A 57,671-nucleotide genomic window follows, 5' to 3' on the forward strand; every position below is an offset into this window, starting at 1 on the left:
CACCCTGATGTGGGACTTGCTGCAGATGAAGTCGCACACCGGAAAGAGCCTGTCCCACAGCGCGGCGGCTTCGGTGGCATGGCGCCGATGCACGGCGCTGCGGAAGAAATCCATGGCGACGCCAGGCAGGAAGTTGGTGCACACCGGCGCCCAACCCGAGGCACCGGCCATGAACGCCTGCAGGCTGCTCGACTCCCAGCCCGCGATCAGGGTGACGGCATCCTTGGTCAACAGCCGGATCGCCGTGATCCGGGTCAGATCGCCGGTGCTTTCCTTGATGCCATCGACGTTGTCGATCTCGGCCAATCGCGCCAGGAACGCCGGCTTCATGTCGACGCCCGTTGTCCACGGATTGTTGTAGACGCAGATGGGGATCGTCACGGCCGCCGCGACGCGGCTGTAGTGGTCATAGACCTCGTCCTCGGTCAGCGGCCAGTACGAGACCGGCAGCACCATGATTCCGTCGCAGCCGACATCCTGGGCATGCTTGGAGAGCGCGATACAGGATGACGTCGTGCGAGCGCCGGCGCCGGCGATCACCGCAATGCGGCCGTCGGCATGCCGTGCCGCGATCGCCATCACCGCCTTCATTTCGTCTTCGCTGAACGAGCCGTTGCCGCCCGTGCTGCCCAGCACGCAGATCCCGTCGACCCCGGCTGCGATCTGAAAGTCAATCGTCTGACGCAAGCGCGCTTCGTCGATGGCCTCGCCGTCATCTTTCGTCGGCGTCGCCACGAACGTGAATACCCGCGCCCAGAATTTGTTGTCGCGCACCATCGCCGACCGCTCCACCCGAACACGCTGCCGTCGTTGGATCGGCATTGCGACGAACGAGTATGCATCGGCGCACCGGCGCACCAAGGACCAGCACGGTGCGTTCGGATGGTACCAACGGGCGATGCCTCAACGGTGCCCACGGTGGTGGGCCATACGCTGGCGGCGCGCGACTCCGGCGCGCGACTTCGTCTGGATCAGCACATGACGCGCCACGGCGTGGCGCGCCCCCAGCGTGTGATCATGCCGCCTTGGCCAACTCTTCCAGGTAACGCCGTCACGCGTCCTCAGCCCCGCCGCGCCGCAGCGCGTGCGCCAGCGCCACGATCCGGTCGTGCCAGGCGAGCTTCCGGCGCCAGGCGGCCGGTATGCCGGACAAACCATAGCGGGCGCCGGCGAACTGGCCAGTGACGGCACCGATCGTGTCAGCATCGCCGCCGAGATTCACGGCCAGCAACAAGGCGCTTGCAGCGTCGTGCGTGGTGTCGACGGCCCACAACGCCGCTTCGAGCGTATCGATGACATAGCCGCTCGACTTGATCTGAGAGCGATCCCTGCCCTGCCAACCGCCGCCAGCCAGCGCCTTCACCCGCACGGCGGCAAACAGCGACGGATCGACATCGATGGCCTGCTGCCATGGCTGGCCATGCAGCAGGGCAACCAGGATGCGGGTCATCAGTCGACAGCTGTCGAGGCACTCGGCGGCGCCGTGCGTCGTACGGCTTTGCAGAACGGCGGCCGCTTCGGCCGCCGCGATGTCGTCGGCATGGAAAATCGGGACCGGCGACAGCCGCATGATGCAGCCGTTGCCCGCCGACATGGCATCGACGTCGCCGGCCACCGGCTCCCGCGTCTGCACATAACGATCGACGGCGGTCCTCGTCGCAATGCCGATGTCGAAGCAACGCCCGTTGACCGAATTGTACCCATCGTCGCGCCAGCGGCGAAACCGCTCCATGAGATCAGCGGCATCAAGCCCGCGACACGCCACCAGGCTGTCGGCGAGGCACAGCGCCATGCTGGTGTCGTCAGTCCATTCGCCGGCGTTCAGGCCGAACGGACCGCCGCCCACCATGTCGGTGACGTGTTCGTACGTGTCACGAGTCGTGAACTCCAGCGTGGTGCCCAGTGCATCGCCGACGGCGAGGCCGATCAGGCAGCCAACGGCCCGATCTTCGGCTTGCGCCTTCATGCACGGCACCTCGTCCTTGGACCCTCACAGGCCCATCGTGCGGCGCACGCTGGGCCTGCGGGAGAGGAGATGTTTTAGCTGCTGTATTGACCGTGGCAGCGCTTGTACTTGCGGCCCGAGCCGCAGGGGCACGCTTCATTGCGCGACACGCGGCCCCAGGTCGACGGATCGTTGGGGTCGCGTTGCTGCCGGCCGGCGCGGCGAACGACACCCGCCCCGTCGGCCGCCGAATCGGCCCGCTCGATGGGCGCCGCGCCGGCCATCGCCGGTTCGCGGAACACGGCGCCGTCGTCGGCCATGGCGGCAGCCAACGCCGGATCCTCATGAATGGTCTGCAACTGATCGAGCGCCGGCTCGGCGAGCAGCGGCGGCGGCTCCTCCATGCGGATCTGCACGTGAGCCAGCACCTGGGTCACCGTCTCGCGCATATGGCCCAGCATGCCCTCGAACATATTGAAGGCTTCGCGCTTGTACTCGTTGAGTGGATCCTTCTGGCCGTAGGCACGCAGGCCGATGCCCTGGCGCAGATGGTCGAGATGCAGCAGGTGCTCCTTCCAGGACTGGTCGTAGACCTGCATCACCACGCTTTTCTCGACCTGGCGCAGGACGTCGGGGCCGTAGTTGGCCGCCTTCTCGGCCATCTGCCGGTCGACCGCCGCGGTCAGCCGCTGACGGATCTCGTCGTCGGCGATGCCCTCTTCCTTGGCCCATTCGTCGATCGGCAGTTCGAGCCCGAAGACGCGCTTCACGTTGTCCTTCAGCGCCGCCACGTCCCATTGCTCGGGGTAGGCGTTTTCGGGAATCGCGCGCGTGACGAACCCATCGACGATCGTGTGGCGCATGTTGGCGACCATCTCCGACAGGTCGTCCTGGCCCATCAGTTCCAGGCGCTCGCGGTAGACTTCCTTGCGCTGGGCATTCATCACGTCGTCGTAGCGCAGCAGATTCTTGCGGATCTCGAAGTTGCGCGCCTCGACCTTCTGTTGCGCCCGCTCCAGCGCCTTGTTGATCCAGCGGTGGACGATGGCCTCGCCTTCCTGCAGGCCCAGCTTCTGCAGCATGCCGTCCATGCGGTTGGTGCCGAAGATGCGCATCAGGTCGTCGTCCAGCGACAGGAAGAACTTGGATGCGCCGGGATCGCCCTGACGGCCGGAACGGCCACGCAGCTGGTTGTCGATGCGCCGGCTCTCATGCCGCTCGGTACCGACCACGTAGAGGCCGCCCGCCTTCTTCACCGCCTCGCGCGCGACGGCCACCTCCTCTTCGATCGCCTTGCGGCGGCTCGCGCGCTCGGTTTCGTCAGTGACGTCGGCCAGTTCCAGGCGGACCCGCATGTCGACGTTGCCGCCGAGCTGGATATCGGTGCCACGACCAGCCATGTTGGTGGCGATCGTGACCGCGCCAGGCCGGCCGGCCTGGGCGATGATCGATGCTTCCTGCTCGTGATAGCGGGCGTTGAGCACGGCGTGCGGGACCTTGTGGTCCTTGAGGATCGTCGCCAACGCCTCGGACTTTTCGATCGACACGGTGCCGACCAGCACCGGCTGGCCGCGCTTGCGGCAATCCTCGATCAGGTCGACGATCGCTTTCGTCTTCTCGCGTGCCGTACGGTAGACTTCGTCGTCACCATCCTTGCGCGAGACAGGCACGTTGGTCGGCACCTCGACCACTTCCAGGTTGTAGATTTCCTGGAACTCGGGCGCCTCGGTCATCGCCGTGCCGGTCATGCCGCCGAGCTTGGGATAGATGCGGAACAGGTTCTGGAAGGTGATCGATGCCAGCGTCTGGTTCTCGCGCTGGATCTCGACGTTCTCCTTGGCCTCCAGCGCCTGGTGCAGGCCCTCGGAGTAGCGCCGGCCGCTCATCATGCGGCCGGTGAACTCATCGATGATGACGACCTGGTCGTCCTTGACGATGTAGTCGACATCACGCGTGAACAGCTTGTGCGCCCGCAACGCCTGCGTGGCGTGATGCACCAGCGACACGTTCTGCAGGGCATAGAGGTTGCTGTCGGTGTCGAGCAGCCCCTTCTCCTTCATCAGCTGCTCGATCCGTTCGGTGCCGATTTCGGTGAAGAACACCGTGCGCTGCTTTTCGTCCTTTTCGTAGTGCTCGGGCTCGAGCAGCGGGATCAGCGCATCGCAGGCGCGGTACAGTTCCGAGGAGTCCTCGGCCGGGCCCGAAATGATCAGCGGCGTGCGCGCCTCGTCGATCAGGATCGAGTCGACTTCGTCGACGATCGCATAGTTGTAGTCCCGCTGCGTCATCTGCTCGCGGCGGTACTTCATGTTGTCGCGCAGATAGTCGAAGCCGAATTCGTTGTTGGTGCCATAGGTCACATCGCAACCGTAGGCAGCGCGACGTTCATCGTCGGTCAAGTCGTGCACGATCACGCCGACGGTCAGGCCGAGGAAGCGGTAGATCTGCCCCATCCACTCGGAGTCGCGACTCGCCAGGTAGTCGTTGACCGTGACCACATGCACGCCCTTGCCCGAGAGCGCGTTGAGGTAGACCGGCAGGGTGGCAACCAGGGTCTTACCCTCGCCGGTTTTCATCTCGGCGATCTTGCCTTGATGCAGGATCATGCCGCCCTTGAGCTGCACGTCGAAGTGCCGCTGACCCAGGGTCCGCTTGGCCGCCTCGCGCACGGTAGCGAAGGCATCGACCAGCAGGTCGTCGAGCGTCTCGCCCTTCTCCAGCCGCTCGCGGAACTGGCGCGTCCGATCCCGCAATTCCTCGTCCGAGAGTTTGACCAGCTCGGGCTCCAGGGCATTGATGCGGGCGACGGGTTTGTCGAGCGTCTTGACCAGCCGGTCGTTGGCGCTTCCGAAGAGACGGCGTGCGACGGCCGTGAACATGAAAAACCTCGACAAAACAAAGGCGTCCCGGGCAGGATCGCTCAATCGAACGCCCGGGCGGGGCAGAGATAGAGACCCCATCCCCGGGTGTCAACGCAGCCGAAAGCCGGAAGTCAGAAGCCAGAAACCAAATAGTGACCGGAAGTGGCGGATTTTGTTCTGACTTCGGACTTGCCGGTTTTTAGGACGGCAACCCACCACGCGTATTTTCGCCGCATTCAGCGACGAATCTGCGACACGCGGCGAATGGGCGCCGTACGCCGCCGCGTTCCCATGGAGTGCATCGGGTGAACGTCAACACGCTGGTCAGCACGACGATCGCGGGCGCACGCCCGCTCGGCGTGCGCGGCGAACCCTTGCACAACGCGCAGGATCAGATCCGTGGCGCTTTGCGCCGACGTTTGGGCGAGCGCTATGCGCGGCTTCTGGCAGAACCGCAATCCTACGACGGCGGCCGCGCCACCGACTGGTACACGGCAGCCTCCGGACCGGTGCAACGCTTCTCCAGCCTGCCTGCGGCGCGCCAGAAAGCACTGTTAGCCGAAGTTGACGGTCTGCTGGGCGACATCGAAGCCCTGGCCCGGCGCTTCGGCGAGGCCGAGAGCGAGGATGGCCGGCTGCTGGGCCGCGCGTTGGCGCTGGCGGTGCGACGACCGTCGGACGACTACCTGTTTCTGATCGGTGACCAACCCGTCATTGTTTGCTGGGGCTATGAATCGGACTCCACTGGTGCGCCGGTGGCGCCGGTGCTCGTGCCTATCAGCGAGAAGCCCGGTACCCGCAATGGCGCAGCGGCACGCGATGACGACGCATCCGCTGCCGGCGACAGGGCGCTTCCTGTCGCGCTCGCCGACGGCACCCAGCGCGCGCCACGGCGGTGGTGGGCCGCCAGTGCCGCTGTCGTCTTTCTGGCGATCGGCACGGCCTGGGCGATGCAGGGTTTCACCGGCGTCGGCACGATGTTTGATTCGGCATCCTCCGAGGTCCCGCCCCCGCCGGCGCCGGCGGCCATCGCGGTCGTCGAACAGCACGTTCGGCTGAGCGCCGCGCTGACGCAGTCGCGCGTTCGCGGCGAAGAACTGGGTGTCGAGTTGGCGTCGTTGCAGGAGCAGGCGCGGCGTGAACGCGAACGCTGCCGGGCGCCCGCGGCACCGGTCACACCGCCGGACGAACCGCGCGGCGAGGAGGCCCGTGGGCTCGGCCCGCCGGCGATCCCGACCGCCGATACGACGGTCGCCGCCGCTGCACCTTCCTGTCCGCCGCCACGGCGCCCCGGTACACCGGCACCGGAGGTCACGATCATCCTCGACGGCTCGACCAGCATGAACATGCCCAGCGGACTGAATGCCGCCCAGGACGACGGGCTGGTCGCGCGCAGCCGACGCGGCGATCGCGAGGCTGCCGGCGAGATCAAGACATTGAGCCAGACGCCCGGGCCCAAGCGGCTCGATGACGCCAAGCAGGCGGTGACAACGGTCATCCCGCAGTTGCCGTCCGAGGTGCGCGTCGGCTTTGTCGTTTTCGACGATTGCCGCGCCGTCCAGGATTTCGGCTTCTTCGGTGCCGCCGACCGCTCGCGCCTGATCGGCTTGATCCAAGGCAAGACGGCGCGCGGCGGCACGCCGCTGGCGCGTGCGATCGAAACCGCGGCCAACGGCCTGCGCAGTCCCAATGGCACGATCGTCGTCTTCTCCGACGGGCGCGATTCGTGCGGCGGCAACATCTGCGCCGTGGCCCAGCGCCTGCACGCCGCCAAGCCTGGCGTGAAGATCCATCTGATCGATGTGGTGGGCAGCGCCGACGAATCGACGTGCCTGGCCACCATTACGGGCGGTAAGATCTACTCGGCGACGAACGCGCAAGCGGCGCTGGATGCCTTTACCGATGCGACATCATCGGTTCAGGTGCCGCTGCAGTGCCGCAACACACGCAACTGACAGAGGACTCGCAAGAGAGTTCCCGCCATGACCTCAGGACCGCTCCTGACAACCGCCGGCGCCGGTGCCTACAGCGCCCTGGGCGATGGTGGTCAGCCGGTCTGGCGCCGCGCCGCGCAACTGCGCGCCGCCATCGACACCCGGCTCGGCAAGAAGCACGCCGACCTTTTCGCCATCCCGCATGATCAAGGTGGCCATATCGAGTGGCGAGCGCCGTTCGATGGCACTCCACGACCTTACGCCAACCTGACGGAAGCCGAGCAGCGCGCCCTGCAGTCGAAGGTCCAGGAGCTGCGTCCCGACCTTGAACGGCTGGTGGAACGCCTCGACGCCGCGGGTCGATCCGATGGCGAGCGTGCCTTCGGTCGCTTGCTGCGACAGGCGCTCATCGCACCGGGTCCGGAGGTGCTGTTTTCCGTCGATACCCGCCCGGTCCTGGCGTTCTGGGGCTTCTCCGGCAACGGCGCGGCCGGCGCGCTGCTGGGAATCGCCGCCGCGCCCGCCGCCGCCACATTGCCGGCCTGGTCGGCCGGTCCGGCTACGCCGGCGCCGCCACCGGCCGCGCCAGCACCGACGAGTTGGACCGCGCCACCGACTGCTCCACCACCGACGGGAGTGCCAGGCGCACCACCTCAGTTCGGCGCACCGCCACCGGCTGCTGCTTCACCGACGGGAATGCCCGGCGCGCCGCCTCAATTCGGCGCACCGCCACCGGCTGCTGCTCCGCCGACGGGAATGCCCGGCGCGCCGCCTCAATTCGGCGCACCGCCACCGCCACCTCCCATCGGCCCGGCATCCGCGACAATGGCCGCCGTCGCGCCCGCGGCCGCCCCGACCTGGTGGAAGTGGATGCTGGTGGCGCTGTTCCTGCTGCTTCTGCTGGCCGTGGCCGCCTTCTTCGTGAAGCCCTATCTGCCGCGCTGGGTGTGGGACGGCAAATTCACCTTGCCATCGACTGCAGGAACCGGACCAACCGCGCCCGGCGGCGTCGATGACTCGGCGTTGCGGGCGGAGCAGGCGCGCGAAGCGGCATTGCGGGCCGATTTCCAAAGCCTGTGGGCACAGTTCAACGAAAAACGTGGCCAATGCCGGCCCGGGCAGCAAGGAACCGTCGTGCCTGGCCAGGGCGGCGGCACCGTCGTCGTGCCCGGCACCACGGCCGACGGCGGCACCACCGTCGACCCGCAACGCACCGGGCCGGGCGCGGGCGATGCCACCAAGCCGCAGGCCGACGCCGGCCGCACGCCGGGCACGAAGCCCGATCCCAAGACGGACACCAAACCGCCGGTCGATCCCAGGACCGAGACCAAAACGCCGCAGCCCAAGGCGGACGGCAAGCCGCAGACCGACCCCAAAGCGAACCCGAAGACCGACCCGCAACGGCCAACGACGCCGCAGCAGCAGGCGGCGCGTCCCACCGATCCACGGGCCGGCCAGAAGCCGGGCGAGAAACCGATCGAGCCCGTGCAGATTCCGCGGGAGCCCGGCGTTCGCTTCATGCAGGGCGACTGGCGGTCGAGCACAGACCTCACGACTCAGGGCGGTGATGAGGTCATCCGGCCGCAATACACCTTCGATAAGGACGGCAAAGGCAAAAGCCGCATCGTCCAGAAGAATGGTGTCGTGTGCGAAGGTCCGGCAGAGGCCAGCCGCGATGCTGCCGGCAAGCTGATCATCAAGGAAACCGAGCCGTTGAAGTGCAGCGACGGCACCACCTACGCGCCCTCCACCGTCACCTGCGAGACCGGACGGGACGGGCGCGCACAATGCCAGGGCAGCAGCGACGGCGGCCCCGGCTACGCGGTCCAGCTCGGAAAATGAGGGAGCGACCGCGCCGCGGTTGCGGCGCGGCACCCTGCCCCGATACACTGCGGACGTGCCACGCCGCGTGGTGTGTGCGACCGGAGTCTGCGTCGGGACCATGAGTGATCTCGCTTACCTGCCCCGTTACCCTCAACCGACGACACTGATCGCCAAGAGCGGCGTGCAGTTCCTCGACTTCGGCTTCGATCCCACGCGGCTGCTGGTCAAGGAGTGGCGGTTCCTCGACAGCAACACGCCGGACAGCGGCGCCACGGTCGACAAGCTGGTGCAGTTCGAATACGACCCCGGAACCGGGGTCTATACGGTCATGGAGGCGGGCAAACGCCACGAGGCCCAGGGCAACCTCGATATCGGCATGAAGGACGCGCTGGCCCCGTTCCTGGACCGCTGGGTGCCCGTGCCGTTCTTCCAGGCACGCCCCGGCAAGACGTTCAAGGACGGACCCAGCGACTGGGCACGGGTGCGGGTGGTCGATCTCGAGTCCCGCCACGGCGACGGCTTCCGCGACGAGCACGGCCACCGCTACCGCGCCGTGCTGGCGTTCGACACCGGCCTGCTGCCCGAACTCGACGGGCGCGCCTACCTGGCGCCATCGCCGAAGGATGTTGCTTCGGGCGCCATTTTCGCGCTGGCGTCGCGGCAAGCCGACAACCAGTGGTTCCTGCGCCAGGAATGGGTGCAGAAGTGGATCGAGGAGCTGTTCCGCGAGCTCTTCCCCAAGCTGTCAGCACATGAGATCGATACCGAGGCCAAGCGGGCGCCGACCGAACCGACGGCGCGGTATCTCGCATTCCTGGCCATGCTCGACGGCGCCGGTGTTTTTCCAGCAATCAAGGTTGTCGGCGACGCCGAGCGGCCCGGCCGCGGCGCCATCGACGTCGACCTGGTCCTCGATGTCGGCAACTCGCGCACCTGCGGCATGCTCATCGAGTCGACCGACGACCGCGCCGCCAACCTCAACGATTCCTACGAGTTGGCGCTGCGCGACCTGACGCATCCCGAGCGCGTCTACACCAAGCCGTTCGAATCGCGTATCGAGTTCGCCCAGGCATCGTTCGGCAAGAACCACCTGTCGCGCCTGGGCGGGCGCACCGACGCCTTCGTGTGGCCGACCATGGCGCGCATCGGGCCGGAGGCCACGCGGCTGGCGTCACGCCGGCGCGGCACCGAAGGCAACACCGGGATGTCGTCGCCCAAGCGCTACCTGTGGGATGTCGACGCCCAGAAGCGCGAGTGGTTCTTCAACGGCGCCTTCTCGCCCGAGCAGGGCACGATGGCAGCCAACAGCGGACCGCTGGCCCAGCTCGTCAACCAGAAGGGCGAGGCACTGCACCGGCTGGAGCCCGACGATCCCGACAACCTGCCGGTCTTCGAGCCGCTCTACTCGCGCAGCTCGATGATGAGCTTTGCGCTGTGCGAGATCATCCTGCAGGCCCTGACGCAGATGAACTCGCCGGCCCAGCGCATCCGCCGCAGCCACGCCGAGATCCCGCGCCGCCTGCGCCGCATCATCATGACGGTGCCGACCGGCATGCCGCTGGCCGAGCGCCAGCTCTTCCGCCGCCGCGCCGAAGCCGCCCGCGACCTGGTCTGGATGGTGCTGGGCTGGAAGCTGCAGGACGATGACAGCACGCCGCCCGAGGTCTTCCTGGAGTGGGACGAGGCCAGCTGCACCCAGCTGGTCTATCTCTATACCGAAGTGGCGCGCAATTTCGGCGGCGATGCGCGCGCGTTCTTCCAGGCCGCGCGCCGGCCGCGCGTCCGCCAGGATCGTCCCGACACTTTGCGGGTCGCCAGCATCGACATCGGCGGCGGCACGACGGACCTGATCATCAACACCTACACGGTCGAGGGCACCGGCATCTCCGTCACGATGCACCCGGAGCAGACTTTCCGCGAAGGGTTCAACAAGGCCGGCGACGACATCCTGTTGCGCGTGATCCAGAACCACGTGCTGCCGACGATCGAAGACGCCATGAAGGAGGCCGGCCTCGCCAATCCCGAGGACCTGACCACCGAGCTGTTCCGCAGCAACCGCGGCGGCGAGGACGTCGAGACGCAGAACCTGCGCCGGCAGTTCGCGCTGCAGGTGGCGAGCCCGATCGGGCTGGAACTGCTGCTGGCGTGCGAAGCCTACCAGCCGCAGGAAGCGACCCCGGCGCCGGAATCGCGGCCGTTCGATTCCTTCTTCAGCCCCGGCGCGCGGCCGTCGGCCGAGGTTGTCGCCTTCGTCAACGATGCCGCCCGCAAGCGCGGCGCCCGCGACTTCGACCTGCGCAAGGTCATGGTGCCGATCGACCTGCAGGGCATCGACGACACGGTGCAGGCCGAAATCAAGAATGTGCTCACGCCGCTGTGCGAGCTGGTCTACACCTACGACTGCGACCTGCTGCTGCTGACCGGCCGGCCCTCGCGGCTGCCGGCGATGAAGTCGCTGGCGCTGAAGCTGCTGCCGCTGTCGCCCGACCGGGTCGTGCCGTTGCATGAGTATCGGGTCGGTGACTGGTATCCGTTCCGCGACAACCGGCTGCGGGTCGGCGACCCCAAGACGACGGTCGCGGTGGGCGCCATGATCTGCGTGCTGGGCCAGTCGCAACTGCAGGGCTTCTCGTTCCGCTCCGACAAGCTGCGGGCACGCAGCACGGCGCGCTACATCGGCTCGATCGAGCTGGCCGGCCGGCTGCTGCGCCAGGACACCTATTTCTCGAACGTCGATCTCGACAATCCCGAGTACCAGCTTCCCGAGAAGCCCTTCGAATTCCGCGCCCCGATCACGATCGGCTTCCGGCAGGTCGACCTCGAGCGCTGGCCGACCACGCGGTTGTACTATCTCGAGTACGCCAGCAAGCGTGACGGCGATGCGCTCAGCCGGCGGACGCCGCTGTTCGTGACCTTCAAGCGGGCGCGACCGACCGAACGCGGCGGCGTCGATACCGAGAACATCGACATTGCGACCGTCGTCGATCGCGACGGCAACAACGTCAACCGCCGGTCCCTCACATTGCGATTGCAGACGCTGGCCCAATCCGAAGGTTATTGGCTCGACACCGGCGCGCTCAAGACAGGCTGACGTCCATGGAAGAAGTCGATCTCAAATTGTCGCGCGATTGCGAGGCGACGGCTACCGCCGCCGCCGAGGCGATCACATGGATCCGCGACGTGGCGCCGACCGCCGAAAGCATCGGCCAGCAGGCGAGTTCGCTGATCGCCGAGCTGCAGAAGGTGCGCAACCAGAGCCGCAAGCTGGCACGGGCCGCCAAGCGCAAGATGTGCGTCGGCGTGTTCGGGCCGAGCCAAGCCGGCAAGTCGTATCTGGTGTCGATCCTGGCCAGCCGCGAGGGCCGGCCGCTGACGGCGAAGTTCGACGGCAAGGGCTACGACTTCCTGCGCGAAATCAACCCGCCCGGCGGCCGCGAATCGACCGGCCTCGTCACCCGGCTGAGCACCGAGGCGAGTGATGGTCCGCCCGGCTATCCCGTCGAGCTGCGGCTGCTGACGCAGACCGACCTGGTGAAGATCCTCGCCAACTCGTTCTATCTCGACTTCGATCACCAGAAGGCGGCATTCCAGCGTCCCAACAGCGACAAGATCCGCCAGCGGCTGGGCGAGTTGCGGCCGCTGGCCAAGGACAAGCCGGTCGACGGCCTGACCGAGGACGACGTGCTCGACCTGATCGAGTACTTCGACGGCTCCTTCAAGGGCATGACCCAGGACTTCCACGTCGATTTCTGGCGCGAGGCGCTGCATCTGGCGCCGCGGCTGGCCGGCACCGACCGCGCCCGCCTGTGGTCGTTGCTGTGGTACGATTTCGAACCCTACACCAAGCTGTTCAACGACCTGTTCGCCGGCCTGAAGAAGCTGGGCTTCGCCGAGGAGGCGCACTGCCAGATCGATGCGCTGGTGCCGCGCGAGAACAGCATCATCGACGTGCTGATCCTCGACCGGCTCGGCACCGATGCCGGCGACACGCTGAAGGTGCGCCCGCAGTTGCCCGGCGCGCAGGACAGTGAACTGCCGCGCTCGCTGGTCTGCGCGCTGACGGCCGAGCTGCGCATCGCCATCGAGGACAAGCCGTGGGCGTTCTTCGATCATACCGATCTGCTCGACTTCCCCGGCGCGCGCTCGCGGTTGAAGCTGGAAAAGCTGGAAGACGCCGGCAAGGGTGCCGACGGCAAGCAGAACGCCAACCCGCTGCGCGAATTGCTGCTGCGCGGCAAGGTCGCCTATCTGTTCCAGCGCTTTTCGGCTGAGCGCGAGATTTCCGCCATCCTGCTGTGCATTCCCGACGGCGTGCAGGAAGTGCGCGACCTGTCGCCGATGATGGAGGGCTGGGTCGGCGCCACGTTCGGCGAGACGGCCCAGTCGCGGTCGCGGCAAAAGAACGGTCTGTTCCTGGTGCTGACCAAGATGGACCGCGAGTTCGAGCAGAAGGCCGGCGAGACCGAGCTCAGCGGCCGCTGGGGCGCGCGCCTCAACAATTCGCTGCTCAACAATTTCCGCGGCGACTGGCCGCGCAACTGGGACGGACGGGCGTTCCGCAACACGTTCTGGCTGCGCAATCCCACGGTCAAGGACGAGCGCCTGATGCTCTACGCCGACGGCCGCGAGGTGGGCATCGCCGAAACGTTCAAGGAGCGCTGCGATCTGTTGCGCAATGCCTTCGTCGGCAACGACATCGTCAAGCAGCACTTCGCTGATCCGACGACGGCGTGGGACGAGGCGTTCCGGGCCAACGACGGCGGCCTGTCCTACCTGGTCGACAACCTGACCCCGGTGTGCGACCCGGCGATCAAGCGCGCCCAGGTGCGCGGCCAGATCGACGAGCAGATCCGCCGCCTGTCGGACCGGCTGGCCGGCTTCCACAGCGGCACCGACTCCGACGCGCGGCAGAAGAAGCAGCAGCTGGTGCAGCAGGTGCTGCGCGGGCTGGGCCCCTGCATCAAGGCGCAGCGCTTCGGCGAACTGGTCGGCGCCCTGCAGGTGGAGGAAGAGGACCTGCGCGGCATCTATTTCCGCGTCGCCACCATGAAACCCGAAGGCAACGGCAAGGACGGCAAACAGACCGGCGAGGCGGTCGGCGCCGGCATCGATCTGGGCGATATTTTCGGTGAGGTGTTCGGTCAGGATGCGGCCATCCCGGTGTCGGACGGCGGCAGTTCGATCGTGCACGACCGCGCCCACCGCTTCGCCAGCGAAGCCGTGCAGCACTGGATGGAGCGGCTGCGGCGCACCAGCGGCGACGAACATGCCGTGGCGCATTTCATCGTCGATCGCCAGCAGTTCGGCTGGCTGGTCGATGAACTCGCGGTCGGGGCCAACCGCCTGCGCATCGCCGATGGGCTGGCCAAGGATGTCCGGGCGGTGGAGAACAACGCCAACGCCAAGTGGGAGGATATCGCCGAGCGCCAGGTGCGGGCCGCCGCCAACGCGATCAATCGCTACATCGACTGGCTGGGCTTCGACCGGGTGGCGCGTGACCATCGGCCCGGCCTGCCGCCGCAGGCGCCGACGCGGCGTGTGTTCGACGATCCACCGGCTTTCACCGAGAACGAGCCGCCGCCACTCGGCGAGGAACCCTTGCCGATCTACAACATCTTCTGTGCCGACTGGATGCGCGCCTTCCTGCAACTGGCCATGGACAATGTCGGTTTCGAGGGCGGACGTGACATCACGCCCGAGCAAAATGACCGGCTGGGGACCATCTTGAAGCGTGCCGAACAAGCCAAACTGGCGGGCTAGGCCGATATCGACCGCTGGCACATCACAGCCGCTCACGATTGCCCGCGCTGCCAACGCGGGCCAAAATGGCGCCGCAATCGCGACCCTAGAGTGAGCTATGCGCGCAGAAGTTAAGCCAAAACCCGAACTGCCCGGGCACGCCGTTCTGCGCGTTCACGATCTGGATGCGGCACCGGACGGTCTGACGATCTGCATCGAACGCCGCCAGGGCCCGGAGAAGTACCTGTCCGACGGCGGCTGGCAGCGCTCGGAGTCCTGGCTGGCGCCCGAGCAGGTCCAGGCGTTCCCCGGCGGCGTCGACTTCCATGTCGGCCCGATCGTCTGCGACATGGTGGCCGGCCTGACGGTGCGACTGTCGGTGCGCGAACCGGGCGTCGGCAATGTCGGTGCCACGGTCGTGGCCTGGCCGACGATGCAGACATCGGGCGCCTACGATCCCGACCGCATGGTGTCAGGCGATATGCCTGCGGGCACCGACCGCGGCTTCGCGACCGGCTCGGCCTCTACCACCGTGGTCCGCCTGCCGGAACCCCTGCCGCCACCGCCGGCACCACCGCCGCCCTTCGTCGTCGCGGAACCGCCGCCGCCCTTCCAGCCCGCCGAACCGCCACCACCCTTCCAGCCCGCGGCCGAGCCGCCGCCGCTCTTCCAGCCGGCGGAACCACCGCCGCTCTTCCCCTTCCCCCAGGAGCCGCCGCCGCTGTTCGACCCGGCGCCGCCGCCACCGGGCGGTCCAGGTCTGCGGCCGCCCGACCCGATGGACCGCATCGGCCCCGAGGCGGCGCCCAAGAAAAGCGGGACCGGCAAGTGGATTGCGCTGGCCGCCGTCCTGCTGCTGCTGGTCGGCGGCATCGGCGCTGGTACCTACTGGTGGTTTTTCATGCGTGAGGTCGTGGTTGCCGGCGGCGGCGACCCCAAACCCAAAACGCCCGACCCGATGGAGAAGCCCGAGCGCGTGGTGGCCACCGAGTTCCTCGACACCAAGCCCACCGCCGAGGCCATGGTCGACAAGTGCCGGTCGCTGCGCCAGGACGGCAAGCAGATCGCCGCCTTCTTCGTGTGTCGCGCCGCCGCCGATGCCGGCGATCCGGTCGGCGCGGCGGAATATGCCAGCTACTTCGATCCGGTCAATCGCGCGCCCAACTCGCCGATCGACTCCGACGCAGCACAGGCGGCGCAGTGGTACGAGAAGGCCGCGAAGGTCGAGCTGCCGCTGGCGATGCGCCGGCTGGGCCAGCTGTATGCCAAGGGCGCCAACAATTTCCCGGCCGACAAGGGCAAGGCGTGCGACTGGCTGAAGAAGGCATCGGACAAGGGGGACGCCGAAGCGAAGAAGTCGCTTTCTGACCTGCAATGCACATAGGGAGCCGACCATGATCGCCATTGCGCGACGTGTTGCGACAACCGTCGCCGCGGCCGCGGCCGTGTTTGTGCTGGCGACCAGCGCCATGGCACAGCAGCAGCCGAGCGGATCCCGCGCGCCCCTGCTGATGGAAGGCAAGAAGACGCTGTTCCAGCGCGTGCTGACCCGTCCTGACGCGCGTCCCTACGACAAGCCGGGCGGCGCCGCCGGCAACGTGCTGTCGCCGATGAGCGCGCTCTATGTCTACACGCGCCAGACATCCGGCGGCACGGAGTGGCTCGAGGTCGGCGGCGGCAGCGACGGCAAGACCATCGGCTGGCTGAAGGCCGAGGACACCGTGGCATGGCGGCAGACGCTGACCTTGGCCTTCACCAATCCCGCCGGCCGCGAACGCGCCCTCTTCTTCCGCGAGCGCGACAAGCTGCAGGGTGTCCTGGAGGCCAACGATCGCACGGCGCAGGCCAAGAAGCTGCGCGATGCCATCGTTGCCGGCGGCAACCTGCCGAGCGGCTTCCCGGTCATCTCGATCGAGCCCAGCACGCACATCGACATCGCCAAGCAGTTCTATCTGCTGCCCATCCTGGAAGCCGGCGAGGCCTATCTGCAGAACAACATCAAGGTGAGGATGCTGAAGGTCGCATCCGTCACGCTGCAGAAGGAGGGCGACGATCCCCTGAAGCCCAAGGTGCGGCAGAACCTCTACGACTCGCTGAAGAACTTCAAGCTGGGCGTCGTGTTCGTGGTCGATACCACGACCTCGATGCAGCCCTATCTCGACAAGGCGCGCGAGGCGGCAAAACGGTTCTACGACCAGATCGAGCGCGCCGGGTTGAAGGCCAGCTACGGCCTGGTCGCCTTCCGCAACAGCACCACCGTGACACCGGGCCTCGACTACCTGACCAAGGTCTTCGTGCAGCCCAAGGACGCGCCGGACGGCAAGACGTTCTTCGACAAGCTGAAGGAACTGAAGGCGACCACTGTCTCCAGCCATGCCTTCACCGAAGACTCGGTGGCCGGCATCAAGGCGGCGGTCGACGAGATCGACTGGTCGGGCTTCGATGGCCGCATCGTGATCCTGATCACCGATGCCGGGCCGCTGCAGAGCAATGACCCGACATCGTCGACCGGCCTCGACGTCAACCGCATCCGCGAACTGGCTGAGACCCGGCAGATCCACCTGATGGCCGTGCATCTGCGCACAGCCGCCGGCAAGAACGACCACGCCTCGGCCGAGGGACAGTACACGGCGCTGACCGAAGGCAAGAACCTGCCCCGCGCGCTCTACTATCCGGTCGAGGCCGGCAGCGTGGCCGACTTCGGCAAGAACATGGAGAGCATCGCCGAGGGCGCCACGCAGCTGATGCGCATGTTCGCCGCCGGCCGCATGCAGGAACAGCAACCACCGCCCGCGACCAGCCGCGTGCAACGCGACTTCCAGCTCATCGGCCACGCCATGGCACTGGCGTATCTGGGCAGCCAGAACCAGACCCAGGCCCCCAAGATGTTCGAAGCGTGGGCCACCGACCGCGACATCGACACGCCGACCTCGACGGCGCTGGAGGTCCGCGTCCTGTTGACCAAGAACCAGTTGAGCGACCTGCAGCAGACCATCAAGCGCATCATCGACGCCGGCAAGCGCGGCCAGATGACGCCGGCCGGTTTCTTCGACGAGCTGCGCAGCGCCGCGGCCGCCATGAGCCGCGACCCGTCGCGTATCGGCCGGCGCGGCACCGAGAAGCTGGGCGAGCTGGGGCTGATGGGCGAGTACCTCGACGACCTGCCCTACCGCAGCAAGATCATGGGCATCGACCAGCAGACCTGGACGACCTGGTCCATCGCCGAGCAGCAGGCGCTGCTCAACGAGCTCGAGGCCAAGGCGCGGCTCTACGAGCGCTTCCACAATGATGCCGCGCTTTGGGTCCAGCTCGGCGGCGCCGGCAGCAATCCGGGCGACGCCGTCTATCCCATTCCGCTCGACGCCTTGCCGTGAGGCCATACGCGGTCAATGGAAGAGTCCATGTCCCTGCTGTCGCTGCGCGGCGTCACCAAGCGGCGGCTGGCGCCGGGTGCGCGCTTCGAGCTGCGCATCGATGAACTCGATATCGCGCCGGGCGAACGCGTGGCGCTGATCGGCGAGAGCGGCAGCGGCAAGAGCACGCTGCTCGACCTGATTGCTCTGGCCTCGCGTCCCGATGAAGCGGACCGCTTCACGTTCCAGGCCGACACGGCGGCCAGCGACGTCGCCGGCCTGTGGCAGGACGAGGCATCGGACGCGCTGGCCATCCTGCGGGCGCAGCATGTCGGCTACGTGCCGCAGACCGGCGGCCTGTTCGCTTTTCTGACCGTCTTCGACAATATCGACCTGCCGCGCCGGCTGCTGGCGCTGCCCACCGACGATACCGTCGAACGCCTGGCCGAACGGCTGGGTGTCGCCGACCAGCTACGCAAGAAACCCGCGACCCTGTCAGTGGGACAGCGCCAGCGCGTGGCCATCGCGCGCGCGCTGGCCCACGGCCCGTCGATCGTGCTCGCCGACGAGCCCACCGCGTCGGTCGACCCTGCCACCGCCGATATCGTCACCGACCTGCTGCTGGCGCAGACGCAGGAACACGGCGCCGCCCTGGTGCTGGCCTCGCACGACTGGGGCCGCGTCGAACGGCTGGGCCTGCCGCGCATCGCGCCGGATATCGCGCGCGAGCAGACATCTGACGGTGTCGTGGTGCGATCGACCTTCGCCCGGCAGCCATGAGCGGCAAGCCCACCCCGCGCGACCTGCGGCGCATCGTTGCGCTGGCCGTGGCCGATGCCCGCCACGAATGGCGCGCAACCTTGTGCCTGGTGCTGGCGCTGGCGGCCGTGCTGGCGCCGCTGCTGGTGCTGTTCGGCCTGCGCTTCGGCGTCGTACAGACGTTGACGGAACGGCTGGCCGGCGACCCGCGCAACCTTGAGATCGTGCCGATCGGCGCCGGCCGCTTCGACAAGGCCTGGTTCGACACCGTGAAGCAATGGCCCGAGGTCGCATTCGTGATCCCGCGCACCCGCGCCATTGCCGCCAGCATGGACCTCCTGAAGCCGGGCGGGCCGGTGGTCAATGTCGAGATGGTCCCGACGGCGCCGGGCGACCCCGTGCTCAAGGACCACCTGCCCTACCCGTCATGCACGGCCGCACCCGACGAGGATCCGCGGATCGTGTGCGCGGGCGAGGTGCATCCGCGCATGCAGGCCGGGCGAATAGACCCGGCGGATCCAGCGCCGGCGCGGGGGCGCGACATCTCCGTCGTGCTCTCCGCCTCGGCCGCGCGCAAGGCGGGCAGCGTCGTGGCGCGCGACGTCATCGCCGGTATCGTCGGTCGGGCGGTCGACGGCCGCCAGGAGAATGTGCGCATCACCGTGCGCGTGATCGCGGTCCTGCCCGAAGCCGCCTGGGGTCGCGACGCGGTCTTCGTGCCGCTGGATCTGCTCGACGCCACCGAGTCCTTCCGCGACGGCTTCGCCGAGCCGGCGCTGGCGGCCGAGGGCAATCCGCGGCCCGAAGGCGAACGGCTCTATGCCGGCTTCCGCCTCTATGGCCGCACGATCTACGACATTCCCCGGCTGCGCGATCGGCTGCTGGCCGAGAAGACCGAGGTCTCGACGCGGGCCGCCGAGGTCGAGCAGCTGATGTCGCTGGACCGCAACCTGGGCCTGCTGTTCTGGCTGATCGCCGGCATCGGCACGGCCGGGTTCCTGCTGTCGCTGGGCGTCAGCCTGTGGGGCGCCGTCGAGCGCAAGCGCCGCGACCTCGCCACCTTGCGCCTGCTGGGCTTCCGCACGCGGGCCACGGTGATCTTCCCGGTCGTGCAGGCGGCCGTCGTCGCCATGGTGGGCAGCGCGCTGGCCATGGGCGTGTTTGCCGTGGTGGCGGGTGTGATCAACCGCCACTTTGCCGGCAGCCTGGATATCGGTGAAACCGCCTGCCGGCTGTTGCCGGTCCATGCCGCCGCCGCCATCGGCACCACCCTGATCTGCGCCCTCGCCGCGTCGGCGTTGGCCGGTGCGCGCGTCGCCCGCATCGATCCGTCCGAGGGCCTGCGAGAGGTGTGACGGGGCTGTTTGTGGTCGCGCGCGAATTCCAGTATAGGCGCGCTTCCGCCGGCCAGTGCCACGCGGTGAGGATGCCATGGGTCATAATCGACGCATTTCCGTGATCGGGCTGGGTTATGTCGGATTGCCGGTAGCGGCGGCCTTCGCGCGCGCCGGCGTGCCGACGGTCGGCTTCGACATCTCGGCCGAACGGGTCGCCGAGCTCAGGGCCGGACACGACCGCACCCATGAGGTCGATGTCGCCGACCTGAAGCTGCCGGGCCTCGTGTTCACCACCGATCCTGTAGATCTGAAAACGGCCGACTTCCATATCGTCACCGTGCCGACACCCACGGACGCCTCGAACCGGCCCGACCTGTCGCCCTTGCACAAGGCATCGCAGACCGTCGGCCGGCAGCTGAAAAAGGGCGACATCGTCGTCTATGAATCGACGGTCTATCCCGGCGTGACGGAAACCGAGTGCGTGCCGATCCTGGAGCGCGAGTCGGGGCTGACCTGGAAGACTGATTTCAACGTCGCCTACTCTCCCGAGCGCATCAATCCCGGCGACCGGCAGCGCCGCTTCGAGACCATCCTCAAGGTCGTCTCGGCCGACACACCGGCGACGCTGGAGATCGTCGATGCGGTCTACGGCAGCGTGGTGCGCGCCGGCACCTACCGTGCCGCCTCGATCATGGTCGCCGAGGCGGCCAAGGCGGTCGAGAACACGCAGCGCGACCTCAACATCGCGCTGATCAACGAGCTGGCGCTGATCTTCGACCGGCTGGAGATCGACACGCGGGACGTCCTGGAAGCCGCCGGCACCAAGTGGAACTTCCTGCCGTTCCGGCCCGGCCTGGTCGGCGGCCACTGCATCGGCGTCGATCCCTTCTACCTGACCCATGTCGCCGAGCAGGTGGGCTACAATTCGCGCGTGATCCTGGCCGGCCGGCGCGTCAATGACGGCATGGGCCTCTACGTCGCCAACCGCGTCGTGCGTAACCTCATGCGCCGCGGCTGGAACGGGCGGCCGGTCGTCACCGTCCTGGGCATGACGTTCAAGGAGAACGTGCCGGATGTGCGCAACACGCGGGTCGCCGATATCGTGCGCGAGCTGCGCAATTTCGGCATCCTGGCGCAGGTGCATGACCCCGAGGCCGACGCCGATGACGTGCGCCGGACGTACGGGTTCGAGCTGAAGACGCTGGACGCCCTGGCGCCGGCCGATGCCGTCGTGCTGGCGGTCGCGCACAAGACCTTCGTCGATGCCGGCTGGAGCCTGGTGCGCCGGCTGCTCAAGAACGAAAGCGGCTACGTCGCCGACGTCCAGGGCGTGCTCGACCGCAACACCCGCCCGGCCGACATCACGCTGTGGCGGCTATGACGGGCACCGGATCGCGCCTCACTTGATGGCGACGAAGCCTTCGAAGCAGATGAACTTCATGATCGTCATGATGTCCTGGAAGCCGGCCCGCTTCAGCATGTCGACGTTACCTTGCGTCGAGAACGGCTCCATGATGCCCTTCAGGCTGCGCGCCTTGGACACGATCTCCTCGGCGTCGTAACCCTGCTTCAGCTTGTAGTCGTAGGAATACATCGCCGTCACGATATCCTGAAACCGTGCATCCGGCCCGCGCACCTTCTCGAACAGGATGAGGGCACCGCCCCACTGCAGAGCCTTGTAGATCCGGTCGATCAGCTCCTGGCGGCGACTGGGGCGAATGAACTGAACGGTGTAGTAGGCGACGACGAGATCACACGGCTGAAGGTCGACCTGGCTCACGTCGTCGGCGACGAAGCTCACGTTCTTCAAGCCGAGTTGCGTTCGCTTCGCTTCCGCCTTGGCGACCATGTCGGGTTCGATGTCGACACCGATGTAACGTGCCGTGGGCTTGCCGGCCTGATGCTGGGCAAGCGCCATCGTCAGGGTGCCTGTCGAACAACCCAACTCGTACACAAGCGAATCGGGTTTGACGAAAAAATCGGAGAGGCCGCAGATAAGTTCGTGTCCCTGTTCGTACAGCGGCACCGACTTGGATACGTGATCGTCAAAGGTATCCGCGACGCTGCCGGCAAACGACCAGTTCGCGTTCTCAGCGCTGATGCCGTCGCCGACCGAACCTATTCTGCTCATGGTCCAGGTACTCTTACTAGTTGTGTCGTCCGAGAATACTATCATTCGAGGCAATTTGATGCCTGCGATCGCACGATCCCGTGAGAATAAGAAGCCACTCCAATGAAAAAACTGACGGCCTCGTGCGGCAGTCGCGCGAAAAGCGATGGGCTGGCATGCGAAAGCCAGCAGCGGCGATAGCAGGCGACGTTGTGCGTCGTCACGCCACGCTAGATTGGCCGGACGCTCATCCGCTGGCTGCCCGGTGAACTCGCCGCAGCCGTTTTCGGCCGCACCTCCATCGCAGGAACGGCCGGCAGGCGCATTGACGATGCGTCGTCGGTCACAGGGGCGCCATCCAGGTCGGTCGCTGCGATGCCAGCGGCCGTCAGCATCGACGACAACGGCGATACATCCGCCTCGATATGCCGGCGATGGAAGAGTTCCAGATTGACGAAGCGAATGATGTCGCGGCGACTGGGCGCCGACGGGAACGGCAAGAATGAGCCGATGTGGAAGTTGTCGAGGCGCCAGAACGCCGGATCTGCCATCGCCATCGAATAGTTGCGCGTTCCTTCCTTCTTGCGGTTGATCGACGGGCCGATCTCGCGTGACGCCAGATCGCGCAGGATCCGTTTGCCGAACTGGCCGGAGTCGTCCGTGGCCGCGCGCAGACCAAGAGGAAGGTTCAGCGAGAAACGGATGAGATCCATATCAAGCATGGGGTTGCGCAACTCGACCGACGCCATCATCGAATAGGCATCGCTGTGCGGCAGGTTGCACGACTGGAGAAAGCTTGTCGTGTCGTGCAGCAGGATGGCGTGCCCGACACGCTCGTTATTGACGCCGGCATGAACCAGATGGGCCAGGATCTCCTGCCTGACGGCCGTTTCACGGGCTTCGTGTGCAATGGCCGGGCGCGTGCAATAGAACGGGCTGTCCGGATCCAGCCCGACCAGCGGCCCCAGGGTCGTCTCCTCGGCGCTGGCGAGCAATGTCCGGTAATGCTTGTAGCCACCCAGGTACTCGTCGGCGCAATCGCCGCCCAGCAGCACGATGACTCCGTTGCGGCGCGCATCGACGCACAGCCGATGCATCGGCGGCCCACCGCCCCAGCGCGAGGGCGCCGCCGCGTAGTCGATAAAGGCCTGCAGTTCGGGCAAATACGTGCGGGGACTCTGCAGGCTGAAATAGCAATTGGCCGGCCGCCGCTCCAGCAGGCCCGGCACGACAGCGAGGGGAATCTCCTCGATTCCGGGCGACAGTTTCGTGAACACCGTCAGCGGGTTGGCCAGGCGCTGCGCGTACCAATAGACCATGCTGGAGTCCAACCCGCCCGAGAGCAGAACACCCGCCGGCACGTCGGCGACAAGATGGCGCCGAACGGCCTGTTCCCATAGGCTCCCGAACTCGTCCAGCAGATCCGCGTACGGCCGCGCCGCGTTGCGCGCAAGGTGGTCGCCGTCGACCAGTTCCCACGGCGCGAAGTAGCGCCGAACGACCGGCGCGCCCTTATCGATGACGAGCATATGGCCGGCCGGCAACATATTCAGTCCGGCGAAGAAGCTGGTCTCCGCCCCGAACATGCCGCGGGTTCCCTCGCTGCCGCCGATCGACAGGTAGACCTGATAGGCATCGAGATCCGGGCCGACCGCGTTGCGCAGGGTGTTCAGGCTGCGCTGGTCGGATGCGATACCGATCTGCTCGCCGTCGGCGAACCAGTACAGCGGCTTCTGGCCAAAATGATCGCGTACGGCGATGACGCGATCGGTCTGCGTGTCCAGCAGGACGAAGGCAAACATGCCCCTGACTGCCGCCAGGGCCGCTTCCAGGCCCCGGTGGAGAATCAACTCCAGCAGGACCTCGGTGTCCGAATGGCTGCGAAAGACGACGCCTTGCTGGACAAGAGCGGTACGCAACTCGAGGTAGTTGTAGATCTCGCCGTTGAAGGCCAGCACGTGCCGGCCGGTTCGATCGGTGAACGGCTGCATCGCCGCGGCCGAAAGATCGATGATGGCCAACCGGCTGAACCCTACCGCCCAGCCCCGGCCGGTGGCCGAGGCTTCGGCATCCGGTCCCCGCTCCCTGACGTAGCCCAGCGCCTTGGTCCACGCAGACGCATCAAGCAGCGGACTGCCGTGCCGCCAGAAGATTATTCCACACATTGTTTGGTTGACCTCTGGGCAGCAGCGTAAACAGGTGCGCCGGTGCGACAACGGAACTCTTGTCCTGATACCTCGACGCGCTCACACGTTACCCCCGCCGCGCTGCCCGGCGTCCTGAGTGCCGACTTCCCTGTCACATGAGCCTCTTACTGTTCGTTTCTCGTGTTTATTCTTGGACTTCAGCCGGCCATCGCGCTCGCCCCTCGACAGACGTCCGTCTACATGATGTCGCTGGGCCAGTTTGACAACGGTACGATGCGTTTTCTTGAGTTCATCCGGTCGGACGCCCCTGCTACCGTCCAGGCCTTGACGCTTCTGCTCGGCACCTTGTTTCGGTCAAGAGATCACACAACCTATCGGGGTACTGTCAAGTCCATCAATAAAACGTGGTGGCTGACGATCGCCTGACCACTTGAAAGCACGGCGTTTTACCAATAATACCCCTAAGAACCCTGAGGTTCGCCCGCTAGTTGCATTGCCGCGCAGCAGGTCTGTCTCGCAGACAAAAACCTCCGGGATCGCCGACGATGCGCCTCGATCGGTATCGAGTCGCCATTACGGGGACATTACGCGCCCCCTTTGCGTATGCCAGGAAGATAGCCAAGGTTAGCGAGGATTATTGTGAACGAAGCACTCAAAGTGGCGGGCACCTTCGAAAAGGACAACGGCGTTCGTCTTCCGGTCTCCGACGACTTCCTTCTTCCGTTTCTGTCGCCCACGTCGCCCGGCAGCCACTATTGGGAAGGGCCGCCGGCAGGCGCCGCCCTCGACCGCCAGCGCGGCCGCGTCCTGCTTCAGCTTCATCAGATTCTGGACCTGCTGCAGCGCTCGGGTGTCGACCTGGCGGGCAAGTCGCTGCTGGATATCGGCACCGGCAACGGCATGATCCCGCGCCTGATCCTCGAATTCTCGGGACTGAGCAAGGCGGTCGGCGTTGACCCCTATCTCGACGGCGAGCACAGGAGCAGCTGGCAACCGCATGATCGGGATGCCCTGTTCCGCGAGCTCGCTGACTACATCGCCCAGGAGTCGCCCGGCGAACTGGACTTCAACCGCTACAGTCACCTGACCGGCTTCGAGAATTTCACGCTGCGTCCCGGCCGGGTCGCCTACACGCGCGGCGGCGCCAAGCAGTTCCGCTTCGCCCAGCTCGGCGCTCACGACCTTGCGCAATTGAACGAAACGTTCGACGTCCTCTATTGCAAGGCGATCGACCACATCAGCGACTGGGACGGCATCTTCCGCGCCGCGCGCGGCGTGACGCACGACGGTTCGCTCTTCGTCATCAAGCACTTTTCGTTCTTCGCTTACCTCGGTCCCCACCGCTATGCGACCACCAACATCCCGTGGGGCCACCTGCTGTTGAGCGACGGCGAATACCGGCGTTTCGCCGCCGAGTTTCACGGCCATCGCGCCGAAGAAATGTGCCGTTTCTACTTCTCAGGCCTCTGCTATCCGCGCAATACGATGCATCAGCTCACGGAAATCGCCCGGCGGAACGGCTTCGTCCTGCAGGTGTCGATCAACGAGCCGATGCGGCACGCGCACCGAATCCAGAACTTCGTCGATCTCGTCCCGGATTTCTGGAGCATCGTCCGCACCAATCATCCATCAGCCACGGCCGATGAGATGCTGTCGGGGCGCTATCACTTCGCCTTCCGCCGCGTCGCCTGACGCGGCGCTATCCGTCGGCACGCAGCGGCAGGTCGTTGGTGTCCAGGCGAGGCAACAGCAATGGGTCGTGGCGGCCGACATCGGCCACCGCGACTTCCGTGGTCAGGCCGGCGACACACCCTCGCCGCCGCAAGCGATCCAGCAACGCCGGGTTCTGACCGCCGTAGGGATAGCACATGATCCAGTTCCCGGTCGGCGCGCCGACGCTTTCCAGGAACGCCAAGGACAGATCCAGCTCGCGGTCCTGCTCATCGCCTGTCAGCGTGTCGAGCCAGCGATGGCTGTAGCTGTGCGAGCCGACATACATGCCGTTGTCGACCATCTCGGTGATCTCGTGCGCGCGGAGATAGAACGCGTTCGACAGGGCGGCTTCATCGTGACCGGAAAGCTTGCGAAACAACCAGTCGACGGCGGCCGCCCGGGCGACGTCCGGTAGACCCTTCTGCAGCACGCGTTTGACGAACACGATCTCGGCCGGATCGAACCGGGACGCCTTGGCGTAGGCCGCCTTGTACGAGGCGACAGGCTGAAGCGAAAAAGTCGCCGCATTCGCCTCGAGCCAGCCACACAGCTGCCGGGCGACCTCGCTCGGCCCGACCGGCGATGTCAGGGTGAAGTGGATCTTGTGGACATCGAGCACGTTGGGCTCGGCAACTGGGCGGGCGGGCGGAAAGAAGAATCCGCAGAGACCGCGCTCGCGCAGCGCCTTGAAGACCACCGAGTAGTGAATGCGATAGCCGTCATCGAACGTGAGCATGCAGGCGTTGGCCGGCAACGTGCTGCTTCCGTTCACGGCATCGGTGAACTGCTCCGGCGTGATGATCGCGAAGTGCCGCTCGAGGTAATCCAGCTGGCCCTGGAACTCGTCATAGGTGCGGCCGACCAGCTTCACGAACCCCTGCCCGGCGGGTTCATGAACATAGTGATACATGATGATGGTCAGGCGTCCGCTCACGGCCCGTCACCCTATGCCGGCTTGCGCACGTCCAGAACGAAGGTCGTGCACTGCGGCAGCAGCCGGTGATCCGACCGGCGCGCGCGGTAGACGACCTCTGAGAAGCCGGCGTGCAGTTGCGGGTCATCCTTCGCCACGGCCGGCGGCAGCGCATGATAGTGGGCCCCGTAGACGGCCGCCGGTGTAAAGCCGTGGCTGCGCAGCAGCTGCGACAGTTCGCCCGGCGTATACTGGTAGCGTACCGAAACGGTCACCCCCGTTTCCGGGTGTCTTTCCGGTTGGGGGTAGGCCCTGGCGATCTTTTCCGCAGCCGAAAGGGCACCAGCACCATCTGCCGCCATGGCGATCACCTCGGCCTCGGTCATCATGTCATCGAGCACGCCGAGCTTGCGCTCCATGTCGGTGAACGCGTTGAGCGAGAAGGCATTGAACAACCGGTTGCGCGATCCCACGACGAACGCGCCGCCCGGCGCCAACAGTCTGAATACGGTCCGACACAGATCGACGAGCTGGTCGAACGAAATGTACTCGATCAACCCCTGGGCGCTGATCAGGTCATATGTTTCGCCCTGAGGGTCGAAATCGAACACCGAGACATGCTGGAACCGAGCCCGCTCCAGACCCGCCGCGGCGCGCGTCGTTTCGCAGATCCGGATCATATCCGCCGCGAAGTCGATGCCGACGGCGTCGATGCCACGCCGCGCGATGTCGAGCACCAGATCGCCTGTGCCGCAACCGATATCCAGGACCCGCTTCGGCGCCGGAAGCGATGCCAAGACGTCCAGCGCAATGCCATTGCGCTGGGCGATGATGTTGACGCGCGCCGGCATCGTCCCCGACCCCTTGCGCTTCCAGTCCTCGGCAAATCGGTCGAAATAGTGCTGCGTTTCCGCTTGCTGTCCGCGCTCCATCTGCACCCTACCTCGCCTGGCTGATCCGGAAGATGTTGTCATCGACGGGCTCGGCACGCACGTTCTGAAACCGCCCGAGAATACCGCCATAGGCATCGATCCGTTCCTGCACCTTGGGCAGATCGATGTCGGGAAAGCGATGGCGTGTGTACGCCGCATTCGATTTGTGCTGCGGTCGGCTGGCATTGCGCCGCTTCTGCAGCCGGCGCCATTCGGCCGTTGCGTAGCCCGCCAGTCGGGTACCAAAACCGGGCAGCGCCGGACCATAGTGGCTCGCTTCGACGGTCTCGACAACGTCGGCCATGCGCTCCACCGACAGCTTGCCGTCGGTCGCCGCCAGGTATCGCTGGAGGATCGCGCGACGTTGCTCGGCCTCTGCACCGTCAACCACGAAGCGGTCTTCCAGAATCGCATCGACGGCGCCGAGCAGGCTCGCCTCGTCGAAGACCTCGTGACTGAGGCTGTTGGGCAATGTGAGGTCGAATGTGTCCGAGACAGCCGGACGGTACGCGATGGGTCGCGCGCCCAGGACATAAGCCTCGATGCCGGTCGTGCAACCGTTGTGGATGACGGTTTGCGACGCCAGGAGCCAGGAGATGACGTTGCCCTCGTGCAGCACCTGAACATTGGGCGCGCCCTGAGCCGCACGCCGCCATGTCTCGTGGTTCTCGGAGGGATGCGGCCGCACGACGATGGTCGTGTCGGGATGGCGCGCCGCAAGAACCGGGACAAGCTTCTGAAACGCCCAGAAAATGCTGTAGCGGTGATAGGCCAGCCGCGTTGCCCAGTCGGCCCCCTCCGGCGGCGCATCGGGACGCTCGGGCGCCTTCATCGACGTCAGATTGGGGAAGAAATGGTTCAGGGTGCCGAAGTTGGTGTTGATGAGAACGAACCGCCCGAACCGCTGCCTCAGGGCATCGACATCCGCCGCGAAGAACGGGCGCAATTCAGGCCGCATCATGTCGACGCGCGGATTGCCGGTCTCGTAGATCGGCGTACCGGTGTAATCCGGCGACTCGCGCCAGGCCTCAGCATTGTCGGGCCCCCACGCCATCAGCGCGGTAGCCGCCTGGAACGCCGGCTGCGCAACACGCGCGGTGAGATAGGTCTGGTGCGTGAAGTAGACGAGCGCCTCTTCGTCCAGCGCCACGATGACGTGCCCCAGCCGTTTCAGGATACCGGAAATACGATTGCTGGAGTGACGCACATCCTTGCCGACATAGATGGAGCGTGGCAACCGCGCGATCGCCATGTGGATGTCGTTGCGCGAACCGACGATCGAGGCAAGCCCGCGCTCGGCCAGCACGCAGGCCAGCAGGAGCTTGGCGTCGAACTCACGCGACTGGCTCTCGCTCGGGATGATGACGTGTGCACGTGCCATGGTCGTCAGAAGTCGAAATACACGAATTTCTTCGAGCTGCCCTGGCTCAGGGTGATGGCCAGCGCCCAGATCAGCGCGATCAGCGGCCAGAATACGGCCTGCGGCAGCCGGCGCGCCACGCGATGGATGGTACGATGGTTATCCCAACGGTGGCTGGCAAGGAAGACCGCCAGCAGCGCGATCGGGAAAGCATGCAGCCGCAGTGTGGCTTCCCAGTCGCCCAGCGGCGCCGTGAACGGTCCCAGCGCCACCCGGACGGCGGTAGCCATGTCGGGCGCACGGAACGGCACCCAGACCCAGGTCACGAAGTGGAACGTGATCAGCAGCCACAACCAGGCCGGAACCCGCTTGACGATGCCATGAAGCGGTGACCAGCGCACGGCATGCACCAGCGCAATGGCGCCGCCATGCAAGGCGCCCCACAGCACGAACGTCCAGTTGGCGCCATGCCACAGGCCGCCCAGCAGCATGGTGACCATCAGGTTGAACAGCTGGCGCGGCCGGCCGCCGCGATTGCCGCCCAGGGGAATGTAGAGATAGTCGCGCAGCCAGGTGCTGAGCGTGATGTGCCAGCGGCGCCAGAAATCGACGATGGAGACCGCCGTATAGGGCTGCCGGAAGTTGGTGGGCAGCCGCACGCCGATCATCAGGGCCACGCCGATGGCCATGTCAGTGTAGCCGCTGAAGTCGCAATAGATCTGCAGCGAGAAGCCGTAGATCGCGAGCAGGTAGTCGACCGCCGTCAGTCCCGACGGGGTTTTGTAGACGTGGTCGACCACGTCGGCCAGCTGGTCGGCCAGCCCCAGCTTCTTGGCCAGGCCCAGGGTGAAGACCGCCAGACCGAACACCAGTCGGCGACCGAACGCGCGCAGCGCCGGCCGCGGCTTGGCGAGCTGCGGCATCAGTTCGTGCGGCCGCAGGATGGGGCCCGCGATCAGGTGCGGGAAGAACAGCACCAGGCCGGCCAGCAGGCCCGCGCGGCGCTCGACCGGGTACTTGCGACGATAGACGTCGACGACGTAGGCAATGAGCGTAAAGGTGACGAAGCTGATACCCAGCGGCAGCGCGATGTTCAGCAGCTTGCCCGACCAGCCGAAGACCGGGCCCAGCACGTCGGCGTAAATGAAGTCGGTGTACTTCACGAACGCCAGCGGCAGCAGCAGCACCACGGTGATGGCGATCATGCGCCGCTTGCGATCCGGCGCCGCGGCGGCGGCCTCCATCCACAGCACGCCGAAATAGGCGACCAGCATCAGGACATGCGGCAGCCAGATGTAGCGGTAGTTGATGCGCGAGATCAGCTCGAGGGGATCGAGTGTGAACGCCTTCTGGTCGGCGGGCAGGTAGGGATTCCACGCACCGTAGAAGATCGTGCTGCCGATGATGATCAACAGCAGGCGGTGCCGCGCCGGCACCGCAACGTGCAGCAGCAGGTAGATGACGAAGAAGGCGAAGAATTCGGGCGCGCTGAAGAGCACGAGGCGGGTCCGATCGAGAGGGTCTTGCTAGGAACCCGAGCGCCCGGCCGCCGTCAAGAGCGTATCCGGGTCGCGCGGCGAATGGACTGCAGCTCCGCCAGCGCCTGCGGCAGCTCGTCGGCCTTGATGGCACAGGACACCACCACGCGTCCCTTGGGCGTTTCCCACAGGGCGAGGTACATGCGCACCGACTCGTGGTTCGGGCCGGCTTTGGGCGCGACGGTGAACTCGACACCCTTCACACCGTCCTGTTCGAAGACCTCGGTGCGCTCGATGGTGCTCCAGGCCTGGAACGGCGCCTTGATCACCTCCATCCATTCCGGTTTCGTCAGGCGCTCGTTGATGTCGGCCTGCGACAGCGACGCGTTCTGCGGCGCCTGCTTGTACGCCACCCCGCACACATTGCCGTCCGAGCCGGCGGCGGTGGGCTTGCCGGTGGTGCTCCTGACGGTGACCACGATATCGTAGTTCGGCCGCGGCTTGCCGGCCGCCGCCTCGAACGGCGCCGGCGGCTCCACGGACAGCCCCGTCTCCTCATCGACGAAAGCCGCCGCCGGCACCGCGATGAAGGCTACCGCTGCGGCAAGCAGCGCCCGCGTCGATTTGTGCATGGTTCAACTCTCCGTTCAGCGCGGCAGCTGCAGCGCCGGAAACAGCGCGTCCGCCATCAGCTTGTGGCCGAGCCCGTTGGGATGCGGATCACCCGGCATCGACCACAGTTCCTCGGGCTTCAGGTTGCGCATTGACGGCAGCAGATCGACGTAACGGAACCCGTCCTCCGCCGCGATGGTCTTCACCCGGTCATGGATGAAGTCGAACTTGTAGTCGACCAGGTCGTGCACATCGGGGGTCATGGCGAGGTAGACCCGGATGCCCTTGGTCGCCGCGTAATCCTTGAGCTTCTTCAGCGCCGCCAGCATGGCCTGGTAGCCGGGCTGCGTCGGCTCGTAGACCTCCTTGTAGTGATCGACCAGGCTCTTCTCGCTCGACTTGCCGAACAGGCGCGAGCCCGCGATCCACAAGGTGACGGCGAGCTGGCTGTTGCGCAGGAACCAGTTGCCACCGCCGGCATCGAGTTTCTCGGCGTCGCGGACGAAATAGTGCACCACGATGTCGGTCGGCTGCGTGGCCGTCAGCTCGGTCAGGAAGCGCTGCACGTAGCGTTCGGCGTTATAGTTGCCGATGCCGGCGTTCATCACGACGACCTTGTCGCCCTGCGCCTTGAACTTCTCCTCCAGCCGCGCTTCCACCGTCTCCTTTTCCGGCACGCCCCAGCCCAGGGTCACCGAGCTGCCGAGGAACAGGATCCGGCGCTGGCCCGGCTCGACCGGTGGCGTCGGCCCGCCACGCAACCCCAGCTCGTTGGTGCGGATCTCGACGGATTGCAGCGTTGCCTGCTTGGACCGCTGATGGTCATGACCCAGCACCGGATCATCGGACCGTTTCTTCAGCTCCAGCGCATAGCGCCACATCTCGATGTCGTAATTGCGCATGTCGGCGTTCTTGAAACGCAACGCGGCCTCGCCGACGCCCAGCGCTATCAGCACCGATATCGCGAACATGACGATGGATGACAGGATGTTCTTCACGATGGTGAATCCGAGGGGTGGACGTCAGATATCGTAGGCCAGCCGCTTGTCGATCTGCGGCGTGGCCGTGGCCAGGGCGGCCGCGATCTTTTCGCCGGCATGGCCGTCGCCATAGAGCGTGTCGGGCGCATAGTGGCCGACCTTCATCTGGCGGCGGATGGCGGCGAGAATCTCGTCGGCATCGTAATTCACGTCCTGCACGTTGGCGCCGCGGTCGCGGCCGGACTGGCGGCTGCCGATGTTGACGGCCGGCGCGCCGAGCCAGGCGCTTTCGCGGATCGCCACGCTGGAGTTGCCTACGATGCAATGGCACCGCTGCAGCAGGCGGATGAAATCCTCCGGCGGCACGTTCTGGATAAAGCCCACCCTAGGCAGCCGGCCCTCGTCGCGCCACGCGCGCAGAGTCTGCGAGACGCCATCCGAGCCGGCGTCGAGGTTGGGCCAGAACCACAGGGCCGGCAGGCCCGAGGCCGCGACAGCCTCAGCCGTCCGCGCGATCTGGGTCGGGCCGTCACCGTGCTCGTTGGTGACGGAATGCTGCGACACGATCAGGAAGCCGTGGCCCAGATCGAGACCGGTGCGATCGCCCAATTGCCGCACCAGCGCGTCGGCCAGCGACGGATCCGCGATGGCCTCGCGCGCCACGTCGATCGACGGACAGCCGGTGACGATGACCCGGCTGGCACGCTCACCCATGCGCACGACACGCTCCTGGGCCTTCTCATTGGCCACCAGATGCAGGTCGGCCAGCTTGGTGACGGCGTGGCGTACCTTCTCGTCGATATTGCCGGTGACCTCGCCGCCCTGCACATGCGCCAGCGGGATGTTCATGTAGGCGGCGGCAACCGCGGTCGCCATGGTCTCGAAGCGATCGGCCACGCTCACCACCCAGTCGGGCTTCAGCGCATCGAAGGCGGTCGCCATTTCGCTGAGCCCGATGCCGGTCGAGCGCGCCTGCGCCACCAAGGTACCGCTCTCGCCGCCCATCTCGACACGGCGATCGATGCGGAAGCCCTCGGCCTCCATGACGTCGACGACGTTGCCGTACTTGTCCGACAGCGCCGAGGCGGCGGCGATCAGCTGCAGGTCGAGGTCGTCGCGCGCCCGGATCGCCATCAACGCCGAGCGGATGCGGGAGTAGCTCGGACGGGCCGTGACGGCGACGCAGATCTTGCGGCGCGGCGTACTCACGCCGCCGGCTCCAGATCGTCCCAGGTCAGCGCGACGTCATGCTTCACGGCACGCTTCAGTCGGCGGCCCACCAGGCTTTTCAGCTCCTTGGCCGGAATGCCGGTGCCCGGCTTCTTGGCCGCCAACAGTGGCGCCGCCAGCACAGTGCCTGCCGCCAGGTCACCGACCGCCACGACGCTCTTGGTGAAGATGCCGCGCATCGCCTCCAGGTCGCGCGCCGACTGGTCCTTGTCGATCGGCGCCGCCCGCATGCGCTCAATGAAACGCACGCCCTCGACCAGCTGCTTGAGCTCGTCCGGCGTTACCGAGGCAATGGTGTCAGGCCCGAACATGTGGCGGCTCAAGGCCACGTGCAGTTCGAAGACCTCGGCGCCCAGGGTCGCGGCCGCCAGACCAGGATAAATCTTCGACGAATGATCCGACAGGCCGACGGCGCAGCCGTAGCGCTCACGGAACGCAGGGATCAGGTTCAGGCCGACAGCCTCCGGCGAGGTCGGATACATGGTGGAACACTGCATCACGGCCAGCGGCGCGCCACGCTGCTTGACCACGGCGACCGCCGCATCGAGCTCCGCCATGCTGCTCATGCCGGACGACAGCATGACCGGCTGGCCGGTGGCAGCCATGGCATCGATCAGGTCGAGGTTGGAGACCTCACCCGATGCCACTTTCCAGCCGGCAACGCCGACCCGCTTGAGCAGGTCGATGGCCTGCGGCGAGAACGGCGAGCTGAGAAACAGCAGGCCGCGCTCCTCGGCATGCTGCTTCAACCCGTGCCATTGCGGCTCGGTGAACTCCATGCGCTTCCAGTAGTCGTAGCGCGTCTCATCCTGCGGGCTGAACTTCTTGCGCCACGGCTCGCCCGGCGTGCTCTCGGCCGCGGCGATATGGGTCTGGAACTTGATGGCATCGGCGCCCGCCTCGGCGATCGCGTCGATGAAGGCATGTGCCTGACCCAGGCTGCCATCATGGGCCTGCGCCACCTCGCCGATGATGGTGCACGGCCGACCGGGCCGGGGGTCGGACAGCCACGTGACGGGCTTTGATTCTGAGCTCATAATACCTTGATTCAGCTTACATTTCTGCGCCCTACAGGGACTTTACGGCAGAAAGCGGGCGCAACCTAGCCGCCGCTGCCGGGCAAGTCAAAGCGGCTGCCCCACAGGGCCTGCAGGTCCGACCGCTGCCGGTCGGCACCCGACGGCAGCGGCGCGCCCTTGTCGGCGATCCAGTCGGCGACGTCGCCATGCAGGACCGCGCCGTCGAGGTCGCGCAGCAACATGTGATAACCCTTGGCGTAGAAGGCGAGCCGCGACTCCGGGTTGCGCGGCAGCCGCGCAATCACCTCGCGCATGGGCCCTTCCGGCACGATCCGGTCCCTGAGCCCATACAGCAGCAGGTACGGCGTGGGAATCCGGGGCGCCGCCTGCTTGGCGGCATCCATCAGGTCGACCAGCCCCCACACCAGGTCGGTGCGAGGATAGCGCAGCACCTTGGGATCCTTGGAGAACTTCTCCAGCATCTTCTGATTGTCGGAAGGCTGGAAGTCGATCGAGGACGGCCCCACGGGGTGCCATGGTGCGATATGGGACATCGCCCACAGCGCGCCGCGGGCAACGCCACCGATCGTGTCACGCGACCGCACCGCCGGGCCGATCAGGATCGTGCCGGCGGGCATCGGCGCCAACGCAGGGTTGTCGGCCAGCCGCCCCAGAGCCGCCAAAGCCACTGCGCCACCCATACTCTCGCCGGCGAGATAGATCGGTGTGCCGGGATGGCGCGCGGCCACCAGGCGCAGCGCCACCAGTGCATCGTCGACCATGGTGTCGACGCCGGCCCAGCGGCCACGATGGGGCGCATCACCGAAGCCGCGCTGGTCATAGGCATAGGTCTCGATGCCGCGCGCTGCCCAGGTTTCCCCGGGCTCCTCGAAGGCGCCGGAGTAGTCGCCGAAACCATGCAGCGCCAGGATGACGGCCCGCGGTTTCCCCGCGCCTTCGACGCGGGCAGACCAGTGCCGCAGCGGCAACTGGGCACCATCGGCCGCAACGATGCGTGCCGGCTCGAGCGTCGGTGCGACCACGGCGGGACCGGACGGGACGACGACCGGCGCGCAATACGTCAGCGCCGGCAGCAGCGACAGCAGAAGGAGGGCCAGGACAGGGCGAAACCGAACCATGTGACGACCTTTATACCGCAGGGACCGCGCTGCGGCTTTACGGTTTATCGGGCGCTTTGCCGCAAGCACCCCGTGCGCCAAGCGTTGTTTGCAAGCAATAACAACAACTTGTCGCCCATCGAAGTGGCGCTTGGACCACTCGCCGGACGCAGGACACCTGCGTCGCGCAGCGCTGTTGATCGATCGGCTGCCGTCGCTATGATCCGCCGCCTGCCGTCCGGGGAGAAAGCCACGCATGACCACGACCACGCCGCTGGAAACGATCGAAGTCGAAACCGACCGTGTCGGCTGCGACGGCGGCGGCGGCGCGCTGGGCCATCCACGGGTCTATCTCAGCCTGGTGAAGGAGGGCTTCGTCGACTGCCCCTACTGCGGCCGACACTACGTGCTCAAGGAAGGCGCCCACGTCGGCCACGGCCACTGACCGCGCTGCGAAACCCACAGTGATTGCTGTCGGTCGCCGGGTGCGCCAGCATCGCCTCCATCACGATGGAGGACCCGATGCGCACCCTCGGCGAGGGCATGTACTACACCGACCTGAAAGTCGGTGACCGCTTCAAGACCAACGGCCGCACGATCTTCGAGGCCGACCTGATCAATTTCATCTGCTGCACCGGCATGCAGGAGGGATTGTTCAACAACCTCGAATATATCGACACCCACTCGCCGACCAAGCAGCGCCTGGTGCCGGGTGCACTGGTCTACAGCTTCGCCGAGGGCTTGTTGATTCCGGTTTCGATCCAGGGCACCGGCATGGCGTTCCTGGGCATGACGCTCGATATCAAGGCGCCGACCTTCGTCAACGACACCATCCATGTCGAATGCGAGGTGACCGAGGTGCGACCGACCTCGAAGGATCCCGCGCGCGGCCTGGTGCGCACCATCAATCAGGTGAAGAACCAGAAGGGTCAGACCGTGCTCACGTACGATCCGCTGCGCATGATGCGCGGCCGCGTCTGAGATCGGCCAACGCACGGAGACTTTCATGTCCAAGGTCCTGATCGACCGCGACGGCGCCATCACCATCGTCACCATCAACCGCTTTGCCGCGGCGCGTAACGCCGTCGACCCCGAGACCGCGATCCTGCTGCGCGAGGCCTTCACCGCGTTCGACCAGGACGAGTCGCAGTCGGTGGCGATTCTGACGGGGGCCGATGGCGCCTTCTGCGCCGGCTATGATCTGAAGGCCACCGCATCCGGCGGCGGCGTCGCGGTCTACGAACCCGAGGGCGTCGGCCCGATGGGCCCCTCCCGCCTGCTGCTGTCCAAGCCGGTGATCGGGGCGATCGAAGGCTACGCGGTGGCTGGCGGCCTGGAGCTGGCGTTGTGGTGCGACCTGCGCGTGGCATCGGAGACGGCGAAGTTCGGCGTCTTCTGCCGTCGCTGGGGCGTGCCGCTGGTCGACGGTGGCACGGTGCGCCTGCCGCGCCTGATCGGCCATAGCCGTGCACTTGATATGATCCTGACCGGCCGCGAGGTGGGCGCCCGCGAAGCGTTCGACTGGGGGCTGGCCAACCGCCTGACGCCGGCCGGACAGGCACTGACCGAAGCGAAGGCACTCGCCGACGTGCTGACCAAGTTCCCGCAGACCTGCCTGCGCAGCGACCGCCTGTCATCCTACGAACAATGGGGCCTGGATATCGACGTGGCCCTGAAGAACGAGGGACGGCGCGGCCTGCCGGCGCTGACACAGGAAGCCCGCCGCGGCGCCTCCCGCTTCGCCGAGGGCAAAGGGCGCGGCGGCGATTTCGGCAACATCTAGCACTGCGATCACTGACCATGAGCCACGACGCCACCTTGCCGCTGACTGACGCCGACGTCGCCCGCTACCAGGAGGACGGCGCGATCTGCATCCGCCAAGCCTTCGCACGGGACTGGATCGAGCGTCTGGGCGCGGCGATCGATGCCGACATGAAGACGCCGGGCCCGATGGTGCGCATCAACACGCCGGCGGGAAAACCGGGGCTGTTCTTTGTCGACTTCCAGCTGTGGCAGCGCCACGACGCCTGTCGCGATTTCGCCTTTACATCGCCAGCCGCCGACATTGCCGCCCGGCTGATGGGATCGCACGAGGTCGTCTACTACCACGACCATCTGCTGGTGAAAGAGCCGGACACCGAGGAACGCACACCCTGGCACCACGACCAGCCCTACTACCCGATCGACGGGCAGCAGATCGTGTCGCTGTGGCTGCCGCTCGATGCCGTGTCGCGCGACGTCTGTGTCGAGTACGTGCGCGGCTCGCATCGCTGGGGCCGGTGGTTCGCACCCAAGTTCTTCCGCCAGGGCGGCGTTGATCTGCAGGTCCAGGACGCGCGCTTCGAGGCCGTGCCCGACATCGACGCCGAGCGCGGCAAGCACACGTTCCTGGCATGGGACATGGAACCAGGCGACGTGATCGCGTTCCATGCGCTGACCCTGCACGGCGCACCCGGCAACCGCTCCTCGTCGCGACGCCGGCGGGCGTGGGCGACGCGCTGGTGCGGCGAGGACGCCCGCTACGCCACGCGCGTCGGCCAGATCTCGCCGCCGCTCGAGGGCCATGGCCTGGAACCGGGCGACAAGCTTGCCTGCGATCTCTTCCCACGCGTGCGACCGATCGCACCCTAGTATCGGCTATCGCTGGAGTGTGACTCAGGATCGTCATCCCGAGCGCAGCGAGGGATCTTTCGATGCAGACGCACCCGTGCGTCACTTTCAGAAGATCCCTCGCTGCGCTCGGGATGACAGCAGTCATCCCACGTTTTCCAACAAGACAATCCCTGTCGCGGCTGGCTCCCATGCGTGGGGCCGGATTCCAAGACGTGAACCGCACCGTCAGACTACTGACGTCCCAGCGGCGCGGAGGATGACGTTGTCCGATCAGACCACGGCAGATGGCGTTCTCGATTCACGGACTGTTCGTCGCTATGCCGTGTTGGGCAGCATCGCGTTCGTACCGCTATGGAGCTCCGGCATCCTGTTCGGCGCATTGGCGTTGGAGCACGGGCCACCGTTTGCTGTCACGGGCGTGCGCTTCGTCATCGCGACTCTGCTCCTTGCCGGTCTCGCGCTGTGGCGCCGGGCACCATGGCCGCGCGGCCGCGCTCTGGGCCACGCGGTTGCGGTCGGGTTTCTGCTGCAGGGCGCCCACTACGCGGGTTGCTACGCCGCCATCGCGGAAGGATTGCCCGCCGGTGTCGTCGGACTGATTGTCGGATTGATTCCCGTCGTCACCGCGCTGGGTGCGGCGCCGATTCTGGGCGAGAAACTGACGGTCTGGCGGCTGATCGCCGCCGGCCTGGGATTGAGCGCCGCGTTGCTGGTCGTGGGTGCGCAGCTCAGCGCCGGCACCGGCTCGTTCGCGGTGCTGGTGATGGCCTTGATCGGCCTCTTCGGCGGCGCCGGCGCGGCATTGTGGCAGAAGCGCTTCGGCGTCGGCGGCGCCGACCTGCCGAGCGCTACCGTCCAGGTCGCCACCGGAGCGGTGGTCATGGGCGCGTGCTGGTGGCTGTTGGAACGCGACGGCCCGCCCATCGCCTGGAACATCGATTTCCTGTGGCCGTTCGCTTGGACCGTCATCGCGAACTCGGTCGGTGCCACGCTGTTGTTGCTGTGGTTGCTGGATCGCGGCGCGGCCGGCCGGGTGACCGGCCTGTTCTTTCTCGTGCCGCCCTTCACGGCCCTGGTGGCGGTCCCGATGCTGGGTCAGCCCCTCACGATCAATCTGATCGCAGCCATCGTCCTGGCGGCCGGCGCCGTACGCCTTTTGGCGCTCGAAGCCCGTTAGGGTGCGGGCGCGCTGATACCGATACGCCGGTTCCGGAATACGGGCCGCTCTCAGGTGTCCCTGCGCTCGGCGCAGCGCGCCGTCCAGCCCGTCAGCAGCTAGATGCATGACAGTGCAGATGACAGCGCATGCAACCCGGATACTGTTTGGTTAGACTCCTTAGGAACGAACGCAGATCGGAGGACCCCATGGCCACACATCCCTCTGATGTCGTCATCGCCGAAGACACCAGCCTTCTGGCGTTCTACCGCGACATGAATGTGCCGGAACGGCGCACGTTCTGGGCCTGCGCGTCGGGCTGGGCGCTCGATGGCATGGACTTCATGATCTACCCGCTGGTCATCGGCACCATCATCGCGATGTGGCACGTCGATGCCGGTACGGCGGGTCTCGCCGGCACGGTGACGCTGTTGGCGTCCGCGGTCGGTGGCTGGCTCGCGGGATACATCGCCGACATCATCGGCCGCGTGCGCACCCTGCAGCTGACGATCCTGTGGTTCTCGTTCTTCTCGCTGGTCTGCGCCTTTGTACAGAACTTCGACCAATTGCTGATTGCGCGTGCCCTGCTGGGCCTGGGGTTCGGCGGTGAGTGGGCTGCCGGCGCCGTTCTGATGGGTGAGGCGATCCGCGCGCAATATCGCGGCCGGGCCGTCGGCTCGGTGCAATCCGGCTGGGCCATCGGCTGGGGCATCGCCGTGCTGGCGCAGGCGCTGTTGTTTTCCTATCTGCCGGCGGAAGAGGCCTGGCGCTGGATGTTCGTGATCGGCGCCTTGCCGGCGCTGCTGGTCTTCTACCTGCGTCGCTATGTCGAGGAACCGCAGATCTCCGTCCAGGCGCGCGCCCGGCAACAAGCGACGGGTGATCGGCCCGCGCTGTGGGAGATCTTCTCGGGCCCGATCCTGAAGACGACGGTGCTGGCCTCGCTGGCGGCGACCGGGTGCCAAGGCGGCTATTACGCCGTCACGTTCTGGGTGCCGCAGTTTCTCACCACCGAGCGCAAGCTGTCGATCGTCACCTCGACCGGTTACCTCGCGACCCTCATCATTGGATCGTTCGTGGGCTACCTGGTCGGCGCGTGGCTTGCCGACCGCATCGGGCGGCGCAACCTGTTCCTGACGTTCTCGATCGGCGCCATCGCCGTCATCATCGCCTACACGCAGTTGCCGCTGACCAACGATATCCTGTGGCTGCTGGGCTTTCCGCTGGGCTTCTTTGCGTCCGGCTACTTCTCCGGCATGGGCGCGTTCCTGACCGAACTGTTCCCGACACGCCTGCGCGGGTCGGGACAAGGCTTTTGCTACAATTTCGGACGCGGCATTGGCGCCCTGTTCCCGTTCCTGGTCGGCTACCTGTCGACCAGGACATCGCTGGGCAACGCCATCGCGATCTTCGCCGTGATTGCCTATGCCGTGTTCTTTATCGCCGCATTCGCCCTACCGGAGACGCGCGGCAAGGTGTTGCATGCCGAGGCGTAACCGGGTGAAAGCCTATTCGTCGAGCACCGCGGGCGGCTTGTAGAGCGGGAAGCCGTTGTAGGGCTGCGAGCGCTCGTGATCGGGAACCTCGAAGAAGGATGAGCGCGCGTTGTTGTGCAACCCGCCATCGATGCGGATCATGGCGCCGGTGATATAGGACGCCGCCTCAGACAGCAGGAATACGATTGCCGCCGAGATCTCCGACTCGGTGCCGTGCCGTTTGAGCGGCACGCGTTTCCTGACGCCGCGCAGCACGCCGGCCGCGCTGGCCGGATAGCGATCCAAACCGGCCGAGGCGATGAAACCGGGCACCACGAGATTGACGCGCACACCCGATGACGCCCACTCGACCGACGACGTCCAGGTGAAAGCCGCCTGGCCGGCACGCGCCGCGCCGTTGTGGCCCATGCCGGGCATCCCCAGTTCATAGTCGGCGCCGACATTGACGATGGCGCCGCCATGGGCCTCCATCCAACGCAGGTAGACCTCGCGCGACACCAGGAACGTCGCCGTCATGTTGTTGCGCACCACGGCGTTCCAGCCGTTGGCGGAGATGTCACGCAGCGGTGCCGGAAACTGGCCGCCGGCATTGTTGACGAGACCGTCGATCCGGCCGCCCCACGCCAACACCCCGGCGATGGCAGCCTTGACCTGGTCCTCTTCGCGCAGATCACCCGTGGCGATGAACACGTCATCGCCGCCGCCCAACTCGTCTTTCACCTCTTCCAGCTTCGATGCGGTACGCCCGATCAACGCCACGCGCGCGCCCAGTGCTTTCAATTCGTGCGCCGTGCAGCGGCCCAGGCCACTGCCGCCGCCGGTGACAATGATCGTCTGGCCGGCAAACAGGCCGGGCCGGAACACCGAGCGATAGGACATGACGCCTCCTTGCGTTCCCGCCGTGCCGCGCACGATGGGCCTCCTCTCCCGCTTGCGGGAGAGGAAACCAAGTTTACCGGGCGTCGGGACGATACGAGGCGACGATATTGCGCATCAGCGGCATGCTGCGGTCATAGGCACCACGCGATGCGGCGTTGAGGATCTGATAGGCCCACACGCCTGACTCGGCGATCAGGGCCACCACGACCACGCGCTCGGTCGCGCGCTGCGGAATCGAATACACCTGTGCTCGCCGGCCCCCGCCGCTCTGCAACGGTATGGGGGCCAGTGTCGACGGGGACTGCGCCGCATCGCTGGTCGGCGCCGCACGCTGCGCCAGGCGCAAGGCGGTTCGTTCCGGCGTTTCTCCGGCCACGAAGCGGACAATGCCGATCTCGGCCGTGGAGCCTCCCTCGCGCGGCGCGATCAGTGCCGCGGCCTGACTTTGGGACGCACCTGTCGCCAGGTGCCACCCGGCGGGAATCGTGACGGAGTAGCCCAGCACACCGGGATCGCTCACCGCGATGCGACCGTCAGCCGTCTGGCTCCAGCTGCCGCTCGGTCCCGCCGACGTCGATGGTGCCGTGCCCGTGGCGCATGCAGCCAGCGCCAGCATCAGGGCGGCCAGACCAAGAACGCTGCGGTGCGATGCCATACCTTTCTCCTTTTCCGATCGAGCGCGAGGGGACGACTGTAGTAGCGGCAATCGCTGGCGCGGGAAACGGCCTTGGTCACCTATCGCGTGGGATCCAACGCCGCCTTGCCCACGACCTTGCGGTCCTCGATCAACCGGAAGGCCTGCACCCAGTCTGCAAGCGGGAAATGACCGGCCACGCGCGGTGTCAGCTTGCCCTGCTCGAACCAGCCGAACATCTCGGCGAGCGCATCCTGGACCAGCTTGCGCCGGCGCTCGAGATCGAGCGGATCGACGGTCTCGCCCGGCCGGCCCCAGCCATTGTAGTAGCCATAGTAGAAGCCGATCACGGTGACGTTCTTCACCAGAAGGATGTTGGCCGGGATCTGTGGAACCTTGCCGCTGGCGAAACCCATCGGAATGATGCGGCCCTCGACGGCCACGCAGCGCAGCGACTGATCGAAGATCTCGCCGCCCACCGGGTCGTAGATCACGTCGGCGCCATGCCCCGACGTGATGTCGAGCACGCGGGCGCGGATGTCCTCGCGGCGCGAGTCGATCAGGTGGTCGGCGCCATGCTGGCGCGCCACCTCGAGCTTGTCGGCGCCACCCGCCGTCGCGATCACCGTGGCTCCCATGGCCTTGCCGACCTCGACCGCCGTCAGGCCCGACCCGCCGCCGGCGCCGTGCACCAGCAGCGTCTCGCCGGGCGCCATCTTCGCCTTCCAGCGCAGCGCGCCATAGGCGGTGGGATAGAGCGTGGGAAAGCTGGTGGCGGCGGCAAAACCAAGCGCTTCCGGTATGCGGTACAGGTTGGCGGCCGGGCTCACCACTTCGGCGCCGAAGCCCCCGCTGGCCACCGGGCCGGTGACTCGATCACCCGGCGCGAAGCCCGTCACGTCAGGCGCTGCCTCCAGCACGATGCCGGCCATCTCGTTGCCTGGAATGTAGGGCAGCGGCGGCTTGTTCTGATGCTTGCCCTGCACGCCCAGCAAAGCGGCGAAGCTGACACCGCCGGCATGTACCGCAACCCGCACATGGCCCGGCTTCAGGGGCGGCGGCGGCACGTCTTCGATTTTCAGAGCCTCGATGGAACCGTACTCGTGACAGACAAGGGCGCGCATCACCATGAACCGACAGCGTGGATGGGAGAAACACCCTAGCGGTGTCGTCGGTGGGCCGGCAAGCAATCCTCCAACTGAAGGATGACAGTCGCCCCCTCGCCGCCACAATGCGGATCGAGTGGCGCCACTTTCGGCAGTGACAGTTCCGTCAGGGTTCAAGGAGGCTCATCGTGCTCAGACACGTGATGGTGGCCGCTGCAATTGCAGTTGCACCGATGATGAGTGTTGTCCCTGACGCTGCCGCCTTCTGCGGCTTCTATGTCGGCAAGGCCGACACCTCGCTCTTCAATGAAGCATCCCAGGTGATCCTGGCGCGCGACGGCCGACGCACCACGCTGTCGATGATGAACGACTACAAGGGCGCGTTGACCGATTTCGCCCTCGTGGTGCCGGTGCCCGTGGTGCTGCGGCGCGATCAGGTCAAGGTGATCGAGAAGAAGACCTTCGATCGGCTCGACGCCTATTCGGCGCCGCGGCTGGCTGAATACTTCGACAGGGATCCCTGCGAGCCGGAGGTAATGATGTCGGCCACCCCCGGCGGCGCGACCCGGGGCCGCCGCGTCTCGGATGGGTTGGGTGTGAAGGTCGAGGACAGCTTCTCGGTCGGCGAGTACGATATCGTTCTGCTCTCGGCCAAAGAGTCCGATGGGCTCGAGGCGTGGCTGGTGCAGAACGGCTACCGGATCCCCCAAGGCGCCGCGCCCGCACTGCGGCCCTATATCCTGCAGGGCATGAAGTTCTTTGTCGCCAAGGTGAATCTTGCGGCACAGGCCAAGAGCGGCGCGCAGTTCCTGCGTCCCCTGCAGTTCACCTACGAAAGCGAGAAGTTCATGCTGCCCATGCGGCTGGGCATGATCAACGCCAGCGGCCCGCAGGATCTGATCGTCTACGTGCTGAGCCGCGAAGGCCGCGTCGAATCGACGAACTACCGCACCGTCAAGCTGCCGGCCAACATGACGCTGCCGACCTATCTGCGCGACGGCAAACAGTTCACCGATTTCTACAAGACCATGTTCGACCAGCAGGCGCGGCGCGAGAACTACAAGGCGGTCTTCACCGAGTACTTCTGGGACATGAGCTGGTGCGATCCCTGCGCCGCCGATCCGCTGTCGCGCGAGGAGCTGGTCGCGGCCGGCGTTTCGTGGCTGCCCGAGGGCAGCGGCGTGCCACCGACGCAGGGACGCCGCCCACCGCCCCCGACGGGCGCCAGTCCGGTGATGCTGACACGCCTGCATGTGCGCTACACGCGCGACAGTTTCCCCGAGGACCTGGCATTCCAGGAAACCAAGGATCGGCAGAACTTCCAGGCCCGCTACGTGCTGCAACACCCCTGGCGCGGCAGCCCCGACAAGTGCAAGGCGGCGGCGGACTACCTGAAGTCCGTACGCGATCGCCAGGATCGCGAGGCCAAGGCGCTGGCCAACCTCACCGGCTGGGACGTCAACGACATCCGCCGGCGCCAGTCGCGCGCCCCCATGGTGACACCGAGGTAGACTCCCGTGGCCGATGCCGTCCTGCCCGCAACGCGACCACCGGTCTGGTCACGCGTCGGTGCACGCGTGCGGTCCCTCGACGCGCGCTACCTGCAGATCGGATTCCTGGGCTCGTTCCTGCTGTTCGGTGCGCTGGTGCGAGACTTCGCGCTGCGCCCGGAACAGGTCGTGCTGACCTTCGCCGCCGCACTCGCCACGCAACGCATCGGCGCGCAGTTGACCGGCCTGCCCAGCCACAGCCTGCTGAGCGCCGTGGTCACCAGCCTCGGGCTCAGCATCCTGGTGCGTGCCGATTCGCTCTGGGTCCATCCGCTGGTCGCCACGCTGGCCATCGGCGCCAAGTTCGCCATTCGCTGGAACGGCAAGCATCTCTACAACCCGGCCAACCTCGGCGCGATGATCGCGTTGCTGCTGCTGCCGGGTGCCTGGATCTCGCCCGGCCAGTGGGGCAGCGACATGCTGCTGGCGCTGTGGGTGGCCACGTTCGGCATCACGGTGTCGAGCAGCGCCCGGCGCTTCGATATCGCCTGGGCGTTCCTGGCGATCTATGTCGGCCTGCTGGTGCTGCGTATCGTCTATCTCGGCGCGCGCTGGGCCGTGCTGGAGAACCAGCTGTCGAGCGGCGCACTGATCCTGTTCACGTTCTTCATGATCACTGATCCGATGACGACCCCCAACCACCGGCTGATGCGTTTTCTTTATGCCGCGATCGTCGCCGTCGGCGCCTTCGTCTGGACCTATGTGTTCTTCGACACCAACGGGCTGATATGGGCGCTGTTCCTGGCCACGCCCTTGGTGCCGCTGCTCGACCGCCTGATGCCGGCGGCCAAGTTCCAATGGCGGCCGCAATCGCCCTATCCGACAGCACCGTCCGGTCGCGCGGACAGCCGGTGACCGCGCATCACCCTTCGTTCTGTCGATCGATTTCGAACCACACCGCGTCGATGTCCTTGTAGGTGACGTGCCTGCGGTACGTCATGCCCAGGCGCTTCATCACCGCTTGCGAGGCGAGATTGTCGGGCTTGGTGATGGCGAAGATCGACGGCAAGCCGCGGCGCTCGAAGCCGTAACGCAGCGCCACGCCACCCAGCTCCGTGGCATAGCCCTTGCCCCATGCCTCGGGATGCAGCGCATAGAGGAGTTCGGTCTGACCGCCGAATTCGGGAATGACGCGCAGGCCGCCATGGCCGACCAGCCTGCCCTCCTCGTCGCCGTCCTTCAGGAACAGACCCCACGGGCCATGACCATCGTCGGCCCAGCACTGCGCGAAGTAGGCAATGGTGCGCAACGCGTTGTCGAGCGGGTCGCCCTGCTGCGATGTCGGCAGCCAGCGTGCGACCTCGGGATGGTAGCGGATCTCGGCATAGGCGGCCGCATCGGCGTCAACCAGCGGACGCAGGATCAGGCGGGCAGTCAGTACGGTATCCATAGCGCAACAGTAACGCATATTGCCGCTGTCCCGGCACGCGCCCGCCACGCGGAACGGAGGCCTCGCCGCGCGCGAGTCCCGCCGCTAGGATCGCGCATGAACGGCCGTTCATACGGGAGGACACCCATGGATTTCGAGATCCCCGCCGATATCAAAGCCTATCTCGATGAACTCGATGCCTTCATCGAGCGCGAGATCCGGCCGTTGGAACGCGAGAACGACAACATCCGCTTCTTCGACCACCGCCGCGAGCACGCCCGCACCGACTGGGACAACGACGGCCAGCCGCGCCACGAATGGGAGGCGCTGCTGGCCGAGATGCGCCGGCGCGCCGACAAGGCGGGCCATCTGCGCTTCGCGCTGCCCAAGGACCTGGGCGGCAAGGACGGCAGCAACCTCGCCATGGCGATCATCCGCGAGCACCTGGCCCATAAGGGCCTGGGGCTGCACAACGACCTGCAGAACGAAAGCTCCATCGTCGGCAACTTCCCGGTCGTCCTGCTGCTGCACCGCTTCGGCACGCCGGAACAGAAACAGCGCTACATCCAGGCCATGCTGGCCGGCAAGGAGCGTATCGCCTTCGGGCTCACCGAACCCAACCATGGGTCGGACGCGACCTTCATGGAGACCAACGCCGTCAAACGCGGCGGCGACTGGGTGATCAACGGCGGCAAGCGCTTCAACACCGGCCTGCACACGGCGACCGTCGATCTGATCTTCGCGCGCACCTCAGGCAAACCAGGCGATGCGCGCGGCATCAGCGCCTTCCTGGTGCCGGTGAGCACGCCAGGCTTCAAGGTCGAGTACATGTGGTGGACGTTCAACATGCCCAGCGACCACGCCGAAGTGTCGCTCACCAACGTCACCGTGCCGGCGTCGACCATGCTGGGCGAGGAAGGCATGGGCCTGGATGTGGCGCAGACCTTCGTGCACGAGAACCGCATTCGCCAGGCCGCATCGAGCCTGGGCGCGGCGCAGTACTGCGTCGACTGCTCGGTCGCCTACGCCAACCGCCGTGTCGTCTTCGGCAAGAAGCTGTCCTCCAACCAGGCCATCCAGTTTCCCCTGGCCGAACTGCACACCGAAGCCGAGATGACCCGCGGACTGGTGCGCAAGACCGCCTGGTACCTGGACCGTGAGCATCACATGGATGTGAGCCCCTGGGTGGCGATGGCCAACTATCGCGCCAACCGGCTGGTATGCGACGCCGCCGACCGGGCGATGCAGGTGCATGGCGGTGTCGGCTATTCACGGCACTACCCCTTCGAGCACATCTTCCGCCACCACCGACGCTATCGCATCACCGAAGGTTCCGAGGAAATCCAGATTCGCCGTGTGGCCGGCTCGCTCTTCGGCTATTGGGGCACGCAGAAGGCACCCAAGGCGGCGGAATGACGGTCCGGCCGCCGCCGGAGGAGAATCGATGGCGTACTGGTGGCTGAACCAGAAGGAAGACGACTTCGCCCTGCTCGACGAGGAAGGGGTGGTGGCGATCCCGCGGCGCGACAGGCTGGGCAAGACCAACCCAAGCTATGCCGTCGCGGGCGAGATGCGGCCGGCCGACATCGGCTTCGCCTTCATCGGCGGCGAGCTTGACGGCGTTTTCACCGTCGTCGAGGCGCCGCAGGACGACACCGTCGAAATGGCGCCCGACTTCCAGCGCCGGGCGGCACGCCTGGTGCCGGTGCGGTTTTTCGGCCTGGCGATCCCGGTGCGCGTCGAGGAAACCACACTGCGACTGCGCGATGTGCTGCCCGCCTTCGGCTCACCGCTTGATCCCGACGGCACCAACAAGGACACGGTGATCCACCGCGTCGGCGAAGCCGTCAGCGACCGCCTGGTCGCGCTGGCTGCCGATGCCGAACCGATGTCGGCCTCGCTGGCCGAAGCGATGGCCGAGGCGATAGCGGTCGGCGACCTGCCGGAGGAACACAAGAACGACCTGATCGAGGCCCGCCTGGGGCTCGGCCGCTTCGGCGATGCGGTCATGGCGCAGTGGGACCGCGCCTGCTGCGGCACCGGCACGGCGGTGGATGGCCTCATCCACGTCAACCCGATCAAGCCCTGGGTGCGCGCCACCAACGACGAGCGACTGGATCCCGAGAACGGCCTGCTGATGGTCGCGACATGGAGCCTGGCGTTCAACAGCGGCCTCATCGCTTTCGAGGACGACGGCGCCATCGTGCTGTCGGCCGATTTGCCGGCGACGGAAGCCCACAAGGCCGGCATCGCCCCCGACTTCCGCCTCCCGCTCAAGGGCGATCGGCAGCGCACTTACCTGGCGTGGCACCGCATGAACGTGTTCGCGGGAAGTTAGTTTCCAGAGGTTAGAGCGCCAGCCGATCGATCGCGGCGGCCAGTTCATCGACGGTGGCGACATCGGCGTCGGGCAGTTCGGTCCAGCTTCGCGGCGCCTGGGCGGCGTGACGGCCGGCGCGAAAGCGCACCGTGCGCATGCCCAGCAGGCGCGCCGGTACGATATCGTTGTCGATGCGATCGCCCACCATGAGGCAGTCGGCCGGCACTGCACCCAGCCGGGCGCACACCGTCAGGAACAGACGCGGATCGGGTTTGTGGAAGCCCAGCTGCGCACTGCCGTCGGCACTGTCGAACAGCCCCGCCATGCCCAGCCGCTCCAGCTTGGCCGCCAGCGTCAGTGGCTGATTGGCGACAATGCCCAGGCTGAAGCCCGATGCGCGCAGGGCCGCCAACAGCTCGATCATGCCGGGCCGCGCTTCGGCGAGGTCGTTCCGGGCCATCTCCGCCGAGAACAACGTCCAGGCGCGATGCGCGGCAAAGACGTCGCCGTTGCATAAACGCCAGATCACTGCCTGGTAGAGATTGGGTGCGAAGCTCTCGACCGCCCGCGCACAGGCCTCATCGTAGTCCGCCGACGTGACGTCGATGCCCTGACGTCGCACGGCCTGCGGCAACAGACGATCGACGGCGCGCTCGAACGCTTCTTCGGTATCCAGCGGACCGCCGACGTCGAACAGCAGGGTTGTGATGGGCATGAGGCACTGTAGCGCCGGCGGTCAGACCCGCAACAGCCGCACGCTCCCCCCGGTTCGCTGGGCCTGCCGCGCGGCGCCGGCTTGCGCCTCGGCACCATAGGCCGCGCGTGCCAGCGCGACCTCGTGGGCGATCGCGGCGGCGCCGTCCTGATCAAGCCCTTCGTAGAGCGACCGCCGATCGGCCAACAGCGCCGTCTGCGGCAACGCGGCGATCTGATGCGCCAGCTTCTCGGCCTCGGCCCGCGTGGCACCGCGCGGCGCCTTGCGGCTGGCCAGCCCCATCGTCAGGGCCTCGTCGGCCGCCACGGTGCGCCCGCTGATCACCATGTCGAGTGCCCGCCCGGCGCCGACCAGACGCGGCAGGCGCACGGTCGTGCCATCACCCGTCGGACCACCCCACAGCCGGGATGCCACGCTGAAGGCGGCTGTTTCGTCGATGATGCGGATATCGCAGAACAGCGCCACGCCCAGGCCCTCGGCACTGGCGGCTCCCTCGATGGCAGCGATCACCGGCTTCGACAGCGGCACCGCCAGCGGCCCATCAGCGGCGCTCGCCCACGGCCGGTAAATCCCGTTGGCCGCCAACTCGCCGAGATCAGCACCCGAGCAGAAGCATCCCCCGGCGCCGGTCACCACGATGGCCCGGATTTCCTCGTCGGCATCCGCCATCTGGAACGCACCGGCAAGGCCGCCGACCGTCTTGGCATTGAGCGCGTTCTTCATCTCGGCGCGGTTGATGATGATGGTCGTGACCGGCACCCGGCGCGACGCCAGGATGTTGCCGTCGGCGAACGTCATCGAAGTCAGTGGCGCAGCCATCGCAGATCCGGCGCTTCCGCCGCCGGCCACCCGACGCGCCTCGTATCGCCGCCTTGATGGCGGATTTATACCGGCCCGCCCGCAGGCCGGCGGGCCTCAATTGGTCCGCTTGGGATCGTTCGCGAAGCTGCCGCCGCGACCCGCGCCGTGGCTGAACCGCGCCGCGCCTGCCTGGGATTCGATCCGCCGGGCCTCCAGCGACAGCTCCATCTCGCGTCGGATCGCCGCCGCGGTCGCATGATCGAAGCTGTCGTAGGCCGAGCGGCGATCGGACCCAAGGGCGATCTGCGGAAAACCCGCGATCTGACGCGCCAGCGTCTGCGCCTCGGCCAGGGTCGTGCCGCGCGCCACCTTGCGGGTGGCCAACCCGATCGCGATGGCTTCGTCGGCGCCGACGGCGCGGCCGGTGATCAGCATGTCGAGCGCCCGTCCCTGGCCCACGATCCGCGGCAGGCGCACCGTGGTGCCGTCGCTCATGGGCACGCCCCAGCGCCGCGAGAAGACCCCGAACACGGCTGTCTCATCGACGATGCGGATGTCACAGAACAGCGCGACCCCGAGTCCACCGGCGCAGGCATGGCCTTCGACGGCGGCGATCACCGGTTTCGACAGGGCCGCGCGCAACGGCCCCTCGTCGCTGCCGGCCCATGGAAAATAGTCGACACCGGCGCCGAGCTGCTTGAGGTCGGCGCCGGCGCAGAAGGCACCGCCGGCGCCGGTCAGCACCGCGACGCGGGCACTGTCGTCGGCATCGAAGACCCACAAGGCCTCAGCCAAAGCCCGGGCGCTGTCGTTGTCGAGCGCGTTGCGCACGTCGGGCCGGTTGATGACGATCGTCGTCACCGGACCGTCGCGCGATACCAGCACCTTGCCGCCGGCAAGCGTGGTCTCAGCCATGGCGTTCTCCCTCGTCATTGCCGGCAGCCCGTCACCGCAGCGGGCTGTAGCTCGCCGCCACCATGCGCAGGGTCAGAAGGTTCTGTTCCAGCAGATCCTTGGTCTTGGTCGTCAGGAAGATTTCGGCAATCGCGCCGGGCTCCTCGATCAACACGACGGCCTCATGATCGATCGGCTGGCCACCCTCCGCCGGCTCGCTGTTCTCCAGCACGATCATCTCGCCGCGGCGGCCACCGACGATCGCCACCGTACCGGCGCGCGACATCGTGAAGTCGCGATCGGTGTTGCGCCGCGTCAGGGTCACGCGCTCGACCCAGCTCTCGATCGAATCGATCTCGCGGTTCTTGGTCCGCATCTGGCCCGAGATCAGGACCGGTGCGCCATCCGGCGGGGCGATATCGGCCACGGTCACGGTCGACTTGGTCGAGCGGTCGGCACCACGCACGCTGCGGGCAACCCATCCCTGCGGCGGGCGCAGGGCGTAGGTCAGTCCCTGGCCGCGGATGATGATGCGACCGTCGGCGGTTCGCGTCGGCAGCGGCGGCGGTTCCGGCTTGGGCGCCTCGCGGGGGCCGCTGCTGCACGCACCCAGGGCAAGGACCAGTCCCCCCATCAAGATGCCTCGCCGCGTCAGCCTCTTATTGTCTCTTGATGCGGCGATCACCATGCCGGTCACGTCACCTTGTCGATATCGCGGGTCAGCTCGGCGTTGCCGAGCTTGGGTTTGCGGAAGTACCACCATTGGCGGTCGGGATGCCAGCCCTCGCGCCGGGCCACCGCCGATCCCCACAGACACTTGCCGGCATCGACAGTGGCCTGCAAGAAGCGCTGGTCGCTCGCCGCCAGACGATCGCGAGACGCTTGCCCCGGCGGCCGCTTGCGCGGCGTTGTCGCTTGCAGAGCGTCGCCGATGGCACGGCGCAGGTCCATGTCATTGAGCCAGTCATCCAGATCGAAGGCATAGCCCGCCTCGATCCCGGCCACGATGCGATCCCATGCCGCAATGCGGTCCGACAGCGATTTCTTGCCGGTCATCGCGGGCCTCAATGGTCACGTTCCAGTTGGCGGCGGAAATACCGTTCACCGTCATTGGGCCGAAAAAAGGTGCGGATGACGCCGTTCGGATTGAAGGCGATGAAGGCGCCGCTGCGCCGGTCGAAGCGGGTCACGACGCCGTCCCGGCGCACCGACTCGAGGATCGGACCGCCGGCCGTCGCATCGCGCAACGCCTGAGCCCGGCGCAGATACTCCTGCTGCGAGATGGTGCCGAACTCGCTGCCGTGCTTGTCGTAGTGCTCTTCCAGCCTGTTGCGGCTGGCGAAACCGACGGCCGGCCCCCAGACCCGATCCTGGGCCTGCGGCCCACGGGCTTCGATTTGCGGCCCGCCAGCGCCCGGTGCGCGATCGGCCGACGACCCGCCGCCCCAGCCGCCAAACAGGGCGACCGCGGCTGCCACGATCAGCGCCAACACGGCGATCAAGCCGCGGCCGCCGCGAAACCCTGTCCCAAGATTCATGGCCCAGCACCAACTTCAACGCACCGACAGGCTAGCCTGCCCGCGGTCGGTTGCCTATTGCAGCGGCGCACCGTTGCGCACCCAACGCGCGATCAGCGCGCGGTCCTCATCGGAGAGTTCGGTGATGTTGCCGGGCGGCATGGCCTTGGTGTGCCAGACCTGCTGCAGCATGGCCTGGGCATAGGCCTTCATCTGTCCGGGTGTCTCCAGCATGACGCCCTTGGGCGGCGCCGCGAAGCCCTCCCGCGTGGGTTTGGCCGCATGGCAGACGGCACAGCGCTCGGCCACGGTCTTGGCCACCTGGGCGAACTCCGTCTTGCCGGCCAGTTCGACAGTGACCTCGTCGCGCGGCGCCACGACGATCGCGGTCAGCAGCAGGATCACCAGCCCGGCGGCCAGCGGCAGCGCCGGCGCATTGCCCTTGTGGCGCAACACGAACCACAGGCGGATCAGCGCGCCGGCGGCCGACAGCGCCACCAGGATCGCCCAGTTCCAGGCATGGCCGGTGACGCCCGCGTAGTGGTTGGCGATCATGGTGAACAGCACCGGCAGGGTGAAGTAGGTGTTGTGCACCGAACGCTGCTTGCCCATCGCGCCCCATCTGGGGTCGGGCAGGCGGCCTTCGGCCTTGGCCTTCACCAGTTCGGCCTGGCCGGGAATGATCACGAAAAAAACATTGGCCACCATGATGGTGCCCAGCATGCCACCGAAATGGATAAAGGCACCGCGGCCGGAAAACAGCTGGCACAGGCCCCAGGCGGCTGCCACCGACAGCAGCGCCAGCACGCCGCCCAGCACGGCATCGTCGTTGCCCAGCGCCGAGCGGCACAGCAGGTCGTAGACGATCCACCCGCCGGCGATGAACGCCAGCCCGATGCCGATCGCCTGCCAGCGCGACAGGTCCTTCACCAGCGGATCGATCAACGCGACGTCTGCCCCGTAATAATAGACGAGGCACAGCATGAACATGCCGGTGATCCAGGTGGTGTAGGCCTCCCACTTGAACCAGTGCAGCACTGGCGGCAACGACGGCGGCGCCACCTTGTACTTCTGCGCATGGTAGAAGCCGCCGCCGTGCACCGACCACACCTCGCCGCCGACGCCTTGGGCCACGTCGGCCGGTGCCGCCGGCTCCTGCAGGTGGTTGTCGAGCCAGATGAAGTAGAACGAGGCGCCGATCCAGGCGATGCCGGTGATCATGTGGGCCCAGCGGCCCACCAGGTTCAACCACTCGGCGAGATAAGCAGTGTCCATCGTGCAGCGATGCTCCCCAATCGCACCGCGCACCATAGCCGACACGGGAAGGCCGGCAAGCCGCCCTTCCCGTCATGGTAGCGCCCCAGCGTCGGACCCGCCTATGCCGCGCCTTCGCAGATGCTGTGCCCGTGCCGGCGGACGCGGCGGCTGGCGCCCAGCCGGGGGATTGGCTAAAGCATCGGGACCTTCTTCCGCCATGGCGCGGAAAGACCCTATCGGCTTCACTGCGGAGGACCCCATGACAGCCCTTCAGCTTCCCGCGGGCGTCGAGCTGACCGGTGCGCTCAAGCCCGGTTTCGAGACCATCCTCACGCCGGAAGCACTGGCGTTCGTCGTCGACCTGCAGCGCCGCTTCAACCCGATGCGCGAGGCGCTGCTGGCCGCCCGCGTCGAGCGCCAGAAGCGGCTGGACGCCGGCGAGAAGCCCGACTTCCTGCCCGAGACCAAGACGGTGCGCGAGTCGGACTGGACCGTGGCGGCGCTGCCCAAGGACATCCTCGACCGCCGCGTGGAGATCACCGGCCCGGTCGATCGCAAGATGATCATCAATGCGCTCAACTGCGGCGCCAACGTCTTCATGGCCGACTTCGAGGACGCCTCGACGCCGACCTGGGCCAACATGGTCGAGGGCCAGATCAACCTGCGCGCCGCCAACCGGCGCGAGATCGACTTCACCGAGCCGTCGACCGGCAAGGCCTACAAGCTGGGCGAGCGGATCGCCACGCTCTTCGTGCGGCCACGCGGCTGGCATCTGCCGGAGCGGCACCTGCTCGTCGACGGCCAGCCGATGTCGGGCTCGCTGTTCGATTTCGGCCTGTACTTCTTCCACAACGCCAAGGAACGCCTGGGGCGCGGCACCGGCACCTACTTCTACCTGCCCAAGCTCGAGAGCCATCTCGAGGCGCGGCTGTGGAACGACGTCTTCGTGCACGCCCAGAAGACGCTCGACGTGCCGCAGGGCACCATCAAGGCTACGGTGCTGATCGAGACCATCCTCGCCACCTTCGAGATGGACGAGATCCTGTGGGAGCTGAAGGAGCATTCGGCCGGCCTGAACTGCGGCCGCTGGGACTACATCTTCAGCTTCATCAAGAAGTTTCGCGAGCAGGACTGGGCCGTGCTGCCCAACCGCGGCGAGGTCACGATGACCACCCACTTCCTGCGCACATACAGCCAGCTGGTGATCAAGACTTGTCACCGCCGCGAGGTGCACGCGATGGGCGGCATGGCGGCGCAGATTCCGATCAAGAACGATGCGGCCGCCAACGAGACCGCGATGGAGCGCGTGCGCGCCGACAAGAAGCGCGAGGCCGGCGACGGCCACGACGGCACCTGGGTGGCGCATCCCGGCCTGGTCGAGATCGCCAAGGCCGAGTTCGATGCCGTAATGAAGGACGCCAACCAGATCGCGCGCAAACGCCAGGACGTGCACGTCACCGCCACCGACCTGCTGCAGGTGCCGCAGGGCGGCAAGAGCGAGGCCGGCCTGCGCCAGAACGTGGCCGTCGGCATCGGCTATGTCGAGGCGTGGTTGCGCGGCATCGGCTGCGTGCCGCTGTTCAACCTGATGGAGGACGCCGCCACCGCCGAGATCAGCCGCGCCCAGGTCTGGCAGTGGGTGCGCCACGGCCAGTCGCTCGACGACGGGCGGCCGGTCACCAAGGAGCTGGTGCGCCAGATCGTGCGCGAGGAACTCGACAAGGTGAAGGCACAGGTCGGCGAGACGACCTACGCCGGCAGCCGCTACGAGGACGCCGCCCAGCTGATGATCGACCTGGTCGAGCAGCCGGTGTTCCGCGAGTTCCTGACCCTGCCGGCCTACGATCGCATCATCGCCGACGAACGCCAGGCGGCGTAATCGCCCTCCCCACGCAGTGGGGAGGTGCCCCGTAGGGGCGGAGGGAGTCGACGGGGTCTATGTAACTGAGACCAGGTCGGGTCCCCCTCCGGCCTTCGGCCACCTCCCCCAGCGAAGCTGGGGGAGGACACATTCACGCGACGTGGCGTGCCATGCGCGGTGTCTTGGCGAGCGCGTCGCCTTCGCGGCCCAGGATCTTGCAGATGCGCTCCGGCGCGAAGCCGATCGCGACGAAGGTCGGCCCGACATTGGCGACCTCGCGGTATTCGGTGATGAGGCCGTCGCGCAGCTTCATCATCGCCACGCCTTCAAACCCGACGCGCTTGCCCTGGGCTTCAGGCAGCGTCGAGACATAGCTGAAGGTGTAATAGGCATAGAGCGAGCGGCCATCGCTCAGCGGATCGTGCATGTCCCAGCGGAAGTCGCGCGCGGTGCGGTGGAACCAGTCGTCGATCATCTCGGCGATCTTGGCGCGGCCGGTGAACGCACCATAGAAGAGATCGTGATAGACGCCATCCTCGGCGAACAGCGCCGCGAAGCGCCGGCCATCGCGCTTCTCCACCGCGTCACAGAATTCCTTCAGCATCGCCGTCGCGTCCATCGTTTCCTCTCCTGTGTCAGCTCCCGTCATCCTATCATCGCGTCGGCCGGAACGACCACAGCCGCGGGAAAGGCGATCACCATGCGTGATATGGCACGATGCATTCTTCTCATCGGGCTGGTTTTCACCGGAGTCGATGCCCATGCCCAGCAGGGCTTTGATGTGCAGGGCCATCGCGGCACGCGGGGGCTGGCGCCGGAGAACACGCTGGCGGCCTTCCGCAAGGCCATGGAGATCGGCGTCACGACACTGGAAACCGATCTCGCGCTGACCCGCGACGGCACGCTGGTGCTATCGCATGAACCGCTTCTGAATCCCGACCTCACGCGCGATGCCGACGGCAAGTGGCTCACCGGGCCGGGACCAGCGATCCGATCCCTGACCCTGACACAGATCAAGGCCTACGATGTGGGCCGGCTCAATCCCGACAGGGGCTACAGCCGGCAATGGCCCGAGCAGGTCCCCGTCGACGGCGAGCGCATCCCGAGCCTGGCCGAACTGGTGTCGCTCACCCAGGCAATGGGCAAGACCCAGGTACGATTCAACATTGAAACCAAGCTGACCCCCCAGCGGCCCGAGGAAACACCCGATCCCATGGCCTTCGCGACCGCGGTCGCCAGCGCCGTGCGCACGCATGACATTACAGCGCGCACCACAGTCCAGTCGTTCGACTGGCGCACGCTGGTGGCGCTCAAGCAGGTGGCGCCGGAGATCGCCACCGCGTGCCTGACCATCGAAGCGTCGAGCATGAACACCGTCGCCGCCGGCGCCGATGGCGCGTCGCCCTGGCACGCCGGTCTCAAACGCGCCGACCACGGCGGCTCACTGCCGCGCCTGGTCAAGGCCGCCGGATGCGGCACATGGTCGATGTTCTGGCGCAACCTGACGCCGGACCTGGTCAAGGAGGCGCATGCGCTGAGCCTCAAGGTCGTGCCGTGGACCGTGAACAATCCGGCCGACATGAGAAACCTGATGGACATGGGTGCGGACGGCCTGATCACCGATTATCCCGACCGGCTGCGAAAGGTGATGGCGGAGCGTGGGATGACAGGGCCGTGAGTTTCGTATGCATCTTTGAATCGCCATGATCACACCTCCGATTCGCCCACAATTCTCCGCCATGCTGCGAGTTGTCGAGATGGGCCAGGATGCATTCCCCCGGAATGCCGCGTCCCCGGCGTGCGCGATCGAACCACGATCGCAGCGCGCCCGGTCGGCGGCACTGCTCGCGACGGTCCTGTTGGGACTGGCGGCGCCCGCATTCGGCCAGCAAAAACCGCCTGCACCGCAACGCTGGGCCGAGCGTTTCTACAATCCGCAGCCAGCCAAGGGTGAACTGGTGCTGCCCATTCCCTGCGGCGGTGCCATGGTGTTCCGCCGTATCGACGTACCCCACGAATCGGCGCTGGCGGACCGCAAGATCGTGGTCGGCGGTACCGACGATCGGTTCGCTTTCGCCGAAGGCAGCCGCTACGACTACATCGACGGCGCCTTCGGCGATGCCAAGGACAAGACCCGCC

At 66.6% G+C, this 57,671-nt stretch carries 49 protein-coding genes (2 of these 49 only partly in view); 23 read left to right on the forward strand and 26 right to left on the reverse strand.

Features of this window, described 5'->3' with window-relative positions; translation table 11 throughout:
* From FQU96_RS22475 to secA, 3 genes are all read right to left on the reverse strand, one after another.
* A protein-coding gene (locus FQU96_RS22475; protein WP_178130653.1) for a dihydrodipicolinate synthase family protein crosses the window boundary here: on the reverse strand, positions 1-777 show its 5' portion. The gene continues 129 nt to the left of window position 1, outside the view; 777 of the gene's 906 nt are visible here — the first part of the coding sequence; its start codon is at positions 775-777; its stop codon lies beyond the left edge, outside the window.
* 274 nt (positions 778-1,051) lie between these two features.
* A complete protein-coding gene (locus FQU96_RS22480) occupies positions 1,052-1,966 on the reverse strand; it encodes an ADP-ribosylglycohydrolase family protein (protein WP_146543585.1) in 915 nt (304 codons plus the stop codon).
* 74 nt (positions 1,967-2,040) lie between these two features.
* Complete coding sequence (gene secA / locus FQU96_RS22485) at positions 2,041-4,824, reverse strand: preprotein translocase subunit SecA (RefSeq protein WP_146543586.1); 2,784 nt, start codon at positions 4,822-4,824, stop codon at positions 2,041-2,043.
* 287 nt (positions 4,825-5,111) lie between these two features.
* Between secA and FQU96_RS22490 the strand changes: the two genes are divergently transcribed.
* The 9 genes from FQU96_RS22490 (at position 5,112) to FQU96_RS22530 (ending at position 21,133) form a co-directional block, all read left to right on the forward strand.
* Complete coding sequence (locus tag FQU96_RS22490; protein ID WP_146543587.1) at positions 5,112-6,761, forward strand: VWA domain-containing protein; 1,650 nt, start codon at positions 5,112-5,114, stop codon at positions 6,759-6,761.
* Between the two features lie 27 nt (positions 6,762-6,788).
* On the forward strand, positions 6,789-8,582 hold the full coding sequence (locus FQU96_RS22495; RefSeq protein ID WP_146543588.1) for a hypothetical protein: 1,794 nt from the start codon (positions 6,789-6,791) through the stop codon (positions 8,580-8,582).
* A gap of 100 nt (positions 8,583-8,682) precedes the next feature.
* Positions 8,683-11,655, forward strand: a complete 2,973-nt coding sequence (locus tag FQU96_RS22500) for a virulence factor SrfB (protein ID WP_146543589.1) — start codon at positions 8,683-8,685, stop codon at positions 11,653-11,655.
* Positions 11,656-11,660: 5 nt separating this feature from the next.
* On the forward strand, positions 11,661-14,324 hold the full coding sequence (locus FQU96_RS22505; protein WP_146543590.1) for a virulence factor SrfC family protein: 2,664 nt from the start codon (positions 11,661-11,663) through the stop codon (positions 14,322-14,324).
* A gap of 97 nt (positions 14,325-14,421) precedes the next feature.
* Positions 14,422-15,687 (forward strand): tetratricopeptide repeat protein, encoded by a 1,266-nt coding sequence (locus FQU96_RS22510; RefSeq protein ID WP_146543591.1) that lies wholly within the window; start codon positions 14,422-14,424, stop codon positions 15,685-15,687.
* Between the two features lie 10 nt (positions 15,688-15,697).
* Complete coding sequence (locus tag FQU96_RS22515) at positions 15,698-17,677, forward strand: vWA domain-containing protein (protein WP_146543592.1); 1,980 nt, start codon at positions 15,698-15,700, stop codon at positions 17,675-17,677.
* Between the two features lie 27 nt (positions 17,678-17,704).
* On the forward strand, positions 17,705-18,436 hold the full coding sequence (locus tag FQU96_RS22520) for an ABC transporter ATP-binding protein (RefSeq protein ID WP_146543593.1): 732 nt from the start codon (positions 17,705-17,707) through the stop codon (positions 18,434-18,436).
* A complete protein-coding gene (locus FQU96_RS22525) occupies positions 18,433-19,770 on the forward strand; it encodes an FtsX-like permease family protein (RefSeq protein WP_146543594.1) in 1,338 nt (445 codons plus the stop codon). The genes FQU96_RS22520 and FQU96_RS22525 overlap by 4 nt, the downstream gene beginning before the upstream one ends.
* 76 nt (positions 19,771-19,846) lie before the next feature.
* Positions 19,847-21,133 carry a nucleotide sugar dehydrogenase gene (locus FQU96_RS22530; RefSeq protein WP_146543595.1) on the forward strand — a complete coding sequence of 429 codons (1,287 nt, stop codon included), beginning with the start codon at positions 19,847-19,849 and terminating at the stop codon, positions 21,131-21,133.
* Positions 21,134-21,151: 18 nt separating this feature from the next.
* On the opposite strand, the gene FQU96_RS22535 is transcribed toward FQU96_RS22530, so the two are convergent.
* Together FQU96_RS22535 and asnB are read right to left on the reverse strand one after the other, a co-directional pair.
* Positions 21,152-21,883 carry a methyltransferase domain-containing protein gene (locus FQU96_RS22535; protein WP_146543596.1) on the reverse strand — a complete coding sequence of 244 codons (732 nt, stop codon included), beginning with the start codon at positions 21,881-21,883 and terminating at the stop codon, positions 21,152-21,154.
* 209 nt (positions 21,884-22,092) lie between these two features.
* Positions 22,093-24,027, reverse strand: a complete 1,935-nt coding sequence (asnB, locus tag FQU96_RS22540; RefSeq protein ID WP_146543597.1) for an asparagine synthase (glutamine-hydrolyzing) — start codon at positions 24,025-24,027, stop codon at positions 22,093-22,095.
* A 621-nt stretch (positions 24,028-24,648) separates the two neighbouring features.
* Between asnB and FQU96_RS22545 the strand changes: the two genes are divergently transcribed.
* Entirely contained in the window at positions 24,649-25,701 is a 1,053-nt protein-coding gene (locus FQU96_RS22545) for a methyltransferase domain-containing protein (protein ID WP_178130654.1), read from the forward strand.
* A gap of 7 nt (positions 25,702-25,708) precedes the next feature.
* Here FQU96_RS22545 and FQU96_RS22550 read toward each other — a convergent pair whose 3' ends face one another.
* From FQU96_RS22550 to FQU96_RS22590, 9 genes are all read right to left on the reverse strand, one after another.
* The gene (locus FQU96_RS22550; protein ID WP_146543599.1) at positions 25,709-26,656 is read right to left on the reverse strand and encodes a polysaccharide deacetylase family protein; all 948 of its coding nucleotides are present in this window, start codon (positions 26,654-26,656) and stop codon (positions 25,709-25,711) included.
* Between the two features lie 11 nt (positions 26,657-26,667).
* A complete protein-coding gene (locus FQU96_RS22555) occupies positions 26,668-27,567 on the reverse strand; it encodes a methyltransferase domain-containing protein (protein ID WP_178130655.1) in 900 nt (299 codons plus the stop codon).
* 7 nt (positions 27,568-27,574) lie between these two features.
* Positions 27,575-28,948 carry a surface carbohydrate biosynthesis protein gene (locus FQU96_RS22560; protein ID WP_146543601.1) on the reverse strand — a complete coding sequence of 458 codons (1,374 nt, stop codon included), beginning with the start codon at positions 28,946-28,948 and terminating at the stop codon, positions 27,575-27,577.
* A 5-nt stretch (positions 28,949-28,953) separates the two neighbouring features.
* Positions 28,954-30,426 carry an MBOAT family protein gene (locus FQU96_RS22565; RefSeq protein ID WP_146543602.1) on the reverse strand — a complete coding sequence of 491 codons (1,473 nt, stop codon included), beginning with the start codon at positions 30,424-30,426 and terminating at the stop codon, positions 28,954-28,956.
* A 53-nt stretch (positions 30,427-30,479) separates the two neighbouring features.
* A complete protein-coding gene (locus FQU96_RS22570; RefSeq protein ID WP_146543603.1) occupies positions 30,480-31,037 on the reverse strand; it encodes a hypothetical protein in 558 nt (185 codons plus the stop codon).
* A gap of 15 nt (positions 31,038-31,052) precedes the next feature.
* Entirely contained in the window at positions 31,053-32,015 is a 963-nt protein-coding gene (locus FQU96_RS22575) for an SGNH/GDSL hydrolase family protein (RefSeq protein WP_146543604.1), read from the reverse strand.
* Between the two features lie 24 nt (positions 32,016-32,039).
* A complete protein-coding gene (gene neuC, locus FQU96_RS22580; RefSeq protein WP_146543605.1) occupies positions 32,040-33,206 on the reverse strand; it encodes a UDP-N-acetylglucosamine 2-epimerase in 1,167 nt (388 codons plus the stop codon).
* On the reverse strand, positions 33,203-34,264 hold the full coding sequence (locus FQU96_RS22585) for an N-acetylneuraminate synthase family protein (RefSeq protein WP_146543606.1): 1,062 nt from the start codon (positions 34,262-34,264) through the stop codon (positions 33,203-33,205). The genes neuC and FQU96_RS22585 overlap by 4 nt, the downstream gene beginning before the upstream one ends.
* 65 nt (positions 34,265-34,329) lie before the next feature.
* A complete protein-coding gene (locus tag FQU96_RS22590) occupies positions 34,330-35,385 on the reverse strand; it encodes an alpha/beta hydrolase (RefSeq protein WP_146543607.1) in 1,056 nt (351 codons plus the stop codon).
* A gap of 235 nt (positions 35,386-35,620) precedes the next feature.
* Here FQU96_RS22590 and FQU96_RS22595 point away from each other — a divergent pair, with 235 nt between their 5' ends.
* The 6 genes from FQU96_RS22595 to FQU96_RS22620 all read left to right on the forward strand — a co-directional run bounded on the left by FQU96_RS22595 (position 35,621) and on the right by FQU96_RS22620 (position 40,629).
* Entirely contained in the window at positions 35,621-35,809 is a 189-nt protein-coding gene (locus FQU96_RS22595) for a zinc-finger domain-containing protein (protein ID WP_146543608.1), read from the forward strand.
* Between the two features lie 77 nt (positions 35,810-35,886).
* Positions 35,887-36,345, forward strand: coding sequence for an acyl dehydratase (locus tag FQU96_RS22600; protein WP_218574817.1), 459 nt, complete (start codon positions 35,887-35,889; stop codon positions 36,343-36,345).
* A 25-nt stretch (positions 36,346-36,370) separates the two neighbouring features.
* Positions 36,371-37,147, forward strand: a complete 777-nt coding sequence (locus FQU96_RS22605; protein WP_146543609.1) for a crotonase/enoyl-CoA hydratase family protein — start codon at positions 36,371-36,373, stop codon at positions 37,145-37,147.
* 17 nt (positions 37,148-37,164) lie between these two features.
* On the forward strand, positions 37,165-37,995 hold the full coding sequence (locus tag FQU96_RS22610) for a phytanoyl-CoA dioxygenase family protein (protein WP_218574818.1): 831 nt from the start codon (positions 37,165-37,167) through the stop codon (positions 37,993-37,995).
* A 244-nt stretch (positions 37,996-38,239) separates the two neighbouring features.
* Positions 38,240-39,154, forward strand: a complete 915-nt coding sequence (locus FQU96_RS22615; RefSeq protein ID WP_178130656.1) for a DMT family transporter — start codon at positions 38,240-38,242, stop codon at positions 39,152-39,154.
* A gap of 188 nt (positions 39,155-39,342) precedes the next feature.
* Positions 39,343-40,629: an MFS transporter gene (locus FQU96_RS22620; RefSeq protein ID WP_146543611.1), complete on the forward strand. Its 1,287-nt coding sequence runs from the start codon at positions 39,343-39,345 to the stop codon at positions 40,627-40,629.
* 12 nt (positions 40,630-40,641) lie between these two features.
* Here the strand turns inward: FQU96_RS22620 and FQU96_RS22625 are convergent, their stop codons facing one another.
* From FQU96_RS22625 to FQU96_RS22635, 3 genes are all read right to left on the reverse strand, one after another.
* The gene (locus FQU96_RS22625; protein ID WP_146543612.1) at positions 40,642-41,508 is read right to left on the reverse strand and encodes an SDR family oxidoreductase; all 867 of its coding nucleotides are present in this window, start codon (positions 41,506-41,508) and stop codon (positions 40,642-40,644) included.
* Positions 41,509-41,581: 73 nt separating this feature from the next.
* A complete protein-coding gene (locus tag FQU96_RS22630; protein ID WP_146543613.1) occupies positions 41,582-42,163 on the reverse strand; it encodes a hypothetical protein in 582 nt (193 codons plus the stop codon).
* An 80-nt stretch (positions 42,164-42,243) separates the two neighbouring features.
* Positions 42,244-43,266 (reverse strand): NADPH:quinone oxidoreductase family protein, encoded by a 1,023-nt coding sequence (locus FQU96_RS22635; RefSeq protein WP_146543614.1) that lies wholly within the window; start codon positions 43,264-43,266, stop codon positions 42,244-42,246.
* Between the two features lie 215 nt (positions 43,267-43,481).
* On the opposite strand from FQU96_RS22635, the gene FQU96_RS22640 reads away from it, so the two are divergent.
* Positions 43,482-44,759, forward strand: coding sequence for a DUF2330 domain-containing protein (locus FQU96_RS22640; protein WP_255468437.1), 1,278 nt, complete (start codon positions 43,482-43,484; stop codon positions 44,757-44,759).
* A 6-nt stretch (positions 44,760-44,765) separates the two neighbouring features.
* Positions 44,766-45,653, forward strand: a complete 888-nt coding sequence (locus FQU96_RS22645; RefSeq protein ID WP_146543615.1) for an RnfABCDGE type electron transport complex subunit D — start codon at positions 44,766-44,768, stop codon at positions 45,651-45,653.
* 7 nt (positions 45,654-45,660) lie between these two features.
* Here FQU96_RS22645 and FQU96_RS22650 read toward each other — a convergent pair whose 3' ends face one another.
* Positions 45,661-46,188 carry a GNAT family N-acetyltransferase gene (locus tag FQU96_RS22650; RefSeq protein WP_178130657.1) on the reverse strand — a complete coding sequence of 176 codons (528 nt, stop codon included), beginning with the start codon at positions 46,186-46,188 and terminating at the stop codon, positions 45,661-45,663.
* A 126-nt stretch (positions 46,189-46,314) separates the two neighbouring features.
* Between FQU96_RS22650 and FQU96_RS22655 the strand changes: the two genes are divergently transcribed.
* Both FQU96_RS22655 and FQU96_RS22660 read left to right on the forward strand, forming a co-directional pair.
* On the forward strand, positions 46,315-47,583 hold the full coding sequence (locus FQU96_RS22655) for an acyl-CoA dehydrogenase family protein (RefSeq protein ID WP_146543617.1): 1,269 nt from the start codon (positions 46,315-46,317) through the stop codon (positions 47,581-47,583).
* Positions 47,584-47,611: 28 nt separating this feature from the next.
* Positions 47,612-48,505, forward strand: a complete 894-nt coding sequence (locus FQU96_RS22660) for a hypothetical protein (RefSeq protein WP_146543618.1) — start codon at positions 47,612-47,614, stop codon at positions 48,503-48,505.
* A 10-nt stretch (positions 48,506-48,515) separates the two neighbouring features.
* Here FQU96_RS22660 and FQU96_RS22665 read toward each other — a convergent pair whose 3' ends face one another.
* The 7 genes from FQU96_RS22665 to FQU96_RS22695 form a co-directional block, all read right to left on the reverse strand.
* Positions 48,516-49,202, reverse strand: coding sequence for an HAD family hydrolase (locus FQU96_RS22665; protein WP_146543619.1), 687 nt, complete (start codon positions 49,200-49,202; stop codon positions 48,516-48,518).
* 21 nt (positions 49,203-49,223) lie between these two features.
* A complete protein-coding gene (locus FQU96_RS22670; protein WP_218574820.1) occupies positions 49,224-50,021 on the reverse strand; it encodes an enoyl-CoA hydratase-related protein in 798 nt (265 codons plus the stop codon).
* Between the two features lie 96 nt (positions 50,022-50,117).
* Positions 50,118-50,918, reverse strand: coding sequence for a crotonase/enoyl-CoA hydratase family protein (locus tag FQU96_RS22675; protein ID WP_146543620.1), 801 nt, complete (start codon positions 50,916-50,918; stop codon positions 50,118-50,120).
* A 31-nt stretch (positions 50,919-50,949) separates the two neighbouring features.
* Entirely contained in the window at positions 50,950-51,531 is a 582-nt protein-coding gene (locus FQU96_RS22680) for a hypothetical protein (RefSeq protein ID WP_146543621.1), read from the reverse strand.
* Between the two features lie 59 nt (positions 51,532-51,590).
* A complete protein-coding gene (locus tag FQU96_RS22685; RefSeq protein ID WP_146543622.1) occupies positions 51,591-51,953 on the reverse strand; it encodes a hypothetical protein in 363 nt (120 codons plus the stop codon).
* Positions 51,954-51,961: 8 nt separating this feature from the next.
* Positions 51,962-52,435, reverse strand: coding sequence for a hypothetical protein (locus FQU96_RS22690; protein ID WP_146543623.1), 474 nt, complete (start codon positions 52,433-52,435; stop codon positions 51,962-51,964).
* A gap of 54 nt (positions 52,436-52,489) precedes the next feature.
* Positions 52,490-53,689 carry a urate hydroxylase PuuD gene (locus FQU96_RS22695; RefSeq protein WP_146543624.1) on the reverse strand — a complete coding sequence of 400 codons (1,200 nt, stop codon included), beginning with the start codon at positions 53,687-53,689 and terminating at the stop codon, positions 52,490-52,492.
* A 241-nt stretch (positions 53,690-53,930) separates the two neighbouring features.
* On the opposite strand from FQU96_RS22695, the gene aceB reads away from it, so the two are divergent.
* A complete protein-coding gene (aceB, locus tag FQU96_RS22700) occupies positions 53,931-55,550 on the forward strand; it encodes a malate synthase A (RefSeq protein ID WP_146543625.1) in 1,620 nt (539 codons plus the stop codon).
* A gap of 133 nt (positions 55,551-55,683) precedes the next feature.
* Here aceB and FQU96_RS22705 read toward each other — a convergent pair whose 3' ends face one another.
* The gene (locus tag FQU96_RS22705; RefSeq protein ID WP_146543626.1) at positions 55,684-56,151 is read right to left on the reverse strand and encodes a nuclear transport factor 2 family protein; all 468 of its coding nucleotides are present in this window, start codon (positions 56,149-56,151) and stop codon (positions 55,684-55,686) included.
* 81 nt (positions 56,152-56,232) lie between these two features.
* Here FQU96_RS22705 and FQU96_RS22710 point away from each other — a divergent pair, with 81 nt between their 5' ends.
* Positions 56,233-57,210: a glycerophosphodiester phosphodiesterase gene (locus tag FQU96_RS22710; protein ID WP_218574821.1), complete on the forward strand. Its 978-nt coding sequence runs from the start codon at positions 56,233-56,235 to the stop codon at positions 57,208-57,210.
* 61 nt (positions 57,211-57,271) lie between these two features.
* Positions 57,272-57,671 carry the beginning of an SUMF1/EgtB/PvdO family nonheme iron enzyme gene (locus FQU96_RS22715; protein ID WP_178130658.1) on the forward strand. The gene runs 1,235 nt beyond the window's last position, so the window shows 400 of its 1,635 coding nt (coding positions 1-400); the start codon lies at positions 57,272-57,274; its stop codon lies beyond the right edge, outside the window.

Origin of the sequence: Reyranella sp. CPCC 100927, from assembly GCF_007859315.1 — a bacterium.
GTDB lineage: Bacteria > Pseudomonadota > Alphaproteobacteria > Reyranellales > Reyranellaceae > Vineibacter.

Excerpts from the sequence above, each read along its gene's own strand:
- FQU96_RS22480 (WP_146543585.1), bottom strand. The coding sequence starts at position 1,966 with ATGAAGGCGCAAGCCGAAGATCGGGCCGTTGGCTGCCTGATCGGCCTC.
- secA (WP_146543586.1), bottom strand. The coding sequence starts at position 4,824 with ATGTTCACGGCCGTCGCACGCCGTCTCTTCGGAAGCGCCAACGACCGG.
- FQU96_RS22495 (WP_146543588.1), top strand. The coding sequence starts at position 6,789 with ATGACCTCAGGACCGCTCCTGACAACCGCCGGCGCCGGTGCCTACAGC.
- FQU96_RS22500 (WP_146543589.1), top strand. The coding sequence starts at position 8,683 with ATGAGTGATCTCGCTTACCTGCCCCGTTACCCTCAACCGACGACACTG.
- FQU96_RS22505 (WP_146543590.1), top strand. The coding sequence starts at position 11,661 with ATGGAAGAAGTCGATCTCAAATTGTCGCGCGATTGCGAGGCGACGGCT.
- FQU96_RS22510 (WP_146543591.1), top strand. The coding sequence starts at position 14,422 with ATGCGCGCAGAAGTTAAGCCAAAACCCGAACTGCCCGGGCACGCCGTT.
- FQU96_RS22515 (WP_146543592.1), top strand. The coding sequence starts at position 15,698 with ATGATCGCCATTGCGCGACGTGTTGCGACAACCGTCGCCGCGGCCGCG.
- FQU96_RS22520 (WP_146543593.1), top strand. The coding sequence starts at position 17,705 with ATGTCCCTGCTGTCGCTGCGCGGCGTCACCAAGCGGCGGCTGGCGCCG.
- FQU96_RS22525 (WP_146543594.1), top strand. The coding sequence starts at position 18,433 with ATGAGCGGCAAGCCCACCCCGCGCGACCTGCGGCGCATCGTTGCGCTG.
- FQU96_RS22530 (WP_146543595.1), top strand. The coding sequence starts at position 19,847 with ATGGGTCATAATCGACGCATTTCCGTGATCGGGCTGGGTTATGTCGGA.
- FQU96_RS22535 (WP_146543596.1), bottom strand. The coding sequence starts at position 21,883 with ATGAGCAGAATAGGTTCGGTCGGCGACGGCATCAGCGCTGAGAACGCG.
- asnB (WP_146543597.1), bottom strand. The coding sequence starts at position 24,027 with ATGTGTGGAATAATCTTCTGGCGGCACGGCAGTCCGCTGCTTGATGCG.
- FQU96_RS22555 (WP_178130655.1), bottom strand. The coding sequence starts at position 27,567 with ATGGAGCGCGGACAGCAAGCGGAAACGCAGCACTATTTCGACCGATTT.
- FQU96_RS22560 (WP_146543601.1), bottom strand. The coding sequence starts at position 28,948 with ATGGCACGTGCACACGTCATCATCCCGAGCGAGAGCCAGTCGCGTGAG.
- FQU96_RS22570 (WP_146543603.1), bottom strand. The coding sequence starts at position 31,037 with ATGCACAAATCGACGCGGGCGCTGCTTGCCGCAGCGGTAGCCTTCATC.
- FQU96_RS22585 (WP_146543606.1), bottom strand. The coding sequence starts at position 34,264 with ATGAGCTCAGAATCAAAGCCCGTCACGTGGCTGTCCGACCCCCGGCCC.
- FQU96_RS22590 (WP_146543607.1), bottom strand. The coding sequence starts at position 35,385 with ATGGTTCGGTTTCGCCCTGTCCTGGCCCTCCTTCTGCTGTCGCTGCTG.
- FQU96_RS22595 (WP_146543608.1), top strand. The coding sequence starts at position 35,621 with ATGACCACGACCACGCCGCTGGAAACGATCGAAGTCGAAACCGACCGT.
- FQU96_RS22600 (WP_218574817.1), top strand. The coding sequence starts at position 35,887 with ATGCGCACCCTCGGCGAGGGCATGTACTACACCGACCTGAAAGTCGGT.
- FQU96_RS22605 (WP_146543609.1), top strand. The coding sequence starts at position 36,371 with ATGTCCAAGGTCCTGATCGACCGCGACGGCGCCATCACCATCGTCACC.
- FQU96_RS22610 (WP_218574818.1), top strand. The coding sequence starts at position 37,165 with ATGAGCCACGACGCCACCTTGCCGCTGACTGACGCCGACGTCGCCCGC.
- FQU96_RS22620 (WP_146543611.1), top strand. The coding sequence starts at position 39,343 with ATGGCCACACATCCCTCTGATGTCGTCATCGCCGAAGACACCAGCCTT.
- FQU96_RS22625 (WP_146543612.1), bottom strand. The coding sequence starts at position 41,508 with ATGTCCTATCGCTCGGTGTTCCGGCCCGGCCTGTTTGCCGGCCAGACG.
- FQU96_RS22630 (WP_146543613.1), bottom strand. The coding sequence starts at position 42,163 with ATGGCATCGCACCGCAGCGTTCTTGGTCTGGCCGCCCTGATGCTGGCG.
- FQU96_RS22635 (WP_146543614.1), bottom strand. The coding sequence starts at position 43,266 with ATGCGCGCCCTTGTCTGTCACGAGTACGGTTCCATCGAGGCTCTGAAA.
- FQU96_RS22640 (WP_255468437.1), top strand. The coding sequence starts at position 43,482 with ATGATGAGTGTTGTCCCTGACGCTGCCGCCTTCTGCGGCTTCTATGTC.
- FQU96_RS22650 (WP_178130657.1), bottom strand. The coding sequence starts at position 46,188 with ATGGATACCGTACTGACTGCCCGCCTGATCCTGCGTCCGCTGGTTGAC.
- FQU96_RS22655 (WP_146543617.1), top strand. The coding sequence starts at position 46,315 with ATGGATTTCGAGATCCCCGCCGATATCAAAGCCTATCTCGATGAACTC.
- FQU96_RS22660 (WP_146543618.1), top strand. The coding sequence starts at position 47,612 with ATGGCGTACTGGTGGCTGAACCAGAAGGAAGACGACTTCGCCCTGCTC.
- FQU96_RS22665 (WP_146543619.1), bottom strand. The coding sequence starts at position 49,202 with ATGCCCATCACAACCCTGCTGTTCGACGTCGGCGGTCCGCTGGATACC.
- FQU96_RS22670 (WP_218574820.1), bottom strand. The coding sequence starts at position 50,021 with ATGGCTGCGCCACTGACTTCGATGACGTTCGCCGACGGCAACATCCTG.
- FQU96_RS22675 (WP_146543620.1), bottom strand. The coding sequence starts at position 50,918 with ATGGCTGAGACCACGCTTGCCGGCGGCAAGGTGCTGGTATCGCGCGAC.
- FQU96_RS22680 (WP_146543621.1), bottom strand. The coding sequence starts at position 51,531 with ATGGGGGGACTGGTCCTTGCCCTGGGTGCGTGCAGCAGCGGCCCCCGC.
- FQU96_RS22685 (WP_146543622.1), bottom strand. The coding sequence starts at position 51,953 with ATGACCGGCAAGAAATCGCTGTCGGACCGCATTGCGGCATGGGATCGC.
- FQU96_RS22690 (WP_146543623.1), bottom strand. The coding sequence starts at position 52,435 with ATGAATCTTGGGACAGGGTTTCGCGGCGGCCGCGGCTTGATCGCCGTG.
- FQU96_RS22695 (WP_146543624.1), bottom strand. The coding sequence starts at position 53,689 with ATGGACACTGCTTATCTCGCCGAGTGGTTGAACCTGGTGGGCCGCTGG.
- aceB (WP_146543625.1), top strand. The coding sequence starts at position 53,931 with ATGACAGCCCTTCAGCTTCCCGCGGGCGTCGAGCTGACCGGTGCGCTC.
- FQU96_RS22705 (WP_146543626.1), bottom strand. The coding sequence starts at position 56,151 with ATGGACGCGACGGCGATGCTGAAGGAATTCTGTGACGCGGTGGAGAAG.
- FQU96_RS22710 (WP_218574821.1), top strand. The coding sequence starts at position 56,233 with ATGCGTGATATGGCACGATGCATTCTTCTCATCGGGCTGGTTTTCACC.